The sequence below is a fragment of the Achromobacter pestifer genome (genome assembly GCF_013267355.1).
Taxonomy (GTDB): domain Bacteria; phylum Pseudomonadota; class Gammaproteobacteria; order Burkholderiales; family Burkholderiaceae_B; genus Achromobacter; species Achromobacter pestifer_A.
This window is the reverse complement of record NZ_CP053985.1, coordinates 624,666-680,246: the sequence shown is the minus strand read 5'-3', so window position 1 is coordinate 680,246 and position 55,581 is coordinate 624,666. Positions and strand designations below refer to the sequence as shown.

Here is a 55,581-nt window from a genome sequence, read left to right as displayed (position 1 = left end):
ACCCGCATCGCGCGCGGCCTGGACGGCCGCGCCGACATGACGGTGGACGTCAACCAGGCCTGGGATGGCAACACGGCCCGCCGCTATCTGCCGCAGCTGGTAGAGGCCGGCGTGACGCTGATCGAACAGCCCGTGGCGAAGTGGGACGTGCAGGCCCTGCGCGAGGCGACGCAGTCGCTGGGGTCGGCCGCGCTGATCATGGCGGACGAAACCGTGTGCTCCGCGCAGGACGCCTACATGCTGGCCTCGCAGCGCGCCTGCCATGTGTTTTCCCTGAAGGTCGCCAAGCATGGCGGGCTGCTGCGCACGCGCGAAGTCGCGGCCGTGGCGCAAGCCGCGGGCATAGGCTGGTACGGCGGCACCATGCTGGAGACTTCGCTCGGAAGCGCGGCTTCCGCGCATGTGTTCTCCACGTTGTCGGACCAGCACCACGGTTGCGAACTGTTCGGACCGCAGTTGCTGGTCGACGACATCGTCGAGCAGCCCATGGCCGTGCGCGACTACGAACTCCAACTACCCGACGGCCCAGGCTTTGGCGTCGTCGTGGATGAAAAACGGCTGGAACGTTTCGACCGGGCGAGGGCAGGCCTGACGCCCACCACGGTCGACTTCGGCCGCCGCGGCGAGGCTGCCGCGACCTGACCCACCAGTTTTCCGATCATTCCAAAAGGCAGGAGACGCATCATGGCTGAATTTACCCAGCAACAACTACTGGACCTGGTCAACAGCTCCCAGGTCAATCCGGGCAACGACCGGGTCCGGCAGATCACGCAGCGCATCGTGTCGGACCTGTTCCGCGCGATCGACGATCTCGACATCAAGCCCGACGAGTTCTGGGCGGGCGTGGATTGGCTCGCGCGCCTGGGCGCCGGCGGCCAGCTTGGATTGATCACGGCCGGCCTGGGCTTTGACCGCCTGATCGACATCCGCGAGGAAGAAGCCGACGAGGCCGCCGGCCGCGCCGCGGGCACGCCGCGCGCGATCGAGGGGCCGCTCTACATCGCGGGCGCGCCGTTGTCCGACGGCGAGGCGCGCCTGGACGAGGATCCGGCAGCCGGCACGGTGCTGGTGATGGAAGGGCAGGTGCGCGACGTGGACGGCAATCCCGTCGCCGGCGCGCTGGTGGACGTCTGGCACGCCAACGAGCTGGGGCGTTATTCGCACTTCGATCCCGACCAGGCGGACTACCATCTGCGCCGCAAGATCAAGACCGACGCGCAAGGCCGCTACCGATTCCGCAGCTTTATTCCGCCGGGTTATGCGATTCCGCCGAATAGCCCCACTTCCGAACTGTTCGTGGCGCTGGGCCGCCATGGCAACCGGCCGGCCCACATCCACTTCCTGGTGGCTGCCGAAGGCCAGCGCACTCTGACCACGCAGGTCAACATCCCGGGCGACACTTTCCTGGATGACGACTTCGCCTTCGCCACGCGCGACGGGCTGGTGGTCGAACTGCAGCCCAATACGCCGGCCGCCGGCTATGAGAGCCTGGGCGTGAACGCGCCGTTCACGCGCGTCTGTTTCGACTTCGTGGTGCAGCCGGCGCTGGATGCCGACGAGGCCCGCCCGCAAGCCCGCATGGACCGCGCCACCGCCTGAGCAATGCACGGGCGGCGCCCGCGCGGCGCCGCCATTTCCCCCCAAGAAACCACCTAGAACAACCCGCAGGCGCGAGGCCGGGTTCGGCCGCGCCATGGAGACAACCATCATGACCGCGACTTCCAGCTGGTCGATTCCGACGCTCATCGACCAGGAGCGACTGGGCGCCTTTCAATGGCGCGTGCTGATCCTGTGCTTTCTGATCGCGCTGTTCGACGGATTCGACACACAGGCGATCGCCTTCACCGGGCCCGCGATCCTGGCTGCCTTCGATCTGAAGGCAGGCGCGCTGGCGCCCATCCTCACCGCCGGCATCGTCGGCATGACGGTGGGCGCCATGACCCTGGGCCTGATCGGCGACCGCATCGGCCGCCGTCCGGCCATCATGCTCGGCCTGGCCTTGTTCGGCCTGTCCACGCTGGCCACGGCCTGGGCCACCGACACCACCCACATCCTGGTGCTGCGCTTCATCGCCGGCCTGGGCATGGGCGGCTGCACGCCGGTGTTGCTGGCGCTGGCCGCCGAGTACGGTCCAGCCCGTTTGCGCGGGGCCATCATGACCGGCGTGCTGCTGGGCCTGCCCGCGGGCGCCATGCTGGGCGGCCTGCTGGCCGCCCGCATGCTGCCCGTCATCGGCTGGGAAGGCATCTTCATCGTCGGCGGCCTGGCGCCGCTGGCCTTGCTGGCCGTCGCGGCCGTGATGCTGCCCGAGTCGCTGTACTTCAAGGCCACGCGCCGCGATCCGGAAAGCCAGCGCTACATCGCGCGCATCCTGTCGGTGATATCGAGCCGCAAGCTGGGCGCGGACACGCAATTCACCGTGCCCGAGGAATCCGTCTCCCGCGCCGGCGTGGGCGCATTGTTCTCGGGCGGCCACGGCGGCAAGACCGTGGCGATCTGGGCGGTGTACCTGCTGAACTGGGTCGCGTGGTTCATGCTGCTGTCGTGGCTGCCCACGGTGCTGAAGGCCGCGGGCCTGCCCGCCGAACAGGCTCCCATGGGCACCGTCATCGTCAATGCCGTTTTCATCATCTGCGCGATTCCGCTGTCCTTCGTGTTGCCGCGCGTCAATACCCGGCGGCTGTTGGGCGGCATGTTCGCCCTGGGCATCGCGGTGGCCGTCGGCCTGAGCCAGGCCGGCGACAACTGGACGCTGGTGTTCATCCTGGTCGGCGCGGCAGGCTTCGGCATAGGCGGTCAGCAGATCGCGCTGAACTACCTGGTCGTGGGCGCCTATCCGACCGCCTTGCGCGCCACCGCCACCGGCTGGGCCATCGGCATGGGCCGCGCGGGCGCGATCGCGGGTTCGGCCATCGGCGGCAGCTTCCTGGCCTGGGGCGGACCGTCGGGATTTTTCATGGCGCTGGCCGTGCCCCTGGCGGTCGCGGCCCTGGCGGTGCTGAGCCTCAAGCTCAAGCACGCGCGGCCCGACGGCGCGCTATCGGCTGCCCATTGAAATCTGCAAGGACGAATCAAACATGAGCACACATCAACGCTTCGAGGGCCTGGTGGCCCTGGTCACCGGCGCCGCCCAGGGCGTGGGCCGGGCGACGGCCAGAAGGTTGGCGGCCGAGGGCGCGCACGTTGTCGTGGTGGACCGGGCAGAGGAGCAGGGCGCCGCGGTTGCCGAGGAAATCCGGGCCGCGGGCGGGCTCGCCCGTTTCGTGCAGGCCGATCTTGAAACCCACGCGGGCGCGCAGTCCATGGTGCGGGCCGCGCTGGAAATCAACGGCCGCATCGACGTGTCGGTGCACAACGTGGGCGGTACGATCTGGACCCGGCCGTTCTGGGAATACACGCCCGAGCAGATGCAGCGCGAAGTCAACCGTTCGCTGTGGCCCACCTTGTGGTCTTGCCGCGAAATCATCCCGGTGATGCGGGCGCAGGGCGCGGGCGCCATCGTCAACGTGGGCTCGAACGCCACGCGCGGCATCTACCGGGTGCCGTATTCGGCCTCCAAGGGCGGCGTGCACGCCGCCACCGTCTGCATGGCGCTGGAGCTGGCGAAGTCCGGCGTGCGCGTCAATTGCGTGTCGCCGGGCGCGCTGGACAACGGCGTGCGCGCGATCCCGCGCAACCACGAAGCGCCGTCCGCGCAGGAGACCGCCTGGGTCGGCGAGATGTATGCCTCCTGCCTACGGGACACGCCGCAGGATCGCCTGGGCCAGGCCGAAGAGGTCGCTGCGGCGATCTGCTTCATGGCCGCGCCCGAGGCGTCCTACATCACCGGGCAGATCATGTACGTGGCCGGCGGCGACATAGGCTGAAGACCAGGCTGGCTCAGCGGGCCTTGGGTCCGGCCGCCAGCCAGTCCAGGAAATCGCGGCCCGGCCCCTGGTCGCGCGCGATCGCGCCTATGGGCTGGAACGAGCCCGGCGATTCGATGCGCACGCGCTGGAAATGCCCGTGCTGCATGTACCAGTTGCCCAGGGTCTGGGGCACCATCGCCAGGGCTTGCTGGGCCTGCATGACGGCGATGAGCAGCGGCATGGGCGGGGCGGCGCTGCTCAGCCTGCATAGCCGCGGCAACACGCCGGCGCGTTCGAAGAAGGCCTTGAACACCGCATGGATGGCCAGTTCGGGGCGGGGTTCTATCCATAGCTGGGAGGCCACCTGCGCCAGCGTGGGCGCGACGTCGGGATCCAGCAGCGGGTGGCCGGCGGCGGCCACGATCACCGCCGCGTCGTCCTGCAGCGGCACGAATTTCAGGCCGGCGGGGATCGCCTCCGGACGCCGGCACAGCAGCATGTCCAGGCTGCCGCCGGCCGCTTGCGGCAGCAGTTGTTCGCGGCTGCCTTCCACCACTTCCACTTGCAGTCCCGGGCGCGCCTTCATATAGGCGGGCAGGCGTTCGGCCAGCAAGCCGCCGCTGGCGGCCGGTATGGCGCCCAGGCGCAGATGGCCGGTGGCGCCTTGGCGCAGGGCCGCCACCGAATCCGTGGACGCGCGCAGCGTCGTCAACATGCTGCGGGCGCACTCGGCCATGAGCTGGCCGCTGCGCGTGGTGCGCATGCCGCGGGCATGGCGCTCGAACAGCTTTACGCCCAGCAGATCCTCGATATCGGCCAGCGCATGGGTGGCCGCCGGCTGGCTCAGGCCGATATGGTTGGCCGCCTGCTGGATGCTGCCCAGGTCGGCGATGCTGGCCAGCAATTGCAGGTGGCGCAGGCGCCCCTTGGCGAGCAGGCGGGACAGCAGGGTGGCGGGGGCGACGTCCATGGCGCAGACAAGTTAGTTATTCAAAACACGAATATATGCACCTATTAATGTATTTGAAATAAGGATATGCCCTGGACACAATGCAGCGATCCCTTACATCGCTTCCGTTCCCAGGAGTGGCTGGTCCATGAAGTCCCGTTTGCTGCATGCGCTTGTTTGCGCCGTAACTCTTAGTGCTTCGTCCCTGGCCGCCGCTCAGGGCGCCTATCCTTCCCAGCCTGTCCGGCTGATTGTGCCGTTCGCGCCCGGCGGATCCACGGACGCGCTGGCCCGCGCGGTGGCCGAGGGCCTGCGCAAGGAACTGGGCCAGAGCGTGGTGGTGGAGAACCGCGCCGGCGCGGGCGGCCTGCTCGGCACCGAGGCGGTGGCGCGGGCCGAACCCGACGGCTACACGCTGGGCATGGCCACGGTCAGCACCATGGCGGTCAATCCCCTGCTGTATGGCACCAAGCGCGTCAACCCCGAAACGCAGCTGAAACCGGTGGCCTCGGTGGCGACGGTGCCGGTTGTGTGGATGGTGAATCCGGCGTTTCCGGCGCAGGATTTCGCGCAGTTCCTGGCCGAGCTGCGGGCCCATCCGGGCAAGTACTCGTTTGGCTCACCCGGCGTGGGTTCGCTCGGGCACCTGAACCTGGCGGCCATGAACGCGGATCTGAAGGTCGATGTCCTGCACGTGCCGTACCGCGGCATGGGTCCGGCGCTGACCGCCGCGGTGGGCGGCGAAGTGCAGGTGCAGCAGGATCAGTACGCGTCCGCGCAATCGCTGGTCAAGGCCGGCAAGCTGCGCGCCATCGCCGTGTCCGCGCCCGCCCGGATGCCTGACATGCCGGACCTGCCGACCATGACGGAACTGGGCTATCCGCAGCTGAACGCGCTGGGCCAGACCTGGTTCGGCCTGGTCGTGCCCGCCGCAACGCCCGATGCCGTGGTGCAGCGCCTGAATCAGGCCGCGGTGCGTGCGCTGGCCGATCCGGCGCTGGTGCAGCGCCTGGCGGGCATGGGCGCGCAGCCCGACGCCGGCACGCCGCAGGCCTTCGCCGAGCGCATAGCGCAGACGCTGGCCGCCAATCGCAAAATCATTGAAACTGCCGGCATCAAGCTCGACGAGTGACCTGACCGGTTTTTTCCCCGCCATTACAGCCACAGGAGAAACAATGGGTGCCATCGACAAACTTGCGCCGTTCATCGACGCGCGCAGCGAGCGCTACGCGGAACTGAGCGACCGCATCTGGAGCCTGGCCGAACTGCGCTACGACGAGCACAAGTCCGCCGAGCTGCACATCGCCATGCTGGAAGAAGCCGGCTTTCGCGTCACGCGCGACGCCGCCGGCATTCCCACCGCCTTCGTGGCCGAGGCCGGCAGCGGCGGCCCGGTGATCGGCATCCTGGGCGAGTACGACGCGCTGTCTGGCCTGAGCCAGGAAAGCGGCGCCTATGCCTGCCAGCCTTCGCCGGAAACACCCAATGGCAACGGCCACGGCTGCGGTCACCATTTGCTGGGCACGGCCGCGCATTTCGCCGCGGTGGCGGTGAAGGAGTTCCTGGAGGCCAACGGCCTGCCCGGCACCATCCGTTTCTACGGCTGTCCGGCGGAAGAGGGCGGTTCGGGCAAGACCTTCATGGCGCGCGCGGGCCTGTTCGATGACGTGGACGCCGCGCTGACCTGGCATCCCGCCTCGCACACGGGGATCTTCCACCAGTCCTCGCTGGCCAACATCCAGGCTTATTTCCGCTTCCGCGGCGTTGCGGCGCACGCGGCCAATTCGCCGCACCTGGGCCGCAGCGCGCTGGACGCGGTCGAGCTGATGAACGTGGGCGTCAACTACCTGCGCGAGCACATGGTGCCGGATGCGCGCGTGCACTACGCCGTGACCAACAGCGGCGGCATTTCACCGAACGTGGTGCAGGCCCGCGCCGAAGTGCTGTACCTGGTGCGCGCACCAATCAATTCGCAGGCGTCCGAACTGTACGAGCGCGTGCAGAACGTGGCGCGCGGTGCGGCTTTGATGACGGGCTGCGAACTGGAAATCGTGTTCGACAAGGCCTGCTCGAACTACATTCCCAATGGCGTGCTCAACCAGATCATGCATGCCAACATGCTGGCGCTGCAGGGGCCGGATTACAACGCGGGCGAACAGCAGGCCGCGCGCCGCATGTGGGATTCGATCTCCGCCGACGACATCGACAACGCCGGCAAGAACCTGGGCGCGGTGCTGCGCAATCCCACGCCGCTGTTCACCGGCGTGGCGCCCTACGAACCCGGCAAGGCCGAGATCACCTACGGCTCCACCGACGTGGGCGACGTGAGCTGGGTCGCGCCCACCGCGCAATGCTGGGGCGCCTGCTACGCCTACGGCACGCCGTTCCATTCCTGGCAGATGGTGGCGCAGGGCAAGATGTCCATGGCGCACAAGGGCATGGTGCACGCGGCCAAGATCATCGCGGCGACCGCCGCCGATCTGTACACGCAGCCCGAGGCGCTGGCGCGCGCCAAGGAAGAACTGGTGGAAACGCGCCGCGGGCAGCCTTACGTCTGCCCGATTCCGGCGGATGTGCTGCCCTCGTTCATGCGAAAGTAATTGCTGGGAGCGGGGCGGCGCAAGGCCGCCCCGGTTGCCGTCAGGCCGGCAAGGACGGCGCGTATTGCGCGTCCGAATTGACCTTCGCGTGGAATTCCACCACCTTGCGCACCACCTTCACGGGATCGTCTTCGATGATGAAGAGATCCAGGTCGTGCGCGCCTATCATGCCATTGGCCAGCACCTGGCCGCCCAGCCATTCGACCAGGCCGGACCAGTACTCGCTGCCCACCAGCACGATGGGAGCGGCGGGGACCTTGCCCGTCTGGATGAGCGTCAGCGCTTCGAAGAGTTCATCCAGGGTACCGAAACCGCCAGGCATCGCCACATAGGCGAAGCTGTGCATGAAGAAGGTTGCCTTGCGCGAGAAAAAATACTCGAATGACAGGCTGATGGTTTGGTATTCGTTGTTGTGCGCTTCGTGGGGCAGGCTGATGTTCAGACCGATGCTGGTGCCGCCTGCTTCGAACGCGCCCTTGTTGGCTGCCTCCATGATGCCGGGACCGCCGCCGGCGATCACCGCGAAACCCGCTTCCGCCAGAGCGGCGGAAATTGCGACGGTGGTTTCATAGTGGGGGGAATTACGGCTGACTCGCGCACTGCCGAAGACGCTGACAGCAGGCCCGATGTTCGCGAGCTTGTCTGCCGCCGTCCGTATCTCTGACATAATCAGCGGAATTTGTTTGTTGGCGGGTGTTTCCGCAGCTATTGCCATATCTGCCTTTGTAACCATGAAAAAAACCTTATTACTGGTCGACGGTTCAAGTTACTTGTACCGCGCTTTCCACGCTATGCCTGATTTGCGCAACGCGCAAGGCGAACCCACGGGGGCGCTCTACGGCGTGGTGAATATGCTGCGCAAACTTGTCTCTGATCATAAGGCAGAGTATGCCGCATGTATTTTCGATGCCCGCGGCAAGACCTTCCGTGACGATCTCTATCCGGAATACAAGTCGCACCGCCCGCCCATGCCGGAAGACCTGGCCGCGCAGATCGAGCCTATCCACCGAGCGGTGCGCGCGCTGGGCTGGCCGGTGCTGGCCATCGAAGGCGTCGAGGCCGACGATGTGATCGGCACCCTGGCCAAACGCGCTGCCGAGCACGACGTGCACACCATCGTGTCCACCGGCGACAAGGACCTGGCGCAGTTGGTCAACAGCCATGTCACCCTGGTCAATACGATGACGGGCGAAGTGCTGGACGAGGCCGGCGTGGTCAACAAGTTCGGCGTTCCGCCCGACCGCATCGTGGACTACCTGATGCTGGTGGGCGACACGGTGGACAATGTTCCCGGCGTGACCAAGGTGGGCCCCAAGACCGCCGTCAAATGGCTTACGGAATTCGGCTCGATAGACAAGCTGGTGGAAGGCGCTGAAGACATCAAGGGCGTGGCGGGCAGCAACCTGCGCGAAGCCATTCCCAACTTCCCGCTGACGCGCCAGCTGCTGACCGTGAAGTACGACTGCGACCTGGCCGGCCATGTGGATGCCGTGGACGACCTGACGCCGCGCCCGCGCGATGATGCGACGCTGACCGAACTTTATGAACGCTACGGTTTCCGCACCTGGCTGCGCGACCTGACCGGCGACGCCGAGCGCGTGCCGGCGGGCGACGCCCGCGTTGCGCACGAGGCGCCCGCCGCGCCTGTGGAACTCGATTATCAGATCATTTCCGATTGGGCCGCGTTCGATGCCTGGATGGAAAAGCTGAAAGACGTGCCCCTGGTCGCGCTGGACACCGAGACCACCTCGCTGGACGAAATGCAGGCCAGGATGGTGGGCATGTCGCTGGCGGTATCGCCCGGCGTGGCGTGCTACATCCCGGTCGCGCACCGCGGCCCGGACAACGCGCCGCAACTGCCCAAGGCCGAGGTGCTGGCGCGCCTGAAGCCCTGGCTGGAGGATGCGTCGCGCGCCAAGCTGTTGCACCACGCCAAGTACGATGCGCACGTGTTTGCCAACGAAGGCATCAAGCTGGCCGGCATCACCGAAGACACGATGCTGCAGGCTTACGTGCTGGAATCGCACCGCGGCGTGGGCCTGAACGACCTGGCCCAGCGCTACCTGGGCCGCGGCGGCGTGTCCTACGAGGACCTCTGCGGCAAGGGCGCCAAGCAGATCGGCTTCGATGAAGTGGCGGTCGACAAGGCCGGCCATTACGCCGCCGAGGACTCGGACTTCACCTTGCAGCTGCACCAGGTGCTGCGCCCGATGGTGGCGGCCGACGAAGGGTTGAACCGCATCTACCAGCTGGAAATGCAGGTGTCCTCGGTGCTGACCACGGTCGAGCGCAATGGTGTCAAGGTGGATGCCGCGGAACTCGGTCGCCAGAGCCACAAGCTGGGCCAGGAAATGCTGCTGCTGGAACAGAAGGCCTATGAACTGGCCGGCCAGCCCTTCAACCTGAATTCCCCCAAGCAATTGGGTGAGATCCTGTTCGGCCGCATGCAGCTGCCGGTGGTGCGCAAGACCGCCAGCGGCGCGCCGTCCACCGACGAAGAGGTGCTGAGCAAGCTGGCGCAGGACTATCCGCTGCCGCAGGTTCTGCTGGAGTACCGCGGCCTGTCCAAGCTGAAGTCCACCTACACGGACAAGCTGCCGCGCATGATCAACCCGGACACCGGGCGGGTGCACACGCATTACTCGCAGGCCGCGGTGATCACGGGCCGCCTGGCTTCGTCCGATCCGAACCTGCAGAACATCCCTGTGCGCACTGCAGCCGGCCGGCGCGTGCGCGAGGCGTTCATCGCCGAACAGGGCATGCTGTTGTCGGCGGACTATTCCCAGATCGAGCTGCGCATCATGGCGCACGTCTCGGACGACGCCAACCTGCAGCGCGCCTTCGCCGCCGGCGAGGATATCCACCGCGCCACGGCCTCCGAAGTGTTCGGCGTGTCGCTGGCCGATGTCTCCACCGAACAGCGCCGCGCCGCCAAGGCCATCAACTTCGGCCTGATCTACGGCATGGGGGTGTTCGGCCTGGCGTCCAACCTGGGCATCACCCGCGATGCCGCGCAGGCCTACATCGACCGCTATTTCGCCCGCTACCCCGGCGTGGCGATGTACATGGACGATACCCGCCGCCGCGCGCGCGAGCAGGGCTACGTGGAAACCGTTTTCGGGCGCCGCCTGCAGCTGCCGGAAATCCGCGGCGCCTCCGGCCCGCGCCGCCAGGCGGCCGAACGCGCCGCCATCAACGCGCCCATGCAGGGCACGGCGGCCGACCTGATCAAGATGGCCATGATCGCGGTGCAGGACTGGCTGGAAACCGAAAAGTTGCAGACGCGCATGATCATGCAGGTGCACGATGAACTGGTACTGGAAGCGCCCGACGCCGAACTGGAACGGGTCAAGGAAGCGCTGCCGCGCCTGATGTGCGATGTGGCATCCCTGCGCGTGCCGCTGGTGGCCGAGGTGGGCATGGGCAAGAACTGGGAGCAGGCCCACTAGGGCCGGAAGCACCCCGTCGGCAGGAAGCGTGGGCCGCCCTGGGGCGGCCCATTTCCGTTTTTTGATTTGAAACAATATAATGTTGCGCTTCCCCCGCCTCTAAAGCGTCCCCCCAAAATGTTGCTGCTCTGGATTTTGCTCGCCACCGTCACCGGCGGGCTTATCGCCGTCCTGGTCGCCAGCTGGCTGGCCTACAAGGTTTTCGCGCAATATCTGCACCACATGGTCAGCCTGTCGGTGGGGGTGCTGCTGTCGGTGGCCCTGCTGCATCTGCTGCCCGAGGCCTTCGAGACCGGCGTGGGCGATGCCCACGTGCTATTCGGCCTGATGCTGGCGTCCTTGATCGGCTTCTTCGTGCTGGAGAAGATCGCGCTGCTGCGGCACAGCCATCACCACGAGGGCGACGGCCACCACCACCACAAGGGCCACGACCGCCACGAGGCGGGCCGGGGCGGCGTGCTGATCCTGATCGGCAGTTCGCTGCATAACCTGTGCGACGGCGTGCTGGTGGCGGCGGCCTTTCTGACCGACCCGCTGCTGGGCGTGCTGACCGCGGCTTCCATCATCGTCCACGAAGTGCCGCACAAGCTGGGTGACTTCGTGGTGCTGCTCAACGCGGGCCTGGCGCGCCGCCGCGCGTTCTCGCTGATCCTCTTCACCAGCTTGTGTTCAGCCGTGGGCGGCATAATAGGGTACTTCGTGCTGCAGCAGGCGCAGGAGTGGGTGCCGTATGTACTGGTGGTTGCAGCCAGCAGCTTCCTCTATATCTCGGTGGCCGACCTGATGCCGCAAATGCACGAACGGGTATCCCTGGCCGATGCCGTCCCGCAGTTGCTGCTGGTCGGCGTGGGCGTGGCGCTGATCTACAGCGTCACCACGGCGATGCACCACGGGCACGACCATGAGGCCGAAACCGGCCAGGGCGCGCCGCAAGTGGAGCATGTCCACCGGCACTAGGATCGGCGCGGGGCCATGCAGGCGCTGGCGGGATATCCGGCTTGGTTGATCATCCCTACACAGGAGTTCTTCATGAGTTTTTCCGCCGCAGCCGGCAATGTCGCGCCCACCGTGATCCATACGGACACCCAGGGGCTGGTCCACGGAGATTTCAAGCTGCCCGTGGCCGACGGCACGATCGCCGCCTATTACGCCGCGCCCGAAGGCAAGCGCGACCTGCCCATCGTGCTGGTGGTGCAGGAAATCTTCGGCGTGCACGAGCACGTCAAGGACCTGTGCCGCCGGGTCGCCAAGGCCGGCTACCTCGCCGTCGCCGCCAATCTCTACGAACGCCAGGGCGACGCGTCGGTCTACACCGACATCCCCAAACTCATCGCCGAACTGGTCAGCAAGGTGCCGGACGAGCAGGTCTTTGCCGACCTGGACGCCAGCGTGGCCTGGGCGGCCGCGCACGGCGGTGACGTCAAGCGCGTGGCCGTGACGGGCTTCTGCTGGGGCGGCCGCCTGACCTGGATGTACGCCGCGCACAATCCCGACGTGAAGGCGGGCGTGGCCTGGTACGGCAAGCTCAGCGTGGGCCATGGCCCGCTGATCAAGCGTTTCGCCTTCGATGTGGTCAACGACCTGCACGCGCCGGTGCTGGGCCTGTACGGCGGCAAGGACGCCAGCATCCCGCTGGCCGATGTCGAAACCATGAAGGCCAAGCTGGCCGACGGCAACGACAACGCCCGGCGCTCGGAATTCGTGGTGTACCCCGAGGCCGACCACGCCTTCCTGGCGGACTATCGCGCCAGCTACAAGGCCGAGGCCGCGCAGGACGGCTGGAAGCGCATGCTGGAGTGGTTCAAGCGTTATTTGTAGGATGCCGGGCAGCGAAAACTGCCCGGGCGCACAGTTGAAAAAGCCGACCAGAAGGTCGGCTTTTTCATGCTGCTCAGTTGCCGGCTTCGCGCAGGCGGCTGGGCAGCAGCTCGCCGTGGCGAGCCAGCAGAGGGTAGGCGGCCGCCCCCACCAGATGGGAATTGATGCCCTTCATGTCGCGCAGGATATCCAGGTACAGCGCGCCCACCTCGGCGGCATCGACCTCGCCCCCTTTGATTTTCTGCAGGTGCGTGTCCGCCGCGTTGGTCTCGATCGAGCGGAAGCGCGCTTTTTCGCCTGCCAGCGCACGGGCCTGGCGCAGGTCGTCGTTGACGAACAGGGCGGCGGCGGTGCGCTGGTTGGAGATAAGCTGGCCCAGCGTGTCGTCCAGGCTGGCGCGCTGCTCGGGCGAAAAGACCCAGCCCTGCTTGCGCAGTTTGCCGATGTGGCTGAGCAGGCCGTGGTTGGCGATGTCGCCGGCATGGCCGATATTGCTGGTGAAGGCCAGGATGTCGTCCAGGCGCTGGATGTCCTCGCGCGTCATGTTCTCCTGGTCCAGGGTGGCCAGGTAGGTCGTGATGGCGTTCTCCAGCTTGTCCAGCGCGGCGTCCAACTGGCGCGCCTGCACCATGCGGTGGCGGTTGTCACGCTTGAAGCCGGCGCGGGCGTAGAGCAGCAGGGTCTGCAGCATGTCGGCCATGCGCAGGGCTTCGCGCGCCGCGTTGCCCAGGGCCACGGCCGGCACGTCGTGGGCCCATTCGTCCAGGTACTGGGGGCGCGACGGATCGTTCGGATCCGCGCGCTTGGGCAGCCAGCGGGTCAGCAGGGCGGCGTAGGGCGTCAGCAGCGGCAGGAACACCAGCGCGATGACGGCGTTGAACAGCGTGTGGAAGTTGGCCACGGCGCGGGCCGGGTCGGATGCCAGTTCGCTCATCATCGGCTGCAGGTAGGGCAGCAGCATCAGGCCGGCCAGCACGCCCAGCACCCGCGTCAGCAGGTTGCCCAGCGGCAGGCGGCGGGCGGCGGGGTCGTCGCCGGTCACGCCTTCGATCATGGGGTTGATGGCGGTGCCCAGGTTGGCCCCCAGCACCAGCGCAAACGCGACGTGAGGCGCCACCATGTGATGGCTGGCCAGGGACATGACCAGCACCACCACGGCCACGCTGGAATGTGCCGCCCAGGTGAAGGCGGCCGCCAACAGCACGGTAGCCACGGGTTGGGTCGACAGCGCGTCCAGGATCATGCCCAGCATGGGCGCGGTCTGGAACGGCTGGAACAGTTCGACCAGTTGGTGCAGCGACAGCAGCAAGAGGCCCAGGCCGATGAAGACCCGGCCCAGATCGCGGGTGCGCCCCGGCGGATAGCGGCGGAACATCCACACGCCCACCAGGATCAGGATGGGGGCGAGGGAGGTCAGGTCGAAGGACAGCAGTTGGACGATCAGGGTGGTGCCGACGTTGGCGCCCAGCATGGCGGCCAGGGCCGGCGCCAGGCCGACGACCCCGCCGGCCGCGAAGCCGGTGATCATCAGGCCGGTAGCCGTGCTGCTCTGCAATGCGGCGGTGATGCCGAGCCCGGCGGCGAAGGCCCGCAGCCGGGTGCCGAGCGCCTTGCCCAATGCCGCGCCCAGCGCGGCCCCGAAGGCGCGCTGCACGCCTGTTTGGACCATGTGCACGCCCCACAGGAGGAGGGCGACGTAGCCGGCGAAGTCAAGCAGGGTAATGAGTCCGGACATCCTGGCGTGTTTCCATTCTTTTATGACAAGTAATAATTCTGTAATGATCGCATGCGCGGTGCTGCCGGGGGAACCTGTCCCCGCAATACAGCATACGCCTGCCGGGGCTTTGCTGCGTGCGGCTTTGCCAGCGCGTATCATTGACTGATCATTTGCAGATGCACTGGAGTTTTGCGTGGCCGTTTCCGTATTCGACCTGTTCAAGATAGGCATAGGCCCGTCTAGCTCCCATACGGTGGGACCCATGCGGGCCGCCCTGTTGTTCGCGCAAGGCCTGGAACGCGACGGGCTCATGCCCAGCGTGGCCGCGGTGCGCGCCGAGCTCTACGGGTCGCTGGGCGCCACTGGCAAGGGCCACGGCACCGACAAGGGCGTGCTGCTGGGCCTGATGGGCGAAGCGCCCGACACCGTCGACCCTGCCGCCATTGCCGGCATGGTCGCGTCGGTGCGCGCCAGCCGCCAGTTGCCGCTGTTGGGACGCCATCCGGTTCCTTTCATCGAAAAGGAACACATGATGTTCTACCGCCGCGAAGCCATGGCGGAGCATCCTAACGGCATGAAGTTTCACGCCTTTGACGCCAATGGCGAGTCGCTGCGCGAGGCCCGCTACCTGTCGGTGGGTGGCGGCTTCGTGGTGACGGCCGGCGCGTCCAACAGCCAGGTCATCGCCGCGCACGACCAATTGCCGTACCCGTTCCGCATGGGCCGCGAGCTGATGGCCATGTGCCGCGAGAACGGCCTGACGGTGGCGCAGCTGATGATGAAGAACGAGCTGACCTGGCGCGACGAGGCCGAGGTGCACGCCGGGCTGGACCGCATCTGGCAGGTGATGCAGGACTGCGTGTCGCGCGGCTGTGGCATCAATTACCCCGAAGCGGACGGCGAACTGCCCGGCCCCTTGCGCGTGCGCCGCCGCGCGCCCGAGCTGTACCGCAATCTGACTCAGCGCGCCGAGCGCACGCTGTCCGATCCCCTGTCCGTGATGGACTGGGTCAATCTGTACGCCATGGCGGTCAACGAAGAGAACGCCGCGGGCGGGCGCGTGGTGACGGCGCCGACCAACGGCGCGGCCGGCATCATCCCCGCCGTGCTGCACTACTACGACCGCTTCGTGCCCGGCTCCAACCGCGAGGGCGTGCGCGATTTCCTGCTGACCGCGGCGGCCGTGGGCCTGCTGTACAAGTACAACGCCTCGCTGTCGGGCGCCGAGGTCGGCTGCCAGGGCGAGGTCGGCGTGGCCTGCTCGATGGCGGCGGGCGGCCTGGCCGCGGCCCTGGGCGGCACGGTCGAACAGGTCGAGAACGCGGCCGAGATCGGCATGGAGCACAACCTGGGCCTGACCTGCGACCCCGTGGGCGGCCTGGTCCAGATTCCCTGTATCGAGCGCAATGCCATGGCCTCCATCAAGGCCGTGAACGCCGCCCGCATGGCGCTGCGCGGCGACGGCCAGCATTACGTGTCGCTGGATTCCGTCATCAAGACCATGCGCGAAACCGGCGCCGACATGAAGACCAAGTACAAGGAAACCGCGCGCGGCGGGCTGGCGGTGAACATCGTCGAGTGCTGAGCGGTCCGCGGGGCGAGCGCCCAAGAAAAAGCCCCTCCGCGGAGGGGCTTTTTACTGACCGCGAGGTTTAGGCCACGCGGGCGTTTTGCAGCGCGGCGATGCGGGCCGGGATCGGCGGGTGCGAGGCGAACATCGCGGCCAGGCCGCCCTTGCCGGTGATGCCCGAGGCCTCGAAGGACTTGGGCAGCTCGCCCGGCTCCAGGCCGCCCAGGCGGGCCAGGGCGCGGATCATGGGTTCGCGGGCGCCCATCAGGTGGGCCGAGCCGGCGTCGGCACGGTACTCGCGCTGGCGCGAGAACCAGGCCACGATGATCGAGGCCAGGACGCCGAAAATGATTTCACAGACCAGCACGGTGATGTAGTAGCCCGGGCCGATGCCGCGTTCGTTCTTGAACACCACGCGGTCGATGAAGTAGCCGACCACGCGGGCCAGGAACACGACGAAGGTGTTCACCACGCCCTGGATCAGGGTCAGCGTGACCATGTCGCCGTTGGCGATGTGGGCGACCTCGTGCGCCAGCACGGCGGCGACTTCTTCTTCGCTCATGCTTTCCAGCAGGCCCGTCGACACGGCGACCAGCGAGTCGTTCTTGAACGCGCCGGTGGCGAACGCGTTGGGCGCGCCTTCATAGATGGCGACTTCCGGGCGGCCGATGCCGGCGCGGTCGGCCAGCTGGTGCACGGTGTCGACCAGCCAGGCTTCGCGCTGGTTGCGGGGCGAGTTCGGGTCCAGCACTTGCGCGCCGGTGCTCCACTTGGCCATGGGCTTGCTGATCAAGAGCGAGATGATCGCGCCGGTGAAGCCCACCACCACCGAGAAGATCAGCAGGGCGTTGAGGTTCAGGCCGTTGGCGGTGATGTACCGGTCCACGCCCAGGATGCGTAGCGTGGCCGACAGCACCAGCATGACAGCCAGGTTGGTGATGACGAAAAGGACGATGCGTTTCATGTTTTTTGTGTTCCTCTGCGAGCAGGATATGCCGGGATTCGACACTGCGGCGGCCCGCCAGTTCCCCGACTCGCCGGCGCCGCTTCCGGTGACGGAGAGTATAGTATCGCTTTCCCTTATTTCTCTTCACTTTTCCCTTAGCGTAGACCCCCATGCAGGCACTCTGGATGTTGCTGGCGTCCGCCATGTTCGCCATCATGGGTTCGTTCGTGAAGCTCGGCACCGAACACGGCGCCTCGCTGCCGCAAGTCGTGCTCTTTCGCGGGCTGCCCTCGGTCATCCTGCTGCTGATCTGGGCCCGCGCCGGCCGCCAGTCCATCATCCCCGTCAGCTGGAAACTCCACCTGTGGCGCAACCTGTCCGGCGTCACCTCGATGTGGCTGGGTTTCTTCGCCATCGCCCATCTGCCCCTGGCCACGGCCACCAGCCTGAACTACACGGCGCCGCTGTTCATCGCCTGTTGGATGCTGGGCTGGGGCGGCGCGCAGCGGGATTCCGTGCGCATCGTGGCGGTGGCGCTGGGGTTCCTGGGCGTGATCGCGGTGCTGCGGCCCAGCATCAACGAGGACCAGTGGCTGGCCGCCTTGCTGGCGATGACCGCCGGCGCCATGTCGGCCATCGCCATGATGCAGATCCGCCAGTTGGGCCGGGTCGGCGAACCCGAATGGCGCACCGTGCTGTTCTTCTCCGTGGCCGTTTGCGTGTCCAGCCTGGCCGGCCTGTTGTTCGAGGGCTGGGGCCACGCCGACTGGACCGGCTATCTGTCGTTACTGGGCGTGGGCGTGACGGGCCTGTTCGGCCAGTTGGCCATGACCCGCGCCTTCGGCCTGGGGTCGGCGCTGCTGACCGCGGCGTTGCAGTACAGCACCATCATCTTCGCGGCCTTGCTGGGCATGGGCATTTGGGGCGAGCAGCTGGACGCCCTGGCCTGGGCCGGCATGGGCCTGATCATTTTCGCGGGCCTGCTGTCGATATGGCGCACCATGCGCGATCCCAAGCCAGCCTGACCAGCGGTCTCCACACCCCCTTGCAGGAGCACACCGAATGACGATGACCCTGATTTCCGCCGCCGACCTGGCCGCGCGCCTGGAGGCGCCCGACGTGCGCGTGTTCGATGTGCGCCACGACCTGAGCAATCACGCGGCGGGCCGTCAGGCCTATGATGCCGGCCATATTCCCGGCGCCCGCTACCTGAACCACGAAACCGAGCTGGCCGCGGCCCGCAGCGGCAAGAACGGCCGCCATCCGCTGCCCTCGCGCGCCGCGTTTGGCGCGCTCATGGCCGCCCATGGCGTGACGCCCCGGACCCTGGTGGTGGCGTATGACGCCAGCGGCGGCATGTACGCCGCGCACCTGTGGTGGATGCTGCGCTGGCTCGGACACGACCAGGTGGCCGTGCTGGACGGCGGCTGGCAGGGTTGGACCGCCGCCGGGCTGCCGACCGCGACCGAAGCCGTTGCAGCCGTGCGCGCGGGCGAGCCGGTCGAGCCGGGCCCCTCGCTGGCCGGCTCGGTGGACGCCCAGGCGGTGCTGGACAATATTTCCCGTCCGGCTTTCACCGTGATCGATGCTCGCGCGGCCAACCGCTATCGCGGCGAGGTCGAGCCCATGGACCCGGTGGCCGGCCATATCCCGGGCGCCCTGAACCGTCCCAACGGCGAGAACCTCCAGGCCGACGGCCGCTTCAAGCCGGCCGCGCAGTTGCGCGAGGAATTCGCCAGCCTGCTGGATGGCCGTGATCCCGCGGCCATCGTGCACCAGTGCGGCTCGGGCATCACGGCCTGCCACAATCTGTTGTCCATGGAGATCGCGGGCCTGTCGGGTTCGCGGCTGTATCCCGGGTCCTGGAGCGAGTGGTGCAGCGACCCCTCCCGCCCGGTGGCCAAGGGCGCGTAGGTTCCGAAAGCCGGGGCGCAACGCCCTGGTTTTTTTTGCGGGAATCCGCGGGGACATGGCGGGGCAGTGCGCCGGACGCCGTCGCGAAGGGCGTTGCTTCCTAGCGCCTGGAGCGGCCGTCGGGCTTGGCCGCCTTGGCGTCCGCGAACACTCTTGAGCAAAGAAAGTCCACCAGCGCCCGCACTTTCGGCGACGGGTGCTTGCTGGCGGGCCAGAGCACGTGGAAGACGTTGGTGCGCTCCACATGCCCCGCCAGCACCGGTACCAGGCTGCCGTCCGCCAGGGGTTCGCGGATGGAGAAATCCGGCAGGTAGGCGATGCCCAGCCCTTGCAGCGCGAAGCAGGCGCGCGTTTCGATGTTGTTGCAGATCATCGAGACGGGCAGTTGCAGTTCGGGCTCGCCGGCCGCTTGTCGCAGCGCCCAGGTCTCCAGCTTGCCGCTGCTGGGAAAGCGGTAATGCAGGCAGCTGTGCCGCAACAGATCGGCCGGCACCTTGGGTGTGCCCCGGTTTGCCAGGTAGCCGGGCGAGGCGACCAGCAGGATCTGGAAGGCGCCCAGGCGGCGGGCCGACAGCCGGGAGTCGGCCGGTTCGCCCGTGCGCACCACGGCGTCGAAGCCTTCCTCGATGACGTCGACCATGCGGTCGGTGAAGTCCAGGTCGAGTTCGATGTCGGGATACTCGCGCATGAATTCGCCCAGCACCGGCAGCACCAGCCCGCTGACCAGCGGCAGGCTGACGCGCAAGCGTCCGCGCGGCGCGCCGGCGGCTTGCGATAGCTCCAGTTCGGCCGCCTCGATCTCGGCCAGGATGCGGCGGCTGCGCTCCAGGAACAGCGCGCCTTCGGCCGTCAGGGTGACGCTGCGCGTGCTGCGGTGGAACAGGCGCACGCCGAGCTTTTCCTCCAGCCGCGCGACGCTCTTGCCGATGGCGGATGCCGACACGCCCAGCAGCCGGCCGGCGGCGACGAAGCTGCGCGTTTCGGCAACCTGCACAAACACGACGAAGCCATTCAGGCTGTCCATTGCTTACCTCGATTGCGGACGGTTTGTTCCGCATAAGAAGGAAATGTAGCCTACTTTTTCTTTAATCATGGGGCTTCTATCGTCTGGGCACCGCAGATTGAGCCGAGGTGCCAACCATGAAACACTCCACATTTTCCTTGCGCCAGCGCACGCCGCCCGCGCATCTTCCCGCCCGGATCCAGGCGGTCGTCCAGCAGGCGTTGGACGACAGGCGATTGGTCGGCGCCGTCGTGCTGGTAGCTCGCGACGGCGAGCTGATCCACCAGTTGGCCGCGGGCCATGCCGACCGCGAAAGCGCGCGTCCCATGGCGCTGGATACGGTCTTCCGGCTGGCCTCCGTGAGCAAGCCGATCGTCTCCAGCGCTGCGCTGGCGCTGGTGGCGCAAGGCCGGCTTGAGCTGGACGCCAGCATCGGCCGCTGGCTGCCCGAGTTCCAGCCCAGGCTGGCCGATGGCCGCCCGGCTCGCATCACGGCGCGGCAATTGCTGAGCCACACGGCAGGCCTGGGCTACCGCTTCTTCGAAACCGATGCGCATGGACCCTATGCGCAGGCCGGCGTGTCGGACGGCATGGACGCGTCCGACCGCAGCCTGCAGGAAAACCTGCGCCGCCTCGCCGGCGTGCCGCTGCTGTATGAGCCGGGCACGGCCTGGGGGTACTCGCTGGCGACCGACGTGTTGGGCGCGCTGATCGAACGCATCGAGGACACGACGCTGGACGACGCGGTGCGGCGCAGGGTAACCGGTCCGTTGGGCATGACCGATACGGGTTTCGTCGCGCGCGATCCGCAGCGCGTGGCCACCGCCTATGTGAACGGCTCGCCGCAACCGCAGCGCCTGGCCGAGGGCGAGACGGTCGCGGTTTTCGATGGCACGGTCGGCATCGCATACAGTCCGGCCCGCATCTTCGATGCGGGGGCCTACCCTTCGGGCGGCGCGGGCATGGCGGGCACCGCCGGAGATTTCCTGCGGCTGCTGGAAACCTTGCGCCAGGGAGGCGGCGCGCTCCTGCCCGGCGAGCTGGTCGCGGAGATGGGGCGTGACCAGACAGGCGGCCGGGAACTGCCCAATGCGCCGGGCTTCGGTTTTGGCCTGGGCTTTTCAGTGCTGCGCGACCCCGTCGCCGCTGCCTCGCCGGAATCGCCTGGCACCTGGCGCTGGGGCGGCGCCTACGGCCATTCATGGTTCGTGGATCAGGCGCAGGGCCTGAGCGTGGTCGCCTTCACCAACACGCTGTATGAAGGCATGTCCGGCCGCTACGTCGCCGATCTGCGCGATGCGGCCTATGGCGCGCTGGAGTCCGGTCGATGAGCGCCGCCCATCATGACCGCCTGCCGCTGGGCGCCTTGCTGGCGCTGGCCATGGCGGGCTTCATCACGATCCTGACCGAGGCGCTGCCGGCCGGGCTGCTGCCGCAGATGGCGCAGGGCCTGGCCGTGTCGCAGGCCCGCATCGGCCAGACCGTCACGATTTATGCAATCGGTTCGCTGGTGGCGGCGATCCCGTTGGTCGCCGCCACCCGGGGCGTGCGGCGGCGTCCGCTGCTGTTGGCGGCGATCGCCGGGTTCGTGCTGGCCAATACGGTGACCGCGCTGTCGTCCAGCTATGTGCTGACCCTGGCCGCGCGCTTCCTGGCCGGCGTGTCGGCGGGGCTGTTGTGGGCGCTGCTGGCGGGCTACGCCGCGCGCATGGTGCCCGCGCATCAGCAGGGCCGCGCGATCGCGGTGGCGATGCTGGGCGCGCCGCTGGCGCTGTCGCTGGGCGTTCCGGCCGGAACCTTCCTGGGGGCGCTGTGGGGCTGGCGCATCGGCTTCGGCATCATGAGCCTGCTGGCGGTGCTGCTGATGGTCTGGGTGCGCTTGCGGGTGCCGGACTTTGCGGGACAAGCCCGGGGCCGGCAACTGCCGCTGCGACGCGTGTTCCTGCTGCCCGGCGTGCGTGCGGTGCTGTTCGCGGTGCTGGCTTTCGTGTTGGCGCACAACATTCTCTACATCTACATTGCGCCGTTCCTGGCATCGCTGGGGATGGCCGCAAGCACCGAGCTGGTGCTGCTGGTGTTCGGACTGAGCTCCCTCGTCGGCATCTGGGTGGTCGGGACGCTGATCGACCGCCATTTGCGTGTGCTGACCCTGGCCTGCATCAGCCTGTTCGGCCTGGCTGCGCTGGCGCTGGGCATCGCGGGCGCCATGCCGGTCATGGTCTATCTGGCGGTGGGCGCCTGGGGCGTGGCGTTCGGCGGCTCGCCGACGCTGTTCCAGACGGCGTTGGCCAAGACGGCGGGCGATGCCGCCGACGTTGCGCAGTCCATGCTGGTCACCGCCTGGAATACGGCGATTGCCGCGGGCGGCGTGGTCGGCGGCGTGCTGCTCGAACGCTTGGGCGTGGCGGCGTTCGTGCCGGCGCTACTGGTGTTGCTGGCGGCGACCCTGGTGGTCGCCTGGGCCGCCAGGACGCACGGCTTTCCGGCCAGCCCTACCAGATGGCAGCCAGCTTGACCCGCCCGGAGATGCTCTCGGCGATCTCCAGGAAGTGGTCCAGGGGCGGCGTGGCCAGGCCGGGAACCTTGGCCATGTCGTCCCAACGCCTCAGGCGGATCGCGTCCGGCGCGCCCGGCATGCTCGCGAAATCCACCGCCTGGCCCGCATCGAAACTGCCCCCCTGCAGCGCCAGGCTGCGTTTCGAATCTTCTGAGAGCGACGCTTCATATTGCGGTTCCACATAGCAGAGGTAGCGCTTGGCCTCCACGTGCAGGCGGATAGGGTCCAGCACCGCCGGGCTGAACAGGCCGCGCAGGAAGGGCAGGACGAAATACTGGTGCTTGTCGTCGAGGCCGCGCAGCGTGGGCGTGCCCGGCCGGTCGGCGATGAGATGGCCCAGGTCGTGCAGCAGGCAGGCAGTGATCAGGTGGGCGCCGGCGCCGTTGCGTTCGGCCAGCGCCGCGGTCTGCAGCGCATGCCGCAGGTGGCTGACGGATTCGCCGTCATAGGCGCGGTGCCCGCGCTCCAGGAAAATCTGTTCGATATCTTGCAAGGTCAAGGCCATGGTTGTCTCCTGAGTGGCCGCATAGGGGAGGGCGGCGCTCAGCCGGCGGCTGGCGCCATCTCCAGAAAGCGCGCGATAAGCTGCACCGGTTGGCGCTCGCGCAGGCAGTACAGGTATTCGTGCATCACGATGCCGGCGCCCTCGATGTCCAGGGCCGCCAGTTCGGGGTGGGAAGGAATTTCGCGCGAGGGGATCAGGCTGATCCCCAGGCCGCACAGGATGGCCTGGCGGATCGATTCGCGGCTGCCGATCTCCAGCGTGCGGCGCACCGTGACGCCGGCCGCCTGCAAGGCGTCCTCCGTCAGCTGCCGCGTCATGGAGCCGGGTTCGCGCAACAGCAGCGCGTGTTCGGCCAGGTCGGCCAGGCGGACCTGGCGCTGGCGTGCCAGCGGGTGATCGCGATGCGCCACCACCCGGATGGGGTCGGCGGCGATCATGCGCCGGTACAGATGCTTGTCATCCATCAGAAAGGATGAGGTGGCAATCTCGATGCGATAGTCATGCAGCGCGTGCAGCATGGTCTGCGAATTGCCGATGGTCAGCGTCAGGTCTATGCCGGGGTAGCGCTGGTTGTAGGCGCGCACCGTGTCCATGATGTAGTAGGGGCCAGTGGCGCCGATGCGCAGATTGCCTTCGCGCAGGTCGCTGGCGTCGCGCAGCCGGAAGTCGATCTCGGTTTCCTGCTGCACCAGCTTCTCCACCATGGGCATCAGGCTGTGGCCGGCGTCCGACAGGCGCATGCCGCGCCCCTGGCGGTGGAACAGCTCGACGCCGTAACGCGACTCCAGCTGGCGCAGTTGCCCCGTCACCGTGGGCTGGCTGACGCCCAGTTGGGCGGCGGCCTTGGTGACGGTGCCGCAGCGGGCGACGGCATAGAAGGATTTGAGTTCGGCGACAAGCACGGTGCAGGAGGCGGAATAGGGGCGCAATGCGCAAGACCGCCAGTACACCAAAATAATTTGATGTTTTTATTACTGCATTTGCGCGAAGTGTCATAAACACTCAATACGCGTCTTCCATACTGCCTCCGTTCCCAAACCGGAGGCCCCATGGCCGAACGCGAACCCGCATTTCTCTCTGTCAGGCATCTGGTGAAGCGCTTTGGCAGCCATACCGCGCTGTCGGACGTCTCGCTCGACATCCGCGCCGGGGAGCTGGTGTGCCTGCTGGGCCCCTCGGGCTGCGGCAAGACCACCTTGCTGCGCGCCATCGCCGGCCTGGAGCGCCAGGACAGCGGCACCATCGTGCTGTCCGGCCGCGACATCTCGCACGCCGAACCGCAGGCGCGCGATTACGGCATCCTGTTCCAGTCCTATGCGCTGTTTCCCAACCTGACGGTGGCCCAGAACGTGGCCTACGGCCTGAGCGGCAAGCGCGCGCACCGCAACCACGTCGCCAACCGCGTCGACGAAATGCTGACGCTGGTTGGCCTGGCCGGCGCGGCCGACAAATACCCGGGACAGATCTCGGGCGGGCAGCAGCAGCGCGTGGCCCTGGCGCGCGCGCTGGCGCCGTCGCCGTCCCTGCTGTTGCTGGACGAGCCCATGTCGGCGCTGGACGCCCGCGTGCGCGAGCATCTGCGCATCGAACTGCGCGCCCTGCAGAAGCGCCTGTCGATCACCACGCTGATGGTCACGCACGACCAGGAAGAGGCCATGGTGATGGCCGACCGCATCGCCGTCATGAATGGCGGCATCATCGAGCAATACGGCACGCCGCGGGAACTCTACCGCCAGCCCGGCTCGGCCTTCATCGCCGATTTCGTGGGCGAGGCGAACTGGCTGCCGTTCGAACGCGTGGACGCGCACCGCGCCCGCGTCGGACGTCAGGAGCTGGCCGTGGACGAGGCGCTGGACGCCGCCAGCGGCAAGCTGTTCGTGCGCCCGGAAGCGGTGCGCGTCAGCACCGTGCGCCCGGACCAGCCCAACGCCATGCTGGCCGACGTGCTGGACGGCGTGTTCCTCGGCCGCGGCTACCGCCTGGCCCTGCGCCTGGAAGGCGTGCCCGGCAGCACGGTGCATTCCATCGTGTCCCCTGAAATCGGAGACGCCCTGCTGGGCCCTCACGCTGCCAGCCGCTGCTGGGTGGAGCTGCCGCGCCATGCGATACGCGCCTACGCTTGATCCCGCCATGAGCCGTTCCGCCAACGCGGCCACGCCGGCTGCTGGAAACATCACCGCGCCGGCGCTGGGCCGCCGTCCGCTGCCGGCCTGGATCGGCGCCCTCGGCCTTACCGCCGGGCAAGGCGCCCTGGCGCTGGGCCTGCTGCTGTTCCTGGCGCTGCCGCTGGCCGGGATCCTGCTCAAGTCCGTGACGGACAGCGACGGCGCATGGGCCGGGGTATCGGTGCTTGTCGGCATACTGGGCGCGGACGGATTCATGGGCATGGTCGCGCGCAGCCTGGCGGTGGGCGTCGTGACCACGCTGCTGGTGGTGCCCTGCGCCTACGGATTCGCTTACGGCCTGACGCGCACGCGCCTGCCGGGCAAGGGGCTGCTGCGCACCGTCGCCTTGCTGCCGTTGCTGGCGCCGTCGCTGCTGCCGGGCATCGCGCTGGTGTATCTGCTGGGCAACCAGGGCCTGCTCAAGGGCCTGACCGGCGGCGCCACCATCTATGGCTTTTGGGGCATCGTCGTGGGCGAAGCGTTCTATACCTTCCCGCACGCACTCATGATTCTCTTGACCGGACTGGCCCTGGCCGACGGCCGTCTCTATGACGCCGCGCGCGCCATGGGCGCAGGTCCCTGGCGCACCTTTTTGACGGTGACCCTGCCGGGCACCCGCTACGCCGTGTTCTCGGCCTGCTGCGTGGTGTTCACGCTGACGGTGACCGACTTCGGCGTGCCCAAGGTCGTGGGCGGCGATTACAACGTGCTGGCGATGGAGGCCTACAAGGCCGTGGTCGGGCAGCAGAATTTCCCCAAGGGCGCGGCCATCGGCATCTTGCTGCTGCTGCCCGCCATCCTGACCTTCGCGCTGGACCGCCGGCTGCGCGCCCGCCAGGGCGCCCAGCTCAGCGGCCGGGCCCAGCCCTACGCCGCTGGCGTCAATCGCCGCCGCGATGCCGCGTTCCTGGCGCTGGCCGGCGTGCTCGCGGCGTTCCTGCTGCTGATCATCGGCGTGGCGGTGTGGGCGTCCTTCGTGAAGATGTGGCCCTACAACTTGTCGATGTCGCTGCGTTCGTATGACTTCGACAATATGGACGGCGGCGGCTGGCTGGCCTGGCGCAACAGCCTGCAGCTGGCGTTCTGCACGGCCCTGGTCGGCACGGCCGTGGTCTTCACGGGCGCCTGGATGATGGAGAAGGTGCCTGCCCGCGGCACGCTCACGCGGGGCCTGCGCGGCATGGTCGGCATGCTGGCGCTGATGCCCATGGCCGTTCCCGGCCTGGTGCTGGGCCTGGGCTACATCTTCTTCTTCAACAGTCTGATGAACCCGTTGAACGTGCTGTACGGCACCATGCCGCTGCTGGTCCTGTGCACCATCGTCCACTTCTACACCAGCGCGCACCTCACGGCCGCCACCGCGCTCAATGCGCTGGACCCCGAATTCGAGGCGGCCTCCGCGTCGCTGAAAGTGCCGCGCCTGACGACCTTTCTGCGCGTGACGCTGCCGATGTGCCTGCCGGCCGCGCTGGACGTGGCCCGCTATCTGTTTGTTTCCGCCATGACGACGGTGTCGGCGGTAGTGTTCCTGTACAGCCCCTCGACGGTGCTGGCCGCGGTCGCGGTGCTGAACATGGACGATGCCGGTTTCATCGGTCCCGCCGCCGCCATGTGCACCGTGATCATGGCCAGTTCGGCCGTGGCCGCCCTGGTCCTGCACCTGGCCAGCCGCGCCCTGGTGGCGCGCAGCCAGGCCTGGCGCCGCCCCGTGGCCCATTGAACGATTTTTCAAGGATGACCCTCATGACTGTTTCGCCTTTGCCCGTCCGCCTGGAAGCGGTGATCTTCGACTGGGCCGGCACGCTGGTCGACTTTGGCTCCTTCGCGCCCACCAAGGTGTTCGTGGACGCGTTCTCGCAGTTCGGCGTGGAGATGTCGCTGGCGCAGGCCCGCGGCCCCATGGGCATGGGCAAGTGGGACCACATCCGCACGCTCTGCAACGATCCCGCGATCGCCGGCCAGTACCAGGCCCAGTTCGGCCGCCTGCCCACCGATGACGACGTGACCGCCATCTACGAACGCTTCCTGCCGATGCAGCTGGACAAGGTCGCCCAGTATTCGGCGGCGATCCCCGGCGCGGCCGAGCTGCTGCGCGCCCTGCGCCAGCGCGGCCTGAAGATAGGCTCGTGCTCGGGCTATCCCGCCAGCGTCATGCGCCGCGTGGTCGAGCGCGCCGCCTCCGAAGGCCTGGAGCCCGATTGCATCGTCGCCAGCGATGACGTGCCGCGCGCCCGCCCGGCGCCCGCGATGGCGCTGAAGAACGTGGTCGAGCTGGGCATCTCCGACGTTGCCGCCTGCGTCAAGGTCGACGACACCGCGCCCGGCATCGAGGAAGGACGCCGCGCCGGCATGTGGACCGTCGGCCTGCTGCTCTCGGGCAACGCCGCCGGCCTGACGCTGGAGGAGTACCTGAGCCTGGACGATGCGGGCCGCCAGAAGGCGCGCACCGCCGCCAGCCTGGAGCTGTCGCCCGCCGCCCCGCACTACCTGATCGACACCGTTGCCGACCTGCCCGGCGTGATCGCCGACATCGAATCCCGCTTGTCCGCAGGCCAGCGCCCCTAAACCCTCCACGACCTGTCTGCACCGCCTGACGGGGCCGGTTCCGGCCAGCCCCGCGGCCTTCCTCAGCCTTTTTCCGCCTACCCACGGAGTACTTCATGAATCGCTACAAGCTGCTTGCACTGGCCGCCGCCCTGACGGGCGTGATGGGCGCCGCCTCCGCCCAGACCACGCTGACGGTCTACACCGCGCTCGAAGCCGACCAGATCAAGGCCTACCAGGCCGCGTTCGAGAAGGCCAATCCCGACATCAAGATCCAGTGGGTGCGCGACTCCACCGGCATCATCACCGCCAAGCTGCTGGCCGAAAAGAACAACCCCAAGGCCGACGCCGTATGGGGCCTGGCCGGCACCTCGCTGGGCCTGATGGACAAGGAGGGCATGCTGCAGCCCTACGCCCCCAAGGGCCTGGACCAGATCGCCGCCAACATGCGCGATGCCAAGGCCGAGCCCAGCTGGGTCGGCATGGACGGCTTCGCCGCCGCCATCTGCTTCAACACCATCGAAGCCGAGAAGCAGAAGCTGCCCAAGCCCACCTCGTGGCAGGACCTGACCAAGCCGGTGTACGCCGGCAAGATCGTGATGCCGAATCCGGCCTCGTCGGGCACCGGCTTCCTGGACGTCAGCGCCTGGCTGCAAATCTTCGGCGAAGAGAAGGGCTGGGCCTACATGGACGCCCTGCACAAGAATATCGGTTCGTACACGCACTCGGGCTCCAAGCCTTGCAATATGGCCGCCGCAGGCGAATTCCCGATCGGCGTGTCGTTCGACTACCGCGCCGCCAAGCTGAAGGCCGACGGCGCGCCGGTCGAAGCCGTGTTCCCCTCCGAAGGCCTGGGCTGGGAAGTGGAAGCCACCGCCATCATGAAGGGCACCAAGAACCTGGAAGCTGCGCGCAAGCTGGCCGACTTCTCCGCCAGCCGCGAGGCCAACGAGCTCTACAAGGCCAACTTCGCCGTGTTGGCCATCCCGTCGATCGCCACGTCCAATCCGAACCTGCCGGCCGACCTGATGCAGCGCATGATCAAGAACGACTTCACCTGGGCCGCCACCAATCGCGACCGCATCATCGCCGAGTGGACCAAGCGCTACGACGGCAAGTCCGAGCCGAAGAAGAAGTAAGTCCGTTTGACCGCGGCGGCGCCGGCCGCCGCCGCACCCCGGGGGCGCCCGCCAGGGCGGCTCCCGCCGCATTCCTCTTGCAATGTTCCACAGATGAAAAATTTCGACGTAGTCGTGGTGGGCGCCGGCATGCTGGGCATCGCCCACGCCTGGGCAGCCGCCAAGCGCGGCCTGTCGGTGGCCGTGATCGAGCGCAGCCGCCAGGCGCATGGCGCCACCATCCGCAATTTCGGCCAGGTCATCGTGACGGGCCAGGCCCCCGGCATGATGCTGTCGCACGCCCAGCAGGCGTGCGAGCTGTGGCTGGATCTGGCCGCGCGCGCGGGCTTCCATGTGCGCGCCAATGGCGCCCTGGTGCTGGCGCGCAATGCCGAAGAGGCGGACGTGCTGCAGGAATTCGCCGACACGCGCATGCGCCAGGAAGGCTATCGCGCCAACCTGCTGTCGGGCCGCGAGGTGGCCGCGCTATACAGCGGCCAGCTGGCGCATCATTGCGCGGGCCTGCAAGGCCATGACGATCTGCAGATCTATTCGCGCGAGGCGCTGCCGGCCATCACGCGCTACCTGGCGGAGTCGCTGGGCGTGCAGTTCATCACCGGCACGCTGGCGCGCGCGGTCGAGGGCGGGCTGGTGTGCACCTCGGCGGGCGAGTTCAAGGGCGGGCACGTGTTCGTCTGCCCTGGACACGACTACCTGACCCTGCTGCCCGAGCGCTTTGCGCCGATGAATCTGGAGGTCACGCGCCTGCAGATGCTGCGCGCCGCGTTCGAAACCCATCCCATCGCGCTGGACCGTCCCTTGCTGACCGGCCTGTCCTGCGTACACTACGGCGCGTTCTCGGACCTGCCGTCGGCGCTGGCGCTGCGCAACGTGATCCAGGCGCGCACGCCCATGCTGCTGGAAAGCGGCATCCACCTGCTGATCAGTCCCACGCCCTACGGCGAACTGATCATCGGCGATTCGCACCGCTACGGCCAGGACGCGCCGCCGTTCAACGACGAGGCGGTCGACAACGCCATGCTGGACCTGGCGACCCAGGCCCTGGGCGCGCGCCTGCGCGTGCTGGAGCGCTGGCAGGGCGTCTATGGGGCGCACGGCCCCGCGCCGTTCTCGGTGATGCCGGTGGACCCGGCCACGACGGTGGCGGTGATGCACTCGGGCGTGGGCATGACGGTGGGCCTGGCCATCGGCGAACGCACGGTCGCAGGCGTGCTGGGCCGCTGATTCCGGCCGCTGGCGCGCGAACGGGGGCCGGCGCGCAGGAGTGCAATCATGCCTCGCGCAGCTTCGCATCCAGCGCCGCCAGCGCCGCCGTGTACATGGCCTGCATGGCCTTCGCCACGTCGCTCAGCGGCGCGCCCTCGGCCTGGAAGTCTGCCCACCATTGCACCAGCGTATGGCCGCTGTCCGTGACGGGATGCAGCGACACGCCTGCAATGCAATCGCGCACGGGCAGGCTGCTTTCGATAACGGCATAGCGCAGCGCGGTGCCGGGATCGTCCAGCATCAGGAGTTGCTCGCGAACAAAGCCGGAAGACTTGCCAGTCAGGTACCGCACTGAACCCACCGCGTCGTGACGTCCACCTTCTTCCAGCCTGCTTTCCGTAACGCTGGGTTGCCAGCGCGCCAGTCCATTGAAATCGCGGAAGCAGGCCCAGACCTTTTGAAGTGGCGCGTGGATGATCGTGCTGACGTGTACTGTGTGCGGCATAAGGACTCCAATGGGCGCTTGGCCCTTGAAATAAAGGACTGTGTAAATAGGTTCAGGAGGCCAGGCTCAAGATTCCCCGGCGCGTGGGGAAATCTTGAGGGGGCCGAACGGCGGACGGATCAGGCGCCGAGGGTCCGGCGCAGGAAAGTCTCCGTCCGTTGGTTCGCGAGGGCGGCGGCATTCACGTCGTAATGGGACCCGCCGTGCCGCGCGAAGGCATGATTGCAGCCGCGATAGCCGTGGATCTCGATATGAGCCCTGCCACCCAGCGCCGCCTTGACGCGCGCCTGTGCATCCGCAGGAATATATTCATCCTCTTCGGCTAGATGCATCAACAGCGGCGCGGTCACCTGATCGGCTTCATTGAGATGGTTATCGGTGCCGCCGCCATAGTAGGCGACGGCCGCGTCGACCTCGCCGCGGGCGGCTACCAGGTAGGCCATGAGGCCGCCCAGACAAAAGCCCATGACGGCGACCTTGCCGCTCCCACCTGCGATCGATCGCGCGGCATCGATTGTCGCCACGATATCCTTCACGCCGCGATCGAAATCGAACCCCTTGTACAGTTCGAATCCCCGCTGCCATTCTTGCTCGTCCAGCTTGTTGAATTCGATGCCCGGCCCGGCGCGCCAGAACAGATCCGGCGAGATGGCGATGAAGCCCTTGGCCGCCAGTTCATCGCATGTCGTCCGCAGATCGGCATTCACGCCGAAAATTTCCTGGATCACTACGACAACCGGTGCAGAAGCTGCATCGGGCCGTGCAACATAGGCGTCGAAAGCTCCGTCGGAAACGGCTATTTTCATCCTGCGTCTCCGCGGTTCGACTCTGCCCGTTTCTTCTTTATGCCGGCGAGATCGGTACCTTCGGGCCAAGGGACTTCCTGGACGCGTTCGGGTACATCGTCCCACTCAAGGCGCAGCGCCCGGCAGAAGGCAGCGTGCTGCATGTAGCCGCCGATGTGATAGGTAATCTCGGCAATGTCCTCGTCCTTCATGAGCGCGTGCAGCGCGTTGAAGACGCCGTCGGGAACGCGCCCGCGGTCGAGCACCATGGCATCGGCATAGGCCAGAATCGCGCGCTCGAGCGGTGTCCACAGTTCAGATTCCACATTCCAATGCGGGATCGCATCGATCTTGGCTTGTGGAATGCCGAGCACGTCCGCGATCTTGCAATGCTGCGAGTAGACGAACTGGCTCGCCATCAGGAAGCCAACCCGCATCAGCGCAATTTCGCGCGTCTTGGGGTCGAGCAGGCTCGACGCTTTCGCCCCGAACAACCCCAGCATGCCCATGTGCGCGGCGGCGTGATCGAAGATATAGGGCCTTAGCGCAATGGTGGACCACCAGTGTCCCGGCGTGCCGGTGGCCGTACCCGGGTTGACCGTCGGGTCGCCGTCCTTGAATAGTTTCTCGTAGTATGGGCGGCCGTTGGCGTGGATCCCGGACAAGGGTACTTGGCGGACACGAGGCATATATTCTCTCTAGTTTTGATGAAGTTTTTAATGGGAATATCAGGCGTTGATCTTCTCGCGCTTGTAGCGAGCGGCATCCTCGGCTGTCGCCGGCTCATGCCGGATGTCCGCTTCGGTGAATACTCTTCGCCAGCCCGCGAATTCGAGCTGAATGCCGTCCGGATCCTTGAAGTAAATCGAGGTAACCCAGGTGCTTTCGTGCTCTTCCTGCATCACATTGGTGCCGCTCGGCGACACATCATCGTGGTGCACGATAGGGGATACATCGACCCCCGCAGCCATCAGCCGCTCCCTATACTCGGGGAGCCGGGCAGCATCGACATCGAACGCGAAATGATTCATTGAACCTATGGGGATTTCGAGGCTCAGGTATGCCGGGGTGGTCGGACCCGGCAAAGCCGCAGGCGCGTCCTTCAGCCAAAAGAAGGCAAAGGACGCGCCGCGGCCCATGTCGAAGAAGAAATGCTGCCCTTTGCCGAAATCGTGGGTTTTTATCAGCGGCATTCCGAGTATGCCTTCGTAGAAATCCACCGTGCGTTTCATGTCGGCACAAACCATGGCGATATGGTTTAAGCCTCTGATTTCGAATTTCCTGTTGACCTTGTCAGGCGCCGAAGTAAGCTGGCCGTTCATATCGGTTGTCCCTCCAGAATTGAAGTCGATCACTTGCCGTCTGCACGCTCTTGCCAAAGGCAATGACGGATAGCGCAGGCTCGATTTTTTTTGTGCTTGCTTGGATCGGCTATCAATTTATCAGCGGTCCTCGAAAGGGGGAATTCGCCATTCGGCAATCCAGCTTTCTACCGTCAAGCGCCCTCGTTTATTCGCCCTGCCGGAAAGGGCTCGATCCATCTTTGGACATTCGAGCATCCGGAGTAATCACAAAAATTTGTCTTATTGCTACTTTTGTCGATGCTCGGTTCCGAAAGCGCGCGGCGTGATAGAGTTTTCCTCCGCTCGAGGGCTTGGGCTCGCGGGATTAATCTGGGTATGACAACTGATGGGTATGGCAACTGCTCATGGCTGGTCTCTCAAGGACATCGATCTCACCTCATTGCGGCTATTTGCGGCGGCGGTTGAGGAAGGGTCTCTTGCCCGGGCGGCTGAACGGGAGCACATCGCCATTTCGGCGATCAGCCGCAGGATTTCGGATCTTGAGTACCGCTGCGGCCTAGCGCTGCTGGAACGCCATGACCGTGGCGTCGCGGCGACTGCCGCTGGTCAGATATTGCTGAGCCGGCTGTGCGATCTGTCTGGCCCGCTTCAACGCATGATGTTCGACATGGAGGCGATCCGCGGCGGCACTAGCGGATTTATCAGGGTCCATGCCCATATGTCGGCGACTTCTGGATCTCTGCCTGGCGAAATCGCCAGTTTTATTGCTGAGAATCCGGGTGTCGAGGTCGAGTTGGACGAATTCACCAGCCTCGAGGTTATCCATTCGGTCCGCACGGGCAGCGCGGATATCGGCCTGTTCTCGGGTACGGTCGATGGCGGTGATCTGCACATCATCCGTTGGGAGCATGACGAGCTGGTCGCGATCCTGCCGCCCGGCCACGCGCTTGCAAGCCGCGACGACCTGACGCTGTCGGACATACTCGACGAACCTTTCATCGGCATGCAGCGCGATAGCGCGTTGTTGAGCCTGTACCGGCATCAAGCCACGGTTCTAGGCAGGACTCTGAAAGAGCGCGGCCACGCGACGAGTTTTGAAAGCGTGCGCAAGATGGTGTCGGTCGGGCTGGGCGTCGCGATTCTTCCCGCCATCGCCGCCTACCCGTTTGTCGAGCAGTTGGGCATCGTGGCAAGGCCGCTCAAGGAAACCTGGGCGTACCGCCCCTTGATGCTGTGCGTGCGCAACCCGAAGCATCTGCTTGCAGCCACGCGGTTGCTTGTCGAACATCTGACCGGAAAAAAGCTTCCGGCCTGACGATATGAAAACACCCCATGGGTTGGACCGGGATCCATCCCATGGGGTGCTGTTCAAAGGCAGGGTCTCGCTGCGGGGGAGGGGCCCCGGAGCCCAGGTTTCAGACCCGCTCCTGCATGATGCGGCGATACCATTCATGGAAGTGCTGCATGCCGTCTTCCATGGGCGATTGATAGGGGCCGGTTTCGTTCACGCCGCGCAGCATCAACGCCTTGCGGCCCGCGTCCATGCGTTCGGCGATCTCGTCGTCCTCGATGGCCGTTTCCATGTAGGCGGCGCGCTGCGCATCGACGAATTCGCGCTCGAAGGCGGCGATTTCCTCGGGGTAGTAGAACTCGACCACGTTCACCGTTTCCTGCGGGCTCTTGGGATACAGCGTGGAGAGCACCAGCACGTGCGGATACAGCTCGATCATGTGGGTCGGGAAGTACGTGACCCAGACCGCGCCGAAATCCGGCGCATCGCCTTCGCGGAACGCCAGCAGGCGGTCGTGCCACTGCTTGTACACGTCGGACCCCGGCTGCGCCAGGGCGTTGTGCACACCGACCTTCTGCAGGCTGTACCAGTCGTTGAATTCCCAGCTCAGGTCGTCGCAGGTGACGAAGCGGCCCAGGCCCGGGTGGAACGGACCGACGTGGTAATCCTCGAGGTAGACCTCGATGAAGGTCTTCCAGTTGTAGTTGCACTGGTGCACTTCGACGTGGTCCAGCACGTAGTCGCCGAAGTCGAATTCCGGACGCGAGAACAGCGGCGCCATGTCGGCGGACGGATCGCGCGGGCCTTCGAACAGCAGGCCATGGCAGTCGCGCAGGCGGAACTTCTGCAGGTTCATGCAGGGTGTGGTGGCGAACTGGGGCGCGCCCAACAACTCGCCCTGGTTGTTGTACGTCCAGCGATGCAAGGGGCAGACGATATTGCCGCCGGTTGCCTTCAGATTGCCATGCGTATTGCAGTTGCCGGCCACATTGCCGGTCTCGCCGCCCAGCATCAAAGCCTGGCGGTGGCGGCAGACATTTGAGATGAGTTCGACGCCTTGCTGGTTGCGAACCAGCACGCGTCCTCCGTCTTCCTGGACCAACGTACGCCAATCCCCGATTTCGGGCACCACTTTCTGGTGGCCGACGTATTGTGAGGATTGCTTGAAAATGAGTTCTTGCTCGCGGGCAAAGAGGGCTTCGTCAAAATACGCGCTGACGGGTAGCTGGGTGCGAGCTGGCACTACATGTGCCATCCGACCGATGTCGGTCATGATTCCCCCCGCTCGGATAAAAAAGCCAGGACGGATGAGCTTTTGCCTGGCGGCTTTGATATCCGCTGGGTGAAGTCCGTTCTGGCGCGAAGAAAAATCGGTGTCTGGCCGATCAAATAAGCCGTGAATTGTACCCCAAGCCCTTACCCCGCGCCCGTGAAGATCTGCGAAGCTTGGTGAAGTTATGCCGGAGCCGATTTACAGGCGTTCCGCGGGGCATAACCCCTTGACGATGTAGGCCTTTCAGACGAATCGGCGCGTGCTCGGATGCCGTCTCAGCAGCCAGCTGCTGGCCGCCGACAACACGAACACGCCGGCGGCCAGCACGGGCAGCGTCCAGGCGTCCGCGCGCGCGCCTGTCAGGGCGCCGGCGCGATGCGCCACGTCCAGGAACAGCGGGTGGATCAGATAGACGCCGAAGGTCAGCGGCGCCAGCGAGGCCAGCCGCGGCAGGCGCGGCGACGAGATGATCCATTGGAAAGCCGCCAGCGACATGAACGGCACCGTCAGGCTGAAATAATCGTAGAAGTAGGTGTCCAATGCGCGGTTGCTCGACATCGCATGCACGCCCAGCGCGGTCGCGGCCACGCTGGCCGCCAGCATCAGGCCGGGGCGGGGAATGCGCATCTGGCCGTCGAAGATCAATCGGCCCGCCACGAAGTAGCCCAGGTAGGGCAGGAACCAGGTCAGGAAGAAACCGGCGGGCGCGCCCAGGGCGCGGCGGTACAGCGCGTCCAGGATCGCCACGCCCAGGATGCCCACCACCCACAGCGCGCGGGCGCGCGGCGTGCTGCGCGCATACAGGATCCGCACCAACGGCGCGGACAGGTACAGGCCCACGATCATGTACAGGTACCACAAGTGGTAGTACGGCTCGCCCTGCACCAGCTTGCGCGGCCAGAACGAAAAATCGATGCGGCCGTCGTCCCACCAATCCAGCGCCGTGCGCCATGCCAGATAGAAGAAGGTCCAGAACAAGAGCGGCGCGCAGATCCGCGCCATGCGCCGGCCGTAGAACTGGCGCGCGTCCTGCGGCTTGTCGGGGTCCAGCAGCAGCGCACCGCTGACCATGACGAACACGGGCACGCACCACCTTGCCGCCGAGTCATACAGGTTGGCGGCCAACCAGGCGCCCCCGCCATAGATGGCGGGATTGCTGACTATCATGGCCGCGCTGTGCAACAGCACCACGGCCACCGCCGCCAACCAGCGGGCGGCGTCCAGGCGCGCGTACTTCTCTTCGGTGTAAGGCATCGGGCTCCAGCTCGAGGGGTTTCCCTTTTCACCTTAGCAGCCGCGCGCGCCCGGTTTCTGTTTCGAGGGGTTAGGGCATATCTCGCTTTTTCACGAAATCGCCCGGGATTTCATTGCAGGACGATATTGGCCTGCTTGATCAATTGCGACACGATGGGCTGTTCGGTCTTGATCTGTTTGTCCAGTTCGGCGGCCGTGCCCGAGCGCGGGTCGATGCCCATGTCCAGCATGCGTTTCTTGACGGTTTCGTCCTGTAGGGTTTCGACCAGGGCCTGCTGCAGTTTTTCCATCACAGGGGCGGGAGTGCCCTTGGGCGCCACGAAGCTGAACCAAGCGGTCATGTCGAAGGCGGGATAGCCTTGCTCGGCCAGCGTCGCCAGCTTGGGCTGCGTCGCCAGGCGGCCGGGGCTGGTGATGGCGAAGACCTTGACCTTGCCGGCATCGGCCTGCGGCATGCCGGTGGCCACCATGTCGAAGAACAGGTCCACGTCGCCGCTGATCAGGGCGGGCAGGGCCTGGGTTGCGCCCTTGAACGGCACGTGCAGGATGTCGATGCCCGCGCGCTCCTTGAAGAGTTCGCCTGCCAGGTGCGAGGACGTGCCCGGGCCGAAGGTGGCGAAGGTCAGCTTGCCCGGGTTCTGCTTGGCGTAGGCCACCACGTCCTGGGTGCTGTTGAACGGCCGCTTGGGGCTGGCCAGCAGGACCAGCGGTCCGACGCCCACCATGCCGATGCGGGCGAAGCCGTCGGGGTCGTAGGGCAGTTCTTTGTACAGATAGCGGTTGGTGACCAGCGTGGAGTTGGTCGCCATCAGGATGGTGTAGCCGTCCGGCGCTTCGCGTGAGACGAAGGCGGCTCCGATCGAGGTGCCGGCGCCCGCCTTGTTCTCGACGATCATGGGCTGGCCCAATGTCTTGGCCATGCGTTCGGCCAGGATCCGGGTCAGCACGTCGGTGGCGCCGCCGGCCGGGAAGGGCGAGACTACCTTGATCGGCCGGGCCGGATAGGTGTCGGCCTGGGCGCCCAGCGCTGCCGCGCTGAGTAGCAGGGTTGCCAGCAGTTTGAAGCTAGTGCGTATCAATGTTTTCCCCTTGAAAACGCGTGCATGAGTGGAAGGTCGGGCCTGGCTGGGCGCTGCGGAGCAGTGCTTGCCAGGTCTCCTTGAATGGATTAAATTCCGCAAAATGGAATTTAATTTTGTTATTCGAAATAAACTATAAAAACGAAGCGAATAGAAATGCAATCTTTTTCTGACGCCAAGCGCATCGCGCATCCCGCCGCCAAACCGGACGGCAAGGTGGAACTCAGCCTGCCCGCGCGCCGCAAGCGCGCCGCCGGCGCGGGCGAGGGCGCCAATTCGCCCGACTTCATCACGGCGCTGGCGCGCGGGCTGGACGTGCTGCGTTGCTTTCGCCATGGCGTGACGGCCCTGGGCAACCTGGATCTGGCGCGCCTGACCGGCCTGCCCAAACCCACCATCAGCCGCATTACCTATACCCTTACTGAATTGGGTTATCTGCGCTATCACCCGGACACCGGCAAGTACTCGCCCGGCTATGGCGTGCTGGCGTTGGGCTTCGGCCTGCTGGCCGGGCTGGAGGTGCGCGAGCTGGCCAAGGCCTCGATGACCGAGCTGGCGCGCGCCACCGGCGGTGCGGTGGCCCTGGGCGCCTTCGACGGCGATGCCATGACTTACGTCGAAGCCATCCATGGTTCTTCGGCGCTGTACCTGCGCCTGCCCGTGGGCTATCGCGCCAGCCTGGACAGCGCCATGGGCCGGGCCTATCTGGCCAGCCTGCCGCCCCAGGCTTGCGCCGATGCGCTGGCCCGCCTGGACGAGACGGCGCCGGACGCGGCCGCCATCGAACGCGCCCGGGCGGAATTGCGCGATACGGGCTGCTGTTACGCCATCGGCGAATGGCAGTCGGGGATCAATGCGGTCGCGGTGCCGTTCTCCTCCCTCACGGGCGAGGGCGTCTTCGTCATGAGCTGCGGCGGGCCGGCCAGCCTGCTGCCGGAGGCGGGCCTGCGCACGCGGGTGGCCCCCCTGCTGCGGGCCGCCATAGCGGGGCTGGCGGGCGTCCCGGCCTGAGACGCGCGGTGAGCGGCGGCAGGCCCGCCGGCCTTGCGGGTATCTCGTACAATTCACGGATTGATCCACCCCCTAGCGCCCTCGGAGACCCGTTTGGCCAAATCTTCACAAGCCGATCCGCAGATCGATGACCGTCCCTTGCCCCAGGATTTCGAAACGGCGCTGGCCGAACTCGAATCGCTGGTAGCGGCCATGGAAGACGGCTCGTTGCCGCTGGAGCAGTCGCTTGCCGCCTACCGGCGCGGCGTGGCGCTCACGCGGGTCTGCCAGGAACGCTTGGCGCAGGCCGAACAGCAGGTCAAGGTCCTGGAGGGCGACTTGCTGCGCCCGCTGGACCCGGCGGCGCTGGATGACGAATAAGAATCCAATGAAGCAAATTCAACTCGCCTTCCCGGAATGGCTGCAAGGGCGCGTGCGGCACGTCGAAGACGTCCTGGACGATCTGCTGCCCCCGGCGGATGCGCTGCCCTCCCGGCTGCACGAAGCCATGCGTTACGCCGTGCTTGGCGGCGGCAAGCGGGTGCGCGCCGCGCTGGTCTACGCGGCGGGGCAGGCCTGCCCCGTCAGCGGCAGCGTGCTGGCCGTGCAGGCCTCGTTGGACCGCGCCGCCGCAGCGGTGGAACTGATTCACGCCTATTCGCTGGTGCACGACGATCTGCCCTGCATGGATGACGACACGCTGCGCCGCGGCCGTCCCACCGTCCACGTGCAGTTCGACGAGGCCACCGCCATGCTGGCGGGCGATGCGCTGCAGCCGCTGGCTTTCGATCTGCTGGCTTCCATGCCGATCGCGCCCGCGCTGATCGTGCAGGCCACTCAGTCGCTGGCGCGCGCCGCCGGCAGTCAGGGCATGGCGGGCGGCCAGGCCATCGACCTGTTCAGCGTCGGCCGGGCATTGACGCGCGACGAACTCCAAACCATGCACAGCATGAAGACGGGCGCCATGCTGGCATGCAGCGTGGCCCTGGGCGGCATCGTGGCGGGCGCCAGCTCGGCCTCGCGCCAGGCGCTGGACGCCTATGCGCAGGCCGTCGGGCTGGCCTTCCAGGTCGTCGACGACATCCTGGACGTCACCGCCGACAGCGCCAGCCTGGGCAAGACGCCGGGCAAGGACGCCGCCGAGAACAAGCCCACCTATGTTTCGCTTCTGGGACTGGACGGCGCGCGCGCGTTCGCCCAGGAACTGCGTGAGGACGCGCTGGCTGCCCTGGCTCCGCTGGGCGAGGCCGGATCGCGCCTGGCTGAACTGGCCGACTTCATCGTCCTACGAGACCGCTGAGCCGGGACCAGCCCGGGCTGGAGGCAGGCCGGGCCAACGAACCAAATAAAAGCATGACGACAGATTTACTGGACCGCATTCAATCCCCGGCAGACCTCAAGCGCCTGGATCGCCGTGAGCTGAAAAGGCTGGCCGACGAGTTGCGCGGCTTCGTGCTGGAATCGGTGTCCAAAACGGGCGGGCACCTGTCGTCCAACCTAGGCACGGTCGAGCTCACCCTGGCCCTGCACCAGGTGTTCGATACGCCGCATGACCGCATCGTCTGGGACGTGGGCCATCAGTCCTATCCGCACAAGATCCTGACCGGACGCCGCTCCGGCATGGACAAGCTGCGTCAGCAGGGCGGAATTTCGGGCTTCCCGAAACGCAGCGAATCCGAATACGACGCCTTCGGCACCGCGCATTCGTCCACTTCCATCTCGGCTGCGCTGGGCATGGCGGTGGCCTCGCGCAACGCCGGCGTGCAGCGCCAGCACATCGCCGTCATCGGCGACGGCGCGATGTCCGCGGGCATGGCCTTCGAAGCCATGAACAACGCCGGCGTCACGCCCAACATCAACCTGCTGGTGATCCTGAACGACAACGACATGTCGATCTCGCCGCCGGTGGGGGCGCTGAACCGCTATCTGGCGCGCCTGATGTCGGGCCGCTTCTATGCGGCCGCCAAGAACGTCGGCCGCGCGGTGTTGCAGCACGTGCCGCCAGTGCTGGAACTGGCGCGCCGCTTCGAAGAACACGCCAAGGGCATGGTCACGCCGGCCACGCTGTTCGAGGAATTCGGCTTCAACTACGTTGGCCCGATCGACGGACACGACCTGGACGCGCTGGTGCCCACCCTGCAGAACCTCAAGGCCCTGGAAGGCCTGCAGTTCCTGCACGTGGTCACCAAGAAGGGCCAGGGCTACAAGCTGGCCGAGGCCGACCCGGTGCTGTACCACGGCCCGGGCAAGTTCGATCCGGCCGTCGGGATTCAGCAATCGAAGGCGCCGGGCAAGCGCAGCTTCACGCAGGTGTTCGGCCAGTGGCTGTGCGACATGGCTGAACAGGACTCGCGCCTGGTCGCCATCACGCCCGCCATGCGCGAGGGCAGCGGCCTGGTGGAATTCGAAAAGCGCTTTCCCCAGCGTTATTTCGACGTGGGCATCGCCGAGCAGCACGCCGTGACGTTCGCCGCGGGCATTGCCTGCGAGGGCCAGAAGCCCGTGGTCGCGATCTACTCCACCTTCATGCAGCGCGGTTACGACCAGTTCATCCATGACGTGGCCCTGCAGAACCTGGACGTGACCTTTGCCTTGGACCGCGCCGGCCTGGTGGGCGCGGACGGCGCCACGCATGCCGGCAACTACGACATCGCCTTCCTGCGCTGCGTGCCCAACATGGTCGTGGCCACGCCTTCGGACGAAAACGAAACGCGGTTGCTGCTGTCGACCTGTTATCAGTATCCCGGCCCCGCGTCGGTGCGCTATCCGCGCGGCGCCGGCTGCGGCGCCGCCGAAGCGCCCGGTCTGGACACGGTCGAGCTCGGCCGCGGCGTGGTGCGCCGCGAGGGCCGCAAGATCGCCATCCTGGGTTTCGGCACGCTGGTCCAGGCGGCGTTGGGCGCAGCCGAAAAGCTCGACGCCACCGTGGCCGACATGCGCTTCGTCAAGCCGATCGACCGCGAGCTGATCCTCGACCTGGCCAGCCGCCACGACGCGCTGGTCACGTTGGAAGACGCTTCCATCATGGGCGGCGCGGGCAGTGCGGTGCTGGAAGCGCTGAGTTCGGCCGGGGTCGCGATCCCGGTGCTGCAACTGGGCTTGCCCGACGAGTTCATCGACCACGGCGAGCAATCGGCGCTGTGGGCCGGCATCGGCCTGGACGCGGTGGGCATCGAAAGCGCGATCCGCGCCCGCTACGCCGATCTGCTGGCCTGATTGCGCAGCGATTCCTGCGGGTTTTGCCCGCAGGAATGAAACACACTGTTCCGGCCCCGCCAACCTACGAATAAAAGGGTTTTCCCTGGCGCTTGGCGGACTATGGGCGATAATGGCCCCCTCTCAAAGATTCCTAGGCCCGTGCGTTTTCACGACTGACTGCCTAGACAGGTAAGCCGAAATGAATTCTCCGATCGACCCCGCCCTCGTGATGCCCGATGTCCAGAGTTCGGCGGACACCCGGCACATCCCGATTCAGCGCGTGGGTATCCGTGGCGTGCGCCACCCCATGTTGATTGAAAGCGGCGACGGCTCGCCCCAAGGCACCGTGGCCAACTGGACGCTGACCGTGGCCCTGCCTCCCGAAGAAAAGGGGACGCATATGTCCCGCTTCGTGGCCCTGCTGGAAAAGTACCGCAGCACCCCCATGACGCCGACTCTGTTCCGCGCCATGGCGGCCGACATGCTGCCGCTGTTGCATGCCGAGCGCGGCGACATCACCGCCGCCTTCCCGTACTTCATCAACAAATCCGCCCCGATCTCCGGCGTGCAGAGCCTGCTGGATTACGAAGTGCAGTGGATCGCCCGCGCCCAGGGTGACGAGGTCGAGTTCGAACTGATCGTGCAGGTGCCCGTCACCAGCCTCTGTCCTTGCTCCAAGGCCATCTCCGAGTACGGCGCCCACAACCAGCGTTCGCACGTCACGGTGTCCGCCATCCTGAATGCCGACATCGGCATGGACGGCGTCATCCGCCTGATCGAGGAAGAAGGTTCCTGCGAGCTGTGGGGCCTGCTCAAGCGCCCGGACGAGAAGTACGTCACCGAGCGCGCCTACGACAACCCCAAGTTCGTCGAGGATCTGGTGCGCGACGTGGCTGCCCGCCTGAACGCGCATCCCGGCATCGCCCGCTACCGCGTGGAAGCCGAGAACTTCGAATCCATCCATAACCACTCGGCCTACGCCGTCGTGGAAGGCTGAGCTTGCCGTGAGCCATCCGGCGGCCAATGACTGGCCGCTCATCGCGGGGCTGCAGCAGTGGGAATCGCGGCTGGCCAGCAATCTGGCCGGCCGCGGCCGTTTTGGCGTTGCGCTCTACGAGTTCTTCCGCTTCGGCGTGAAGCAGGCCTGGGCCTGCCTGTTCGGCGGCCTGATGTGCGCGCTGCTGCTGGGCACGCACTGGTGGTACCCCAAGGACGCCGTGCTGGCCCGCTACGATTTCCTGACCCTGGCTGCGTTGGGCATCCAGGCGCTGCTGCTGGCGCTGCGCATGGAAACCTGGAGCGAAGCCCGTGTGATCCTGCTGTTCCATGTGGTGGGAACGGGCATGGAAGTGTTCAAGACCGCCGCGGGTTCGTGGATCTATCCCGAGGCCAGCGTGCTGCGCATCGGCGGCGTGCCGCTGTTCACGGGTTTCATGTACGCCGCGGTGGGCAGCTACCTGGCCCGCGTGTGGCGCCTGTTCGATTTCCGCTTCCGCGCGCATCCGCCGGCGGCGGCCAGCGTGGCGTTGTCGGTGCTGATCTATGTGAATTTCTTCGCGCACCACTACATCATGGATATCCGGTGGGCGCTGTTCGCGCTGACGGCTGTCCTGTTCGCCCGCACCTGGGTGTATTTCCGCATCTGGCGGGTCTACCGGCGCATGCCGCTGTTACTGGGTTTCGTGCTGGTGGCCTTGTTCATCTGGTTCGCCGAGAACATCGGCACCTTTGCCAATGCCTGGCGTTATCCCAACCAGTCGCAGGGCTGGGAACTGGTGTCCATCGCCAAGCTGGGCTCGTGGTTCCTGCTGATGATCATCAGCTACGTGATGGTCAGCGTGGTCAACCGGCCCCAGGAAATCGATGTTGCCGATTTGCCTCGGCCGGCGGGGCAGGGCGGTGGAAATAGCCCGTCCCTTATTTCCTGATACCCTCTCGGCTTGCGCCTACAAGCTCAATCGGTGATAATCGAGAGCTTTCTTGCTCGACCGCCCATGGTTTTTGGGTAGCGGGCTGCCCCTTGCGGGCCACTGTTCAAGATGCATATTGCGATCCGCCCCTGATGGAAAGCGGGGGCGCAGGACGGTCGGCCAGCGAGACATCCTCAAGGAGTTTTACTCATGCGTCACTACGAAGTGGTGTTTATCGTTCACCCCGACCAAAGCGAGCAAGTGCCCGCCATGGTCGAGCGTTACCAAGCGCTGGTCACGGGCCAAGGCGGCTCGGTTCACCGCCTGGAAGACTGGGGTCGCCGTCAACTGGCCTACCCGATCCAGAAGCTCGTCAAGGCTCACTACGTCTGCCTGAACATCGAGTGCGGCCAAGCCACGCTGGATGAGCTGGAACACTCGTTCCGCTACAACGACGCCGTTCTGCGCCACCTGGTCATCAAGACCAAGAAGGCTCAAGCCACGCCCTCGATCATGATGAAGTCGGTCGAACGCGAAGAAGCCCGCAAGGCTTCGGCTGAAGCAGCAGCGCCGGCTCAGGCCGAGTAAGCAGGGCTCACGCAGAGCTCATCCCATGAAGTCCCCTCGGTGCCTGGCAGGATGAACAAGCTGGAACTCAGCGCTCGCGTTCTGGAATGCGAGCCTTTGCGCCACACTCCCGCCGGTTTGCCCGCACTGGAAATGGTGCTGGCGCACGAGTCCGAAGTCGTCGAGGCAGGCCACCCGCGCCGCGTCGAACTGACTATCGCGGCCGTGGCACTGGGCGATCTGGCGTTGCTGTTGAAGGACACCGCTCTAGGGTCCGAATTGCTGGTGCAGGGGTTTTTGGCTCCCACCCGCAAGGACTCGGTGAAGGTCAAGCTGCATTTGCAGCAGGCACGTAGGGTCAGTGGCAGCGCAGGACGCGATCCGCTGGTGGCTTGAAGGGAATTGGGCAAGAGGCGCGATGAGCGCCTTCTGAATACGGATAGGTTATGGGGGTTTGGGCCCGTTTTGGGTAAAACCCGGCCCCCTCAAACAAAGAGGCACATATCATGGCTTTCTTCGGAAAACGCAAGGAAAAACGCAAATTCACGCAGCAGAACCCGCTTTTCAAGCGTCGTAAGTTCTGCCGCTTCACCGCTGCCGGCGTGGAAGAGATCGACTACAAGGATCTGGACACCCTGCGCGACTTCGTGCAAGAAAACGGCAAGATCATCCCGGCTCGCCTGACCGGCACCAAGGCAATCTACCAGCGCCAGCTGGACACCGCCATCAAGCGCGCGCGCTTCCTGGCCCTGTTGCCTTACACCGACAACCACAACTAATCCGGGGCACTGAAATGCAAGTTATTCTGCTCGAAAAAGTCGTCAACCTGGGTAACCTCGGCGAAGTCGTCCGCGTGCGTGATGGCTACGCCCGCAACTTCCTGATCCCCCAGCGCAAGGCCCGTCGTGCAACCGACGCCGCCCTGAAGGAATTCGAAGCGCGCCGCGCCGAACTGGAAAAGGTCCAGGCTGAAAAGCTGGCCGCCGCCCAGGCTCTGGGCGAGCGCCTTGCCGGCTTCCAGCTGAAGATCTCCCAGAAGGCTGGCGTCGACGGCCGTCTGTTCGGTTCGGTCACCAACGCCGACATCGCCGAAGGTCTGAAGAAGGCCGGTTTCGAAGCCGTGGAAAAGGCGCAAGTCCGCCTGCCCAACGGCCAGCTGAAGGCGATCGGCGAGTTCCCGATCCAGGTTGCCCTGCACGCCGACGTGCTGGTCGACGTGACGGTCCTGGTCGAAGGCGAACTGTCCTAAGCCGGTACCCGCAGTAAAAGGAAGCCGGCCCGCGTGCCGGCTTTTTTTCTTTTTTGCGCTACGCGTATTGCGTGTAGTCTTCGGACTCCACGATCCCGGCTTACGCCGCACTCTTCAGAGGACGTCTTGACTCAGCCCCCCGTTCACCACAACGCGCCTGCCGGCTTGCGAGCCTGGCTGGATAGTGTGGATGCGTCGCGTGAACCTTCGGTGCGGGATGTGACGATAGATGGCGTGCGCTGCATCATCAAACGCCGCCGCCCCAGCATCGGCCAGGGCGTGAGCTACGCGCTGCGCTACGTGCGCGCCCTGTTCCTGGGAGTGGTGTGCAAGATATTCCTGGGTGAGTTTCCGCGTCCGGGCGTGTTGTTGCGCAACGGCCTGGCGCACGAGTCGCAGCGCCTTGCGCAGCTGTTGAAGGCAGGCTGCCGTGTGCCCGAGGTCTGGTGGCAGGAGCAGGGTCTGCTGGTGCTGGAGTACGTGGGCGAGGACCTGGCCGACCTGATCCGCAACGAGGACACGACCTCCCGGCTATGGCTGGCGCGCGCCGCCGCGGCCGACCTGGCTGCCTTCCACGCGCGCGGCATGTGGCATGGCGGTGCTCAGATCCGCAACATCACCTTGCAGGAAGGCGAACTGTGGCGCATCGATTTCGAAGAGAACATCGGTTCGACCCTGTCGCGCCCGCTGGCCCAGGCCTATGACCTGTTCCAGATGCTGGCCTCTCTGGTGTCTTTGCGTAAATTGCCCGACGACGTTGCCCGTGTGCTGGGTAAACTGGCGCTCGAAGTCTATTTCGAGAGCAACCCCGATGCCGAGGTCCGAGCCCGCCTGACACGTCTGGCGCGCGTGCTCTGCGGCATCGCCGCGCCCTTGCGCGTCGTGCTGGGCCGTCTGCCCTCGCGTGATATCCAGGGATTCTTCCGCGTCGCGGACATCCTGCAGCCGTTACTATTGAAGTCATGAATACACCCGCCGATCCCCAGCTCGAATACCTGCGCGTTCCCCCCCATTCCATCGAGGCGGAGCAGTCGGTTCTGGGCGGCCTGCTGCTGGACAACACCGCCTGGGACCGCATCGCCGACGTGCTGGTGGAAGAAGACTTCTACCGTCACGATCACAGGCTGATCTGGCACCACATCGCCCGCCTTATCGGGCTGGCGCGTCCCGCGGACGTGATCACGGTCAACGAGTCCCTGATCAGCGCGGGCAAGGCGGAAGACTCAGGCGGGCTGGCCTACCTGAATGCCCTGGCGCATAACACCCCGTCAGCTGCCAACATCCGGCGCTATGGCGAAATCGTGCGCGAACGCGCCATGCTGCGCAAGCTGGTGTCGATCGCTGACGAGATTTCCTCGGCTGCCCTGAATCCGCAAGGCAAGGAAGCCCGCCAGTTGCTGGACGAGGCTGAATCCAAGGTCTTCAAGATTGCGCAGGAAGGGTCGCGCGGCGCTGCTGGCTTCCAGGAGATCCAGCCCTTGCTCACGCAGGTGGTTGAACGCATCGATGAGCTTTACCACCGCGAGGGCAGCTCCGATGTGACGGGCGTGCCTACCGGTTTCGCCGATCTGGACAAGATGACGTCTGGCATGCATGGCGGCGACCTGATCATCGTGGCCGGCCGCCCGTCCATGGGCAAGACCTCGTTCTCCATGAACATCGGCGAACATGTGGCCATCGAGCAGGGCCTGCCGGTGGCGGTGTTTTCCATGGAAATGGGCGCCGTGCAATTGGCGATGCGCATGCTGGGTTCGGTGGGCTTGCTGGACCAGCACCGCATGCGTACCGGCAAGCTGATCGCCGACGACTGGCCGCGCGTGACGCACGCCGTGCAGCTCATGCAGGACGCCCAGGTCTACATCGACGAAACGCCCGCGCTCAGCCCGATGGAAGTGCGCGCGCGCACGCGCCGCCTGGCGCGGCAATGCGGCCAGTTGGGCCTGATCATCATCGACTACCTGCAGCTCATGTCGGGCAACGGCTCGGGCGAAAACCGCGCCACCGAAGTGTCGGAAATCAGCCGTTCGCTCAAGGGTCTGGCCAAGGAACTCAACTGTCCGCTGATCGCCCTGTCGCAGCTGAACCGAAGCCTGGAACAGCGGCCCAACAAGCGTCCCGTGATGAGCGACCTGCGCGAATCGGGCGCCATCGAACAGGACGCCGACGTGATCCTGTTCATCTATCGCGACGAGGTCTACAACCCCGACTCGCCGGACAAGGGCACGGCCGAGATCATTATCGGCAAGCAGCGTAACGGTCCCATCGGCACGGTGCGCTTGACCTTCCAGGGCTCTAGCACGCGCTTCCTGAACTTCTCGGGCTCGCAGCCGCGAGACATGTACTGAGTCCTCCCGCTCAAAGCAAAACCGCGCCGAGGCGCGGTTTTTCATTGGCGGGAAGGAACCTGTTTCAGGCTTCTGCTTCGGGCCGCTTGCCGAAGCGCGCGGCCAGCACGCCGCACACCATCAGCTGGATCTGGTGGAACAGCATCAGGGGCAGCACGATCGCGCCCACGGCGTGGCCGGCGAACAGCACCTGGGCCATCGGAATGCCGCTGGCCAGGCTTTTCTTCGAACCGCAGAACAGCAGCGTGATGCGGTCTTCCACGTTGAAGCCCAGCACCCGGCCGGCCAGGGCCGACAGGCCCAGCGCCAGCGCCAGGATGACGGCGCAAGCCACCACCAGGCCGGCCAGCGCCGGGATCGGGGTCGAACTCCACAGGCCTTCGTTGATGGCTTCCGAAAACGCCGTGTAGACCACCAGCAGGATGGAGCCCTGGTCGACGAACTTCAGCATGGCCTTGCGCTTGTGCACCCAGGCGCCGATCCAGCGGCGGGCGAACTGGCCCAGCACGAAGGGCAGCAGCAGCTGCAGCATGATCTTGCCGACGGCGTCGAACGAGATCGGCGCGCTGCCCGCGTTGGCGACCACCGTGCCCACCAGCAGCGGGGTGAGGAAGATGCCGAGCAGGCTGGACGCGGAGGCGCTGCACACGGCCGCGGGCACGTTGCCGCGCGCCATCGAGGTGAAGGCGATGGCCGACTGCACCGTGGCGGGCAGGCAGCACAGGAACAAGATGCCCAGATAGAGTTCCGGCGTGACCAGCGGCTCCAGCACCGGCTTGAGCGCCAGGCCCAGCAGCGGGAACATCAGGAAAGTCGCGGAGAAGATCGTGAGGTGCAGCTTCCAGTGCGTCAGGCCGGCGATGATGGCCTCGCGCGACAGGCGCGCGCCGTGCAGGAAGAACAGCAGGCCGACCGCGATGTTGGTGATCCAGCCGAACACCACCACGCCTTGCCCGTGGGCGGGCACGATGCTGGCGATGATGACGGTGCAGATCAGGTAGAGGGTGAAGCGGTCGGGAAGAAGGCGGGCAAGGCGTGACATGGGGGGATGGGGGATGGGCGGACGAAAAGCGCCGCGGGCGCCGTAAACGGGGCGTATTGTAGTCCCGGGGACGCCTTGCTTCCTGACAGCCAGTTGTCAGCGCTGCAGGGCCGCGGCGCGACGCTCAGGGCGTCATGGCCAGCGCCAGATCGAAGGCGGCGACCAGCGAGGCGTGGTCCGCCAGGCCCTTGCCCGCGATATCGAAGGCGGTGCCGTGATCCACGCTGGTGCGCACGAAAGGCAGGCCCACCGTCACGTTCACGCCATGGTCCAGGCCCAGGTACTTGACCGGTATCAGGCCCTGGTCGTGGTACTGCGCCACGACGATGTCGAATTCGCCGCGCCGGGCGCGCATGAAGATCGTGTCGCCGGGCCAGGGGCCGCTGGCGTCCATGCCTTGCGCGCGGGCCGCGGCAATCGCGGGCTCGATGATGTCGATGTCTTCGCGGCCGAACTTGCCGCCTTCGCCCGCATGGGGATTCAGCCCCGCGACCGCGATGCGCGGCTGGGCGATGCCCATCTGGCGGCAGGCCTGGTCGGCCAGGCGCATGGCGGTCAGTTCGGCCTGCGGCGTGATGCGCGCGATCACGTCGGCCAGCGCCACGTGTATGGTCACCAGCAGCACGCGCAGTTCGTCGTTAGCCAGCATCATCGCGAAGTCGCGCGTGCCCGAGCGTTCCGCCAGGATCTCGGTGTGGCCGGGGTAATCGATGCCGCCGGCATGCATGGACTTCTTGTTCAGCGGCGCCGTGACGATGGCGCGGATGCGGCCGGCCTGCGCGTCGTCGATGGCGGCGCAGACGTAATCGTAGGCGCCGCGTCCGGCCGCCGCGCTGATCTGCCCCAGGGGCAGGTCGGCGGGCAGGGCGGGGCTGCAGGCGATGACGTTGATGTGGTCAGCGCCCGGCGCTGCCTGGCCGACATCGGCGACCTCGACGATCTCCAGCCTGGCGCCCAGCTGGGCGGCGGCGCGGCGCAGCGCGCCCGCGTCGCCGTACACCACGCAAGGCGCATTCAGGCCTTGTGCGTAGGCCTTGACGACGATTTCAGGGCCGATGCCGGCGGCATCGCCCATGGTGATGCCCACGGGCAGGGAGGTCTTCACGGTGCAGGGAATGAGGTTGTGTTGCGGATCATGCTACACCCGAAGGCGGGCGGGCCGCCGCCTTACTTCGAGGGATTCTTGGGGGCCTCGATGACGCCGCATTCGAAGGTCACGGTGGCGCGCTTGGGGCCCAGGCCGGTCGCGTGGTTGGACGTGATCTTGGGCTTGACCAGCTTGCGGTCGATCGATTGGCAATACTGTTCGGCCCGCAGCAGGGCCTGGTTCTTGATTTCCACCCAGGTCATCATCTGCGAGCCGGAGCTGTGGGTGACGCTGTAGGTGTCCTTGCCGACGGACGTGACCTCGCTCATGCTGGAACAGGCGCTCAGCAGGGCGAGCAATACGGCGGCGGGGGCAAGGCGTGCAAACATGAGGCGTCCTGAAATGGCGATTACCGCAATTACACCATCATTTCATGGCGCGGCCACGGCGCTGCGGCGGTCGAGCTTGCGGCTCAGGACGATGGATGTCTGGGTCTGCTTGACGCCGTCTATCAGGCCGATGCGGTCCAGCAGTTCGTCGAGCTGTTCGTGGGTTTCGCAGCGCAGGAAGATAAGGTAATCGTAGGGGCCGCTGACCGAAGAGACCTCCTCGACCTCGGGCATCCTTTCTAGTTCGCGGATCACCGCGGCCGGGGTCTTGGGCAGCACGCTGATGAAGCAATAGGCGCGCACCGCCGCTTCTTCTAGCAGCCGCCCCAGGCGCACGCCGTAGCCTGCGACGATGTGCTCGCGTTCGAGCCGCGCGATGCGCGCCACCACGGTGGTGCGCGCCAGGCCGAGCTTGCGTGCCAGGATGGCCGCGGGTTCACGCGCATTGGCTTGCAGCAGGCTGAGCAGTTGCCGGTCGATGGCGTCGAGTCGTTCGTTCATACGGTGAGGGGCGGCACGTGGCGAGAGAGCGCGAGTGCCGACGGTACAGGCCGGGGCCTGCCCGCGTCAATGCGCGGCCGCGCGCGAGCATTGCGCGAGATGTCAGCCGTCCGATTCGGGCGGTATGCCGCCCTGATAGATGCGCCCGTCGAACTCGAAGCGCGTGATGGTCTTGCGCGCGGCATCGAAGATGCGGTCGCGGCTGGCGTCGTCCAGGCCGTCGTGGTCGGCGAAGCTGAAGCGGCACAGATCGATGTCGCTGTCGTAGAAGGCCGAATGCACGTAGCGGCTGACGTCGGCCTCGTGCGCGAAATGCGCGAACTCGCGCAACTGCTCCATTTCGTGGAAGGAGCCGTTGCGGCTGACCAGCAGCATGCCGAATTTGCGCTCTTCGTCCGCGATCGGTTCCGGCGCGGGCAGGGCGTCGGGGTGCCGCGTATCCTGGTAATCGAAGCGCGCGCCCAATTCGTGCATGGCGGCCAGCACCCGCTGCCATTGCGCTTCGTCCAGCGTGAGGCGCGCCGCCACGTAGAACAGGCGCTGGCGGCCCAGCGAACGCGGCTCGGGGCCGCCGATGAAGCTGTGCCAAGGGATGGTTGCATCCAGTCCGGCCAGCTCCGCCATGCGCGCGTCGCTGTATCCCAGCCTGTCCTGCAGGCGCCGCACGGACTGGGCGTCAGGCGGGAGGTAGTTCTGAATCGTCTTCATGGGCGGCCTCCGGTTGTACCGGTTCGGTCGCGGGCGCGCAGCCCTGGAGACGGAGCCGGTGACATGCGCCGCCGTGCCTCAGCGGCTACGCTTCATGCTAGCGCGGCGCGCAGGGCTTGCCTAGCATGGGCGGTGCGCGGCGCCATGCTAGGATTTGCGCCGACTTCAATGCCAGGAGGCTTACACAATGGACATCCAGGAACAAATCGCCGTCATCGTGCATACCATTTCGCATCAGGGCGGCCGCATCGACGCGCTGAATTCGACCCTGCTGTCGATGCTGCATCTGGCCAAGGCATCGCCCGGCCTGCGCGAAGCCATCGAGGCCCAGCTCGAGCAGAACTATTCCAGCCTGCTGGCCCGCTCCGAGAATCCGCAGTACGTGGCCGGTTTCGAGAGCGTGCGCGACATGATCCTGGGCGCCCTGAAATAGGCCGTCCGGCTTGCGGGAGTTACCCACAACTTCTGTGGACAAGCCTTGGGATAGTACGGGCATAGATGTTCATTTTCCTTTAATTACAAAGGCTTGCATGGAGCGGTCAAACCTGGCTCCAATTGCTCGCTGCGGCAGCGCCGCCCGCGCGCTGCCGCAGGCCACGCAAGCCGGGTAATATGCGGCCCCATGCGGAATCAGTATTCATTGGAATGCCGGGGCGGATCGATCGCGATGCGCGTCTCGGAAGCAGCAAAGCTGGCGGCGTTCGACCCCGGCAAACTCTCCCCCGAGGCGCGCCAGAGCTGGGAGCGCATGGGGCATGGCTTCAAGGCCTGGCACGACTTCGACCAGCGCCATCCCATCCTGCGCCGCCTGGCGCGCTTGCCCCTGCTGGGCCGTTGGTACCGCAATGCGCGGCGCCGCTACGTGTTGCGGGCCAGCGGCAAGCTGGTGGTCTGAGGCTCCGCGCCTACTTGCGGCGCTTGCCCAGCAGGTGATACGCGAGCCAGATGGCCGCGCCGATCGCCAGGGCCACGGCCAGCTTGGTCTCGACGCCGTGCAGGCGTCCCAGCATGGATTCGATCGTCTGCCCGAACAGGTAGCCCAAGGCGCTGAAGCACGCCGCCCAGATGGCGGCGGCAATGGCGTTGAGCGCCAGGAAGCGCAGCGGCGGCACGTTCGATACGCCCAGGGCCACCGGCCCCACCGTGCGCAAGCCATACAGGAAGCGCAGGCTCAGGATGAAGCCGTGCGGATAGCGGTCCACCGCCGCCAAGGCCTTTTCGAAAGCGGGCTTCTCGCGGATGCGCCGGACATAGCGATGGTCGCGATAGCGGCGCCCCAGGAAGAACAGCGCCTGGTCCGCCAGGAATGAACCAGCGAACGCGCAAAGCACGACATAGGGCAGGTGCAGCAGGTGCTGGTGCGCCAGGAATCCGGCGAACACGACCACGCTTTCGCCTTCGAGCAACGTGCCGGCGAATACCGCCCACAGACCGTAGTCGACGATGAACTGATGCAGGGCCGGATTCATCTAGGCCGCTCGGCCACGATGCGCGCCAAGGTCTGCAGGGCGGCGGTGATCTCGGGCGTGGTGCGTTGCCCGCAGCTGATGCGCAGAAAGTGGTTGTAGCGTGTGCCGTTGGAGAACATGGCGCCCGGCGCGACCCGTATGCCCTGGCGCAAGGCAGCCTCGAATACGTCCGTGCCGGAACGTCCGTCGGGCATTTCCACCCACAGCAGCATGCCGCCTCGCGGCACGCTCAGCCGGGTGCCGGGCGGAAAGTGCGCGGCAATGGTCTCGGCTGTCTGGTCGCGCTGCATCTTAAGGTACCGGCGCAGGCGCGACAGGTGGCGGTCGTAGGCGCGCGAACCCATGAACTCGGCCACGGCGATCTGCGCCAGTGGCTCGTTGGGGCGGCTCTGGGCGAACTTCAGCATGGCGATGCGGGCTTTCCAGCGTCCGCCCAGCAGCCAGCCCAGGCGCATGCCCGGCGCCAGCGTCTTGTGCATGGACGAGCAATAAATGACATTGCCGGTCGCGTCCCAGGATTTGGCGGCGGCCAACGGTGTGTCGTCGTCCGTCAGCGCGCCGTAGGTGTCGTCTTCGATCAGTGGCACCTGCTGGCGTTCGCACAGGGCGACCAGCCGCGCTTTCTCCGCGTCGGGCATGACGCAGCCCAGGGGGTTCTGGAAATTGGGCACCACCACCACGGCGCGGATGTTGCCGTGCGTCTGGAACGCCAGGTCCAGCGCTTCGATCGACAGGCCGTGCTGCGGACTGGTGGGGATCTCCAGCGCCCGCATGCCCAGGCTTTCCAGGATCTGCAGCAGGCCGAAATAGGCGGGCGATTCGACCGCGATCGTGTCGCCGGGCCGGGCCACCGCGCGCAGCGCCAGGTTCAGGGCCTCGATGCAGCCGTGCGTAACGATGACGTCGTCCGGCGTGGCGTTGATGCCGTTGGCCAGCGCCCGGCGGGCGAGCACGGTGCGCAGGTCCGGATGTCCCTGCGGCGGAACCGGGCTGACCAGCACCTGGGGCGACTGGCGCAGCGCGCGCATCATGGCCTGCTTCAGTTCCTCCAGCGGATAGGCTTCGGGCACCGCCGCGGCCAGCGCGAAATTGGCGCTGACCGGATGCGCTTCGCACTTGGCCACGAAGTCCGAGACCCGGTCATGGATGCCCACGTACTGCGCGGCTTCCAGGGTTTGGCGGATGTCGGGCTCGTCCACGGGCGGGATGCTGTTGCGCCGGGGCTTGAGGACAAAGTAGCCCGAGCGGGGGCGCGCTTCGATCAGGCCGTCGTCTTCCAGTTGGCGGCAGGCCTGCAGCGCCGTGGACAGGCTGACGTGATGGGTGCGCACCAGAGTGCGGACCGAGGGCATGCGCTGGGCGGGCGCCAGCACGCCTGTCTGGATGGCGCGCCGGTAATGATTGGCCAGGCGTAGATATAGCGGTTGCGGATCCATGCGCCGATCATGCTCCCCGAGGTTGGAATGAGGCTAGGCACAGATTCGAGCAAAGTACACCATAACAGTGAGGAAATCGAGTATCTGCATCGGTACAGAAACCCTCGGAGTGTGACTGTTGCGCATAGCAGGGCGGGCGTAGCCTGTGGTTGTCCGACAGGAGATGACGATGATTGCGACTTACGCCCCAGATGCCCAGGCCCGCCGCCTGGAACTTGCCGCCGGCGCCAGCCGGAAACTGGTCCTGCGCCCGGGCGCCACCCTGGTATGCGTCAGCGGCAGCGTGCGGGTAGAGGAACCTGCGAACGGCCCGGAAGCCGCGGGAGGACTGCCTCGTGCCGTGGCCGTGCGCATCAATGCGGGGGAGGGGCATGGCCTGGGCTACGGCGGCGTGGCGCATGTCACGGCCATCGGTCCCGCGGAGCTGATCTGCCTGGACAGGGCGGGCTATGCGCAGCGCTTTTTTCAGGCCGCGGCCGCTTTTTTTCAGCTGAATTCGACCAAAAATAGAAAAAACTCCCTCGGTGCGCTGCACGAGATTTCAAAATGATGTATGATTCACACATCAGACGCGGGGTGGAGCAGTCTGGCAGCTCGTCGGGCTCATAACCCGAAGGTCGTAGGTTCAAATCCTGCCCCCGCAACCAGTTTCAAGCAGGACCCGGACGGTCCCGTGGCATGGCAAGAAATGCCGCACTGGATAGTCCCTTGCAGAAGAAAGCCGCGATATTCATCGCGGCTTTTTTTTCGCCCCGCGGCAGGATTTCCCGCACCGCTTGCTCTGCGTCAAACCTTTGTTCCAGTCCGGACTTTCCCTGGTGTTCGCGGCCGCACAGGCCTCCAACCGTGCGCTACCATGGGTCACGCGCGCTAGGTTGCCGCACTCGAGGAGGGTCCATGGGAACAGCAAAATACGATCATCCCGGCTATGTCGCCGATACGGGCGCTGACGGCAAGTACCACGTGGGCATCTGGTGCCCCCACGGCTATCCCGCGCATATCCATATCGGCCGGCCGGCTGAACGCGGCGATCCGCAGGCGATGCTGCGTCTGCGTATTCCGGATGGGGTGTTCCAGTCCTTGCCCGATGATCCTGAAACGCTCTGCCGCCGCGCGCTGGGTCAGGCGCTGGGTGCCGGTTTGCTGCCATCCGTCTCGGTGGACGGCGAGTACCAGGAGCTGCGTTTCGAGATCGACGCCGAACCCTGGTCCGGCCCGATGCAGTCCGCCAACGCCTGAGCCTGGGCACGATCCGCGGCTGAGTGCTTT

General features: G+C 66.2%; 57 protein-coding genes and 1 tRNA gene (1 of these 58 cut by a window edge). 37 read left to right on the top strand and 21 right to left on the bottom strand.

The window, feature by feature from the left end; genetic code table 11:
* From FOC84_RS03575 to FOC84_RS03560, 4 genes are all read left to right on the top strand, one after another.
* Positions 1–642 carry the 3' portion of a muconate cycloisomerase family protein gene (locus FOC84_RS03575; protein WP_173143209.1) on the top strand. The gene continues 585 nt to the left of window position 1, outside the view, so 642 of the gene's 1,227 nt are visible here — the last part of the coding sequence; its start codon lies beyond the left edge, outside the window; the stop codon is at positions 640–642.
* Positions 643–684: 42 nt separating this feature from the next.
* Entirely contained in the window at positions 685–1,599 is a 915-nt protein-coding gene (locus tag FOC84_RS03570) for a dioxygenase (protein ID WP_173143208.1), read from the top strand.
* A 109-nt stretch (positions 1,600–1,708) separates the two neighbouring features.
* Positions 1,709–3,055: an MFS transporter gene (locus FOC84_RS03565; RefSeq protein ID WP_173143207.1), complete on the top strand. Its 1,347-nt coding sequence runs from the start codon at positions 1,709–1,711 to the stop codon at positions 3,053–3,055.
* Between the two features lie 22 nt (positions 3,056–3,077).
* Positions 3,078–3,866 (top strand): 1,6-dihydroxycyclohexa-2,4-diene-1-carboxylate dehydrogenase, encoded by a 789-nt coding sequence (locus FOC84_RS03560; RefSeq protein ID WP_173143206.1) that lies wholly within the window; start codon positions 3,078–3,080, stop codon positions 3,864–3,866.
* 13 nt (positions 3,867–3,879) lie between these two features.
* Here FOC84_RS03560 and FOC84_RS03555 read toward each other — a convergent pair whose 3' ends face one another.
* A complete protein-coding gene (locus tag FOC84_RS03555) occupies positions 3,880–4,818 on the bottom strand; it encodes a LysR family transcriptional regulator (protein ID WP_173143205.1) in 939 nt (312 codons plus the stop codon).
* Between the two features lie 127 nt (positions 4,819–4,945).
* On the opposite strand from FOC84_RS03555, the gene FOC84_RS03550 reads away from it, so the two are divergent.
* Both FOC84_RS03550 and FOC84_RS03545 read left to right on the top strand, forming a co-directional pair.
* Entirely contained in the window at positions 4,946–5,929 is a 984-nt protein-coding gene (locus tag FOC84_RS03550) for a Bug family tripartite tricarboxylate transporter substrate binding protein (protein WP_173143204.1), read from the top strand.
* Positions 5,930–5,972: 43 nt separating this feature from the next.
* Positions 5,973–7,397 carry a M20 family metallopeptidase gene (locus FOC84_RS03545; protein WP_173143203.1) on the top strand — a complete coding sequence of 475 codons (1,425 nt, stop codon included), beginning with the start codon at positions 5,973–5,975 and terminating at the stop codon, positions 7,395–7,397.
* 40 nt (positions 7,398–7,437) lie between these two features.
* Here FOC84_RS03545 and FOC84_RS03540 read toward each other — a convergent pair whose 3' ends face one another.
* A complete protein-coding gene (locus tag FOC84_RS03540; RefSeq protein WP_173143202.1) occupies positions 7,438–8,064 on the bottom strand; it encodes a TIGR00730 family Rossman fold protein in 627 nt (208 codons plus the stop codon).
* A 64-nt stretch (positions 8,065–8,128) separates the two neighbouring features.
* Between FOC84_RS03540 and polA the strand changes: the two genes are divergently transcribed.
* The 3 genes from polA (at position 8,129) to FOC84_RS03525 (ending at position 12,664) form a co-directional block, all read left to right on the top strand.
* A complete protein-coding gene (polA, locus tag FOC84_RS03535) occupies positions 8,129–10,846 on the top strand; it encodes a DNA polymerase I (RefSeq protein ID WP_173143201.1) in 2,718 nt (905 codons plus the stop codon).
* A 117-nt stretch (positions 10,847–10,963) separates the two neighbouring features.
* A complete protein-coding gene (locus FOC84_RS03530; RefSeq protein ID WP_173143200.1) occupies positions 10,964–11,803 on the top strand; it encodes a ZIP family metal transporter in 840 nt (279 codons plus the stop codon).
* 72 nt (positions 11,804–11,875) lie between these two features.
* Positions 11,876–12,664: a dienelactone hydrolase family protein gene (locus tag FOC84_RS03525; protein WP_173143199.1), complete on the top strand. Its 789-nt coding sequence runs from the start codon at positions 11,876–11,878 to the stop codon at positions 12,662–12,664.
* Positions 12,665–12,737: 73 nt separating this feature from the next.
* On the opposite strand, the gene FOC84_RS03520 is transcribed toward FOC84_RS03525, so the two are convergent.
* A complete protein-coding gene (locus tag FOC84_RS03520; protein ID WP_173143198.1) occupies positions 12,738–14,399 on the bottom strand; it encodes a Na/Pi cotransporter family protein in 1,662 nt (553 codons plus the stop codon).
* A gap of 175 nt (positions 14,400–14,574) precedes the next feature.
* Between FOC84_RS03520 and FOC84_RS03515 the strand changes: the two genes are divergently transcribed.
* Positions 14,575–15,966, top strand: a complete 1,392-nt coding sequence (locus tag FOC84_RS03515; protein ID WP_173143197.1) for an L-serine ammonia-lyase — start codon at positions 14,575–14,577, stop codon at positions 15,964–15,966.
* A 67-nt stretch (positions 15,967–16,033) separates the two neighbouring features.
* Here FOC84_RS03515 and htpX read toward each other — a convergent pair whose 3' ends face one another.
* Complete coding sequence (gene htpX, locus FOC84_RS03510; protein WP_173143196.1) at positions 16,034–16,915, bottom strand: protease HtpX; 882 nt, start codon at positions 16,913–16,915, stop codon at positions 16,034–16,036.
* A 152-nt stretch (positions 16,916–17,067) separates the two neighbouring features.
* On the opposite strand from htpX, the gene FOC84_RS03505 reads away from it, so the two are divergent.
* Entirely contained in the window at positions 17,068–17,922 is an 855-nt protein-coding gene (locus FOC84_RS03505; protein ID WP_173143195.1) for a DMT family transporter, read from the top strand.
* Between the two features lie 37 nt (positions 17,923–17,959).
* Positions 17,960–18,811: a sulfurtransferase gene (locus FOC84_RS03500; RefSeq protein ID WP_173143194.1), complete on the top strand. Its 852-nt coding sequence runs from the start codon at positions 17,960–17,962 to the stop codon at positions 18,809–18,811.
* Positions 18,812–18,911: 100 nt separating this feature from the next.
* On the opposite strand, the gene FOC84_RS03495 is transcribed toward FOC84_RS03500, so the two are convergent.
* Positions 18,912–19,835 carry a LysR family transcriptional regulator gene (locus FOC84_RS03495; RefSeq protein ID WP_173143193.1) on the bottom strand — a complete coding sequence of 308 codons (924 nt, stop codon included), beginning with the start codon at positions 19,833–19,835 and terminating at the stop codon, positions 18,912–18,914.
* A gap of 116 nt (positions 19,836–19,951) precedes the next feature.
* Here FOC84_RS03495 and FOC84_RS03490 point away from each other — a divergent pair, with 116 nt between their 5' ends.
* Together FOC84_RS03490 and FOC84_RS03485 are read left to right on the top strand one after the other, a co-directional pair.
* On the top strand, positions 19,952–21,145 hold the full coding sequence (locus FOC84_RS03490; RefSeq protein ID WP_173143192.1) for a serine hydrolase domain-containing protein: 1,194 nt from the start codon (positions 19,952–19,954) through the stop codon (positions 21,143–21,145).
* Positions 21,142–22,329: an MFS transporter gene (locus FOC84_RS03485; protein WP_173143191.1), complete on the top strand. Its 1,188-nt coding sequence runs from the start codon at positions 21,142–21,144 to the stop codon at positions 22,327–22,329. The genes FOC84_RS03490 and FOC84_RS03485 overlap by 4 nt, the downstream gene beginning before the upstream one ends.
* On the opposite strand, the gene FOC84_RS03480 is transcribed toward FOC84_RS03485, so the two are convergent.
* Entirely contained in the window at positions 22,307–22,876 is a 570-nt protein-coding gene (locus tag FOC84_RS03480; RefSeq protein WP_173143190.1) for a phosphonate degradation HD-domain oxygenase, read from the bottom strand. The two genes, FOC84_RS03485 and FOC84_RS03480, sit on opposite strands and share 23 nt — an antisense overlap.
* 38 nt (positions 22,877–22,914) lie before the next feature.
* Complete coding sequence (locus tag FOC84_RS03475; RefSeq protein WP_173149944.1) at positions 22,915–23,778, bottom strand: LysR family transcriptional regulator; 864 nt, start codon at positions 23,776–23,778, stop codon at positions 22,915–22,917.
* A gap of 147 nt (positions 23,779–23,925) precedes the next feature.
* Here FOC84_RS03475 and FOC84_RS03470 point away from each other — a divergent pair, with 147 nt between their 5' ends.
* From FOC84_RS03470 to FOC84_RS03450, 5 genes are all read left to right on the top strand, one after another.
* Positions 23,926–24,999, top strand: coding sequence for a putative 2-aminoethylphosphonate ABC transporter ATP-binding protein (locus tag FOC84_RS03470; protein WP_173143189.1), 1,074 nt, complete (start codon positions 23,926–23,928; stop codon positions 24,997–24,999).
* A gap of 7 nt (positions 25,000–25,006) precedes the next feature.
* Complete coding sequence (locus tag FOC84_RS03465; protein ID WP_173143188.1) at positions 25,007–26,761, top strand: putative 2-aminoethylphosphonate ABC transporter permease subunit; 1,755 nt, start codon at positions 25,007–25,009, stop codon at positions 26,759–26,761.
* Between the two features lie 23 nt (positions 26,762–26,784).
* Positions 26,785–27,606 carry a phosphonoacetaldehyde hydrolase gene (phnX, locus tag FOC84_RS03460; RefSeq protein WP_438800861.1) on the top strand — a complete coding sequence of 274 codons (822 nt, stop codon included), beginning with the start codon at positions 26,785–26,787 and terminating at the stop codon, positions 27,604–27,606.
* 95 nt (positions 27,607–27,701) lie between these two features.
* The gene (locus tag FOC84_RS03455; protein ID WP_173143186.1) at positions 27,702–28,724 is read left to right on the top strand and encodes a putative 2-aminoethylphosphonate ABC transporter substrate-binding protein; all 1,023 of its coding nucleotides are present in this window, start codon (positions 27,702–27,704) and stop codon (positions 28,722–28,724) included.
* 93 nt (positions 28,725–28,817) lie between these two features.
* Positions 28,818–29,948, top strand: coding sequence for a TIGR03364 family FAD-dependent oxidoreductase (locus FOC84_RS03450; RefSeq protein WP_173143185.1), 1,131 nt, complete (start codon positions 28,818–28,820; stop codon positions 29,946–29,948).
* 46 nt (positions 29,949–29,994) lie between these two features.
* On the opposite strand, the gene FOC84_RS03445 is transcribed toward FOC84_RS03450, so the two are convergent.
* The 4 genes from FOC84_RS03445 to FOC84_RS03430 form a co-directional block, all read right to left on the bottom strand.
* Positions 29,995–30,435, bottom strand: a complete 441-nt coding sequence (locus FOC84_RS03445; protein ID WP_173143184.1) for an SRPBCC family protein — start codon at positions 30,433–30,435, stop codon at positions 29,995–29,997.
* A 119-nt stretch (positions 30,436–30,554) separates the two neighbouring features.
* Positions 30,555–31,241 carry a dienelactone hydrolase family protein gene (locus FOC84_RS03440; RefSeq protein ID WP_173143183.1) on the bottom strand — a complete coding sequence of 229 codons (687 nt, stop codon included), beginning with the start codon at positions 31,239–31,241 and terminating at the stop codon, positions 30,555–30,557.
* Positions 31,238–31,885, bottom strand: coding sequence for a carboxymuconolactone decarboxylase family protein (locus FOC84_RS03435; protein ID WP_217278784.1), 648 nt, complete (start codon positions 31,883–31,885; stop codon positions 31,238–31,240). The genes FOC84_RS03440 and FOC84_RS03435 overlap by 4 nt, the downstream gene beginning before the upstream one ends.
* Positions 31,886–31,948: 63 nt before the next feature.
* The gene (locus FOC84_RS03430; RefSeq protein ID WP_254241904.1) at positions 31,949–32,575 is read right to left on the bottom strand and encodes a VOC family protein; all 627 of its coding nucleotides are present in this window, start codon (positions 32,573–32,575) and stop codon (positions 31,949–31,951) included.
* Between the two features lie 334 nt (positions 32,576–32,909).
* Between FOC84_RS03430 and FOC84_RS03425 the strand changes: the two genes are divergently transcribed.
* Complete coding sequence (locus tag FOC84_RS03425) at positions 32,910–33,839, top strand: LysR family transcriptional regulator (protein WP_173143181.1); 930 nt, start codon at positions 32,910–32,912, stop codon at positions 33,837–33,839.
* Between the two features lie 100 nt (positions 33,840–33,939).
* On the opposite strand, the gene FOC84_RS03420 is transcribed toward FOC84_RS03425, so the two are convergent.
* The 3 genes from FOC84_RS03420 to FOC84_RS03410 form a co-directional block, all read right to left on the bottom strand.
* The gene (locus tag FOC84_RS03420; protein WP_173143180.1) at positions 33,940–35,088 is read right to left on the bottom strand and encodes an aromatic ring-hydroxylating oxygenase subunit alpha; all 1,149 of its coding nucleotides are present in this window, start codon (positions 35,086–35,088) and stop codon (positions 33,940–33,942) included.
* 243 nt (positions 35,089–35,331) lie between these two features.
* Positions 35,332–36,342 carry an acyltransferase gene (locus tag FOC84_RS03415; protein WP_173143179.1) on the bottom strand — a complete coding sequence of 337 codons (1,011 nt, stop codon included), beginning with the start codon at positions 36,340–36,342 and terminating at the stop codon, positions 35,332–35,334.
* Positions 36,343–36,452: 110 nt separating this feature from the next.
* Positions 36,453–37,421 carry a Bug family tripartite tricarboxylate transporter substrate binding protein gene (locus tag FOC84_RS03410; RefSeq protein WP_173143178.1) on the bottom strand — a complete coding sequence of 323 codons (969 nt, stop codon included), beginning with the start codon at positions 37,419–37,421 and terminating at the stop codon, positions 36,453–36,455.
* Positions 37,422–37,577: 156 nt separating this feature from the next.
* Between FOC84_RS03410 and FOC84_RS03405 the strand changes: the two genes are divergently transcribed.
* The 12 genes from FOC84_RS03405 to FOC84_RS03350 all read left to right on the top strand — a co-directional run bounded on the left by FOC84_RS03405 (position 37,578) and on the right by FOC84_RS03350 (position 47,680).
* Positions 37,578–38,432, top strand: coding sequence for an IclR family transcriptional regulator (locus FOC84_RS03405; RefSeq protein ID WP_173143177.1), 855 nt, complete (start codon positions 37,578–37,580; stop codon positions 38,430–38,432).
* Positions 38,433–38,525: 93 nt separating this feature from the next.
* On the top strand, positions 38,526–38,792 hold the full coding sequence (locus FOC84_RS03400) for an exodeoxyribonuclease VII small subunit (RefSeq protein ID WP_054451022.1): 267 nt from the start codon (positions 38,526–38,528) through the stop codon (positions 38,790–38,792).
* Between the two features lie 7 nt (positions 38,793–38,799).
* Complete coding sequence (locus FOC84_RS03395) at positions 38,800–39,711, top strand: polyprenyl synthetase family protein (protein ID WP_173143176.1); 912 nt, start codon at positions 38,800–38,802, stop codon at positions 39,709–39,711.
* Between the two features lie 53 nt (positions 39,712–39,764).
* Positions 39,765–41,627, top strand: a complete 1,863-nt coding sequence (gene dxs / locus FOC84_RS03390; protein WP_173143175.1) for a 1-deoxy-D-xylulose-5-phosphate synthase — start codon at positions 39,765–39,767, stop codon at positions 41,625–41,627.
* Positions 41,628–41,808: 181 nt separating this feature from the next.
* Positions 41,809–42,606 (top strand): GTP cyclohydrolase FolE2, encoded by a 798-nt coding sequence (folE2, locus tag FOC84_RS03385; RefSeq protein ID WP_173143174.1) that lies wholly within the window; start codon positions 41,809–41,811, stop codon positions 42,604–42,606.
* Between the two features lie 7 nt (positions 42,607–42,613).
* Positions 42,614–43,537: a DUF817 domain-containing protein gene (locus FOC84_RS03380; protein ID WP_173143173.1), complete on the top strand. Its 924-nt coding sequence runs from the start codon at positions 42,614–42,616 to the stop codon at positions 43,535–43,537.
* Between the two features lie 192 nt (positions 43,538–43,729).
* Entirely contained in the window at positions 43,730–44,107 is a 378-nt protein-coding gene (gene rpsF / locus FOC84_RS03375) for a 30S ribosomal protein S6 (RefSeq protein WP_013392507.1), read from the top strand.
* A gap of 51 nt (positions 44,108–44,158) precedes the next feature.
* Positions 44,159–44,482 (top strand): primosomal replication protein N, encoded by a 324-nt coding sequence (gene priB / locus FOC84_RS03370; RefSeq protein WP_173143172.1) that lies wholly within the window; start codon positions 44,159–44,161, stop codon positions 44,480–44,482.
* A 110-nt stretch (positions 44,483–44,592) separates the two neighbouring features.
* Positions 44,593–44,865: a 30S ribosomal protein S18 gene (gene rpsR / locus FOC84_RS03365; protein WP_006218308.1), complete on the top strand. Its 273-nt coding sequence runs from the start codon at positions 44,593–44,595 to the stop codon at positions 44,863–44,865.
* A 14-nt stretch (positions 44,866–44,879) separates the two neighbouring features.
* Complete coding sequence (gene rplI / locus FOC84_RS03360) at positions 44,880–45,335, top strand: 50S ribosomal protein L9 (protein ID WP_173143171.1); 456 nt, start codon at positions 44,880–44,882, stop codon at positions 45,333–45,335.
* 126 nt (positions 45,336–45,461) lie between these two features.
* Positions 45,462–46,301, top strand: a complete 840-nt coding sequence (locus FOC84_RS03355; RefSeq protein ID WP_173143170.1) for a hypothetical protein — start codon at positions 45,462–45,464, stop codon at positions 46,299–46,301.
* Positions 46,298–47,680, top strand: a complete 1,383-nt coding sequence (locus FOC84_RS03350) for a replicative DNA helicase (protein WP_173143169.1) — start codon at positions 46,298–46,300, stop codon at positions 47,678–47,680. Before FOC84_RS03355 ends, FOC84_RS03350 begins: the two co-directional genes overlap by 4 nt.
* A 64-nt stretch (positions 47,681–47,744) precedes the next feature.
* Here the strand turns inward: FOC84_RS03350 and FOC84_RS03345 are convergent, their stop codons facing one another.
* The 5 genes from FOC84_RS03345 to FOC84_RS03325 form a co-directional block, all read right to left on the bottom strand.
* Positions 47,745–48,722, bottom strand: a complete 978-nt coding sequence (locus tag FOC84_RS03345; protein WP_088139296.1) for a bile acid:sodium symporter family protein — start codon at positions 48,720–48,722, stop codon at positions 47,745–47,747.
* Positions 48,723–48,846: 124 nt separating this feature from the next.
* Positions 48,847–49,827 carry a 4-hydroxythreonine-4-phosphate dehydrogenase PdxA gene (pdxA, locus tag FOC84_RS03340; protein ID WP_173143168.1) on the bottom strand — a complete coding sequence of 327 codons (981 nt, stop codon included), beginning with the start codon at positions 49,825–49,827 and terminating at the stop codon, positions 48,847–48,849.
* A 62-nt stretch (positions 49,828–49,889) separates the two neighbouring features.
* Positions 49,890–50,198, bottom strand: a complete 309-nt coding sequence (locus FOC84_RS03335; RefSeq protein ID WP_173143167.1) for a hypothetical protein — start codon at positions 50,196–50,198, stop codon at positions 49,890–49,892.
* 42 nt (positions 50,199–50,240) lie between these two features.
* Positions 50,241–50,699: an Lrp/AsnC family transcriptional regulator gene (locus FOC84_RS03330; RefSeq protein ID WP_173143166.1), complete on the bottom strand. Its 459-nt coding sequence runs from the start codon at positions 50,697–50,699 to the stop codon at positions 50,241–50,243.
* Positions 50,700–50,801: 102 nt separating this feature from the next.
* On the bottom strand, positions 50,802–51,407 hold the full coding sequence (locus tag FOC84_RS03325) for a hypothetical protein (RefSeq protein ID WP_173143165.1): 606 nt from the start codon (positions 51,405–51,407) through the stop codon (positions 50,802–50,804).
* Positions 51,408–51,594: 187 nt separating this feature from the next.
* Between FOC84_RS03325 and FOC84_RS03320 the strand changes: the two genes are divergently transcribed.
* Together FOC84_RS03320 and FOC84_RS03315 are read left to right on the top strand one after the other, a co-directional pair.
* Positions 51,595–51,840, top strand: coding sequence for a hypothetical protein (locus tag FOC84_RS03320; RefSeq protein WP_042792626.1), 246 nt, complete (start codon positions 51,595–51,597; stop codon positions 51,838–51,840).
* Between the two features lie 234 nt (positions 51,841–52,074).
* On the top strand, positions 52,075–52,302 hold the full coding sequence (locus FOC84_RS03315; protein WP_254241903.1) for a hypothetical protein: 228 nt from the start codon (positions 52,075–52,077) through the stop codon (positions 52,300–52,302).
* Between the two features lie 10 nt (positions 52,303–52,312).
* Here FOC84_RS03315 and FOC84_RS03310 read toward each other — a convergent pair whose 3' ends face one another.
* Both FOC84_RS03310 and FOC84_RS03305 read right to left on the bottom strand, forming a co-directional pair.
* A complete protein-coding gene (locus FOC84_RS03310; protein WP_173143164.1) occupies positions 52,313–52,876 on the bottom strand; it encodes a DedA family protein in 564 nt (187 codons plus the stop codon).
* A complete protein-coding gene (locus tag FOC84_RS03305) occupies positions 52,873–54,312 on the bottom strand; it encodes a PLP-dependent aminotransferase family protein (protein WP_173143163.1) in 1,440 nt (479 codons plus the stop codon). The genes FOC84_RS03310 and FOC84_RS03305 overlap by 4 nt, the downstream gene beginning before the upstream one ends.
* 340 nt (positions 54,313–54,652) lie before the next feature.
* On the opposite strand from FOC84_RS03305, the gene FOC84_RS33340 reads away from it, so the two are divergent.
* From FOC84_RS33340 to FOC84_RS03290, 3 genes are all read left to right on the top strand, one after another.
* Positions 54,653–54,862, top strand: coding sequence for a hypothetical protein (locus FOC84_RS33340; RefSeq protein WP_254241902.1), 210 nt, complete (start codon positions 54,653–54,655; stop codon positions 54,860–54,862).
* 20 nt (positions 54,863–54,882) lie between these two features.
* Positions 54,883–54,959: transfer RNA gene (locus FOC84_RS03295), tRNA-Met, on the top strand.
* Between the two features lie 250 nt (positions 54,960–55,209).
* The gene (locus FOC84_RS03290) at positions 55,210–55,551 is read left to right on the top strand and encodes a hypothetical protein (protein WP_173143161.1); all 342 of its coding nucleotides are present in this window, start codon (positions 55,210–55,212) and stop codon (positions 55,549–55,551) included.
* Positions 55,552–55,581: the final 30 nt, after the last annotated feature.

Coding starts and splice junctions, on each gene's coding strand:
- FOC84_RS03570 (WP_173143208.1), top strand. CDS start 685: ATGGCTGAATTTACCCAGCAACAACTACTGGACCTGGTCAACAGCTCC.
- FOC84_RS03565 (WP_173143207.1), top strand. CDS start 1,709: ATGACCGCGACTTCCAGCTGGTCGATTCCGACGCTCATCGACCAGGAG.
- FOC84_RS03560 (WP_173143206.1), top strand. CDS start 3,078: ATGAGCACACATCAACGCTTCGAGGGCCTGGTGGCCCTGGTCACCGGC.
- FOC84_RS03555 (WP_173143205.1), bottom strand. CDS start 4,818: ATGGACGTCGCCCCCGCCACCCTGCTGTCCCGCCTGCTCGCCAAGGGG.
- FOC84_RS03550 (WP_173143204.1), top strand. CDS start 4,946: ATGAAGTCCCGTTTGCTGCATGCGCTTGTTTGCGCCGTAACTCTTAGT.
- FOC84_RS03545 (WP_173143203.1), top strand. CDS start 5,973: ATGGGTGCCATCGACAAACTTGCGCCGTTCATCGACGCGCGCAGCGAG.
- FOC84_RS03540 (WP_173143202.1), bottom strand. CDS start 8,064: ATGTCAGAGATACGGACGGCGGCAGACAAGCTCGCGAACATCGGGCCT.
- polA (WP_173143201.1), top strand. CDS start 8,129: ATGAAAAAAACCTTATTACTGGTCGACGGTTCAAGTTACTTGTACCGC.
- FOC84_RS03530 (WP_173143200.1), top strand. CDS start 10,964: ATGTTGCTGCTCTGGATTTTGCTCGCCACCGTCACCGGCGGGCTTATC.
- FOC84_RS03525 (WP_173143199.1), top strand. CDS start 11,876: ATGAGTTTTTCCGCCGCAGCCGGCAATGTCGCGCCCACCGTGATCCAT.
- FOC84_RS03520 (WP_173143198.1), bottom strand. CDS start 14,399: ATGTCCGGACTCATTACCCTGCTTGACTTCGCCGGCTACGTCGCCCTC.
- htpX (WP_173143196.1), bottom strand. CDS start 16,915: ATGAAACGCATCGTCCTTTTCGTCATCACCAACCTGGCTGTCATGCTG.
- FOC84_RS03505 (WP_173143195.1), top strand. CDS start 17,068: ATGCAGGCACTCTGGATGTTGCTGGCGTCCGCCATGTTCGCCATCATG.
- FOC84_RS03500 (WP_173143194.1), top strand. CDS start 17,960: ATGACGATGACCCTGATTTCCGCCGCCGACCTGGCCGCGCGCCTGGAG.
- FOC84_RS03495 (WP_173143193.1), bottom strand. CDS start 19,835: ATGGACAGCCTGAATGGCTTCGTCGTGTTTGTGCAGGTTGCCGAAACG.
- FOC84_RS03490 (WP_173143192.1), top strand. CDS start 19,952: ATGAAACACTCCACATTTTCCTTGCGCCAGCGCACGCCGCCCGCGCAT.
- FOC84_RS03485 (WP_173143191.1), top strand. CDS start 21,142: ATGAGCGCCGCCCATCATGACCGCCTGCCGCTGGGCGCCTTGCTGGCG.
- FOC84_RS03480 (WP_173143190.1), bottom strand. CDS start 22,876: ATGGCCTTGACCTTGCAAGATATCGAACAGATTTTCCTGGAGCGCGGG.
- FOC84_RS03470 (WP_173143189.1), top strand. CDS start 23,926: ATGGCCGAACGCGAACCCGCATTTCTCTCTGTCAGGCATCTGGTGAAG.
- FOC84_RS03465 (WP_173143188.1), top strand. CDS start 25,007: ATGAGCCGTTCCGCCAACGCGGCCACGCCGGCTGCTGGAAACATCACC.
- phnX (WP_438800861.1), top strand. CDS start 26,785: ATGACTGTTTCGCCTTTGCCCGTCCGCCTGGAAGCGGTGATCTTCGAC.
- FOC84_RS03455 (WP_173143186.1), top strand. CDS start 27,702: ATGAATCGCTACAAGCTGCTTGCACTGGCCGCCGCCCTGACGGGCGTG.
- FOC84_RS03450 (WP_173143185.1), top strand. CDS start 28,818: ATGAAAAATTTCGACGTAGTCGTGGTGGGCGCCGGCATGCTGGGCATC.
- FOC84_RS03445 (WP_173143184.1), bottom strand. CDS start 30,435: ATGCCGCACACAGTACACGTCAGCACGATCATCCACGCGCCACTTCAA.
- FOC84_RS03440 (WP_173143183.1), bottom strand. CDS start 31,241: ATGAAAATAGCCGTTTCCGACGGAGCTTTCGACGCCTATGTTGCACGG.
- FOC84_RS03425 (WP_173143181.1), top strand. CDS start 32,910: ATGGGTATGGCAACTGCTCATGGCTGGTCTCTCAAGGACATCGATCTC.
- FOC84_RS03420 (WP_173143180.1), bottom strand. CDS start 35,088: ATGACCGACATCGGTCGGATGGCACATGTAGTGCCAGCTCGCACCCAG.
- FOC84_RS03415 (WP_173143179.1), bottom strand. CDS start 36,342: ATGCCTTACACCGAAGAGAAGTACGCGCGCCTGGACGCCGCCCGCTGG.
- FOC84_RS03405 (WP_173143177.1), top strand. CDS start 37,578: ATGCAATCTTTTTCTGACGCCAAGCGCATCGCGCATCCCGCCGCCAAA.
- FOC84_RS03395 (WP_173143176.1), top strand. CDS start 38,800: ATGAAGCAAATTCAACTCGCCTTCCCGGAATGGCTGCAAGGGCGCGTG.
- dxs (WP_173143175.1), top strand. CDS start 39,765: ATGACGACAGATTTACTGGACCGCATTCAATCCCCGGCAGACCTCAAG.
- folE2 (WP_173143174.1), top strand. CDS start 41,809: ATGAATTCTCCGATCGACCCCGCCCTCGTGATGCCCGATGTCCAGAGT.
- rpsF (WP_013392507.1), top strand. CDS start 43,730: ATGCGTCACTACGAAGTGGTGTTTATCGTTCACCCCGACCAAAGCGAG.
- priB (WP_173143172.1), top strand. CDS start 44,159: ATGAACAAGCTGGAACTCAGCGCTCGCGTTCTGGAATGCGAGCCTTTG.
- rpsR (WP_006218308.1), top strand. CDS start 44,593: ATGGCTTTCTTCGGAAAACGCAAGGAAAAACGCAAATTCACGCAGCAG.
- rplI (WP_173143171.1), top strand. CDS start 44,880: ATGCAAGTTATTCTGCTCGAAAAAGTCGTCAACCTGGGTAACCTCGGC.
- FOC84_RS03350 (WP_173143169.1), top strand. CDS start 46,298: ATGAATACACCCGCCGATCCCCAGCTCGAATACCTGCGCGTTCCCCCC.
- FOC84_RS03345 (WP_088139296.1), bottom strand. CDS start 48,722: ATGTCACGCCTTGCCCGCCTTCTTCCCGACCGCTTCACCCTCTACCTG.
- FOC84_RS03335 (WP_173143167.1), bottom strand. CDS start 50,198: ATGTTTGCACGCCTTGCCCCCGCCGCCGTATTGCTCGCCCTGCTGAGC.
- FOC84_RS03330 (WP_173143166.1), bottom strand. CDS start 50,699: ATGAACGAACGACTCGACGCCATCGACCGGCAACTGCTCAGCCTGCTG.
- FOC84_RS03325 (WP_173143165.1), bottom strand. CDS start 51,407: ATGAAGACGATTCAGAACTACCTCCCGCCTGACGCCCAGTCCGTGCGG.
- FOC84_RS03320 (WP_042792626.1), top strand. CDS start 51,595: ATGGACATCCAGGAACAAATCGCCGTCATCGTGCATACCATTTCGCAT.
- FOC84_RS03315 (WP_254241903.1), top strand. CDS start 52,075: ATGCGCGTCTCGGAAGCAGCAAAGCTGGCGGCGTTCGACCCCGGCAAA.
- FOC84_RS03310 (WP_173143164.1), bottom strand. CDS start 52,876: ATGAATCCGGCCCTGCATCAGTTCATCGTCGACTACGGTCTGTGGGCG.
- FOC84_RS03305 (WP_173143163.1), bottom strand. CDS start 54,312: ATGGATCCGCAACCGCTATATCTACGCCTGGCCAATCATTACCGGCGC.
- FOC84_RS03290 (WP_173143161.1), top strand. CDS start 55,210: ATGGGAACAGCAAAATACGATCATCCCGGCTATGTCGCCGATACGGGC.